49 protein-coding genes and 3 pseudogenes (1 of these 52 running past the window's edge) are annotated in these 57671 nt (G+C 35.7%); 24 read left to right on the forward strand and 28 right to left on the reverse strand.

Features of this window, described 5'->3' with window-relative positions; translation table 11 throughout:
* Positions 1 to 345 precede the first annotated feature (345 nt).
* Positions 346 to 2199 carry a proline--tRNA ligase gene (locus RR45_RS05645; RefSeq protein ID WP_031366818.1) on the reverse strand — a complete coding sequence of 618 codons (1854 nt, stop codon included), beginning with the start codon at positions 2197 to 2199 and terminating at the stop codon, positions 346 to 348.
* A 382-nt stretch (positions 2200 to 2581) separates the two neighbouring features.
* On the opposite strand from RR45_RS05645, the pseudogene RR45_RS11620 reads away from it, so the two are divergent.
* A pseudogene (locus RR45_RS11620) lies at positions 2582 to 2740 on the forward strand (helix-turn-helix domain-containing protein); the annotation flags it as partial.
* A gap of 32 nt (positions 2741 to 2772) precedes the next feature.
* Here the strand turns inward: RR45_RS11620 and RR45_RS05655 are convergent.
* The 3 genes from RR45_RS05655 to RR45_RS05665 are packed head-to-tail and all read right to left on the reverse strand — an operon-like array spanning position 2773 to position 6489.
* The gene (locus RR45_RS05655) at positions 2773 to 4755 is read right to left on the reverse strand and encodes an ABC transporter ATP-binding protein/permease (protein WP_031366817.1); all 1983 of its coding nucleotides are present in this window, start codon (positions 4753 to 4755) and stop codon (positions 2773 to 2775) included.
* Entirely contained in the window at positions 4752 to 5894 is a 1143-nt protein-coding gene (locus RR45_RS05660) for a hypothetical protein (RefSeq protein ID WP_031366816.1), read from the reverse strand. Before RR45_RS05660 ends, RR45_RS05655 begins: the two co-directional genes overlap by 4 nt.
* Positions 5887 to 6489: an ATP-binding cassette domain-containing protein gene (locus tag RR45_RS05665; protein ID WP_031366815.1), complete on the reverse strand. Its 603-nt coding sequence runs from the start codon at positions 6487 to 6489 to the stop codon at positions 5887 to 5889. Before RR45_RS05665 ends, RR45_RS05660 begins: the two co-directional genes overlap by 8 nt.
* A 641-nt stretch (positions 6490 to 7130) precedes the next feature.
* On the opposite strand from RR45_RS05665, the gene RR45_RS05670 reads away from it, so the two are divergent.
* On the forward strand, positions 7131 to 7898 hold the full coding sequence (locus tag RR45_RS05670) for a helix-turn-helix domain-containing protein (protein ID WP_031366814.1): 768 nt from the start codon (positions 7131 to 7133) through the stop codon (positions 7896 to 7898).
* Between the two features lie 228 nt (positions 7899 to 8126).
* Here the strand turns inward: RR45_RS05670 and rseP are convergent, their stop codons facing one another.
* From rseP to yajC, 5 genes are all read right to left on the reverse strand, one after another.
* A complete protein-coding gene (rseP, locus tag RR45_RS05675) occupies positions 8127 to 9368 on the reverse strand; it encodes an RIP metalloprotease RseP (RefSeq protein ID WP_031366813.1) in 1242 nt (413 codons plus the stop codon).
* Positions 9369 to 9373: 5 nt separating this feature from the next.
* Entirely contained in the window at positions 9374 to 10546 is a 1173-nt protein-coding gene (locus tag RR45_RS05680; protein WP_031366812.1) for a 1-deoxy-D-xylulose-5-phosphate reductoisomerase, read from the reverse strand.
* A gap of 103 nt (positions 10547 to 10649) precedes the next feature.
* The gene (locus tag RR45_RS05685; protein WP_031366811.1) at positions 10650 to 11444 is read right to left on the reverse strand and encodes a phosphatidate cytidylyltransferase; all 795 of its coding nucleotides are present in this window, start codon (positions 11442 to 11444) and stop codon (positions 10650 to 10652) included.
* Positions 11441 to 12187 (reverse strand): undecaprenyl pyrophosphate synthase, encoded by a 747-nt coding sequence (gene uppS / locus RR45_RS05690; RefSeq protein WP_031366810.1) that lies wholly within the window; start codon positions 12185 to 12187, stop codon positions 11441 to 11443. Before uppS ends, RR45_RS05685 begins: the two co-directional genes overlap by 4 nt.
* Before the next feature lie 201 nt (positions 12188 to 12388).
* Positions 12389 to 12754: a preprotein translocase subunit YajC gene (gene yajC, locus RR45_RS05695; protein ID WP_031366809.1), complete on the reverse strand. Its 366-nt coding sequence runs from the start codon at positions 12752 to 12754 to the stop codon at positions 12389 to 12391.
* Positions 12755 to 12954: 200 nt separating this feature from the next.
* Here yajC and RR45_RS05700 point away from each other — a divergent pair, with 200 nt between their 5' ends.
* The 4 genes from RR45_RS05700 (at position 12955) to RR45_RS11630 (ending at position 14861) form a co-directional block, all read left to right on the forward strand.
* On the forward strand, positions 12955 to 13701 hold the full coding sequence (locus tag RR45_RS05700; protein WP_031366808.1) for a DUF975 family protein: 747 nt from the start codon (positions 12955 to 12957) through the stop codon (positions 13699 to 13701).
* A gap of 189 nt (positions 13702 to 13890) precedes the next feature.
* Positions 13891 to 14058 carry a hypothetical protein gene (locus RR45_RS05705; RefSeq protein WP_244148305.1) on the forward strand — a complete coding sequence of 56 codons (168 nt, stop codon included), beginning with the start codon at positions 13891 to 13893 and terminating at the stop codon, positions 14056 to 14058.
* A gap of 163 nt (positions 14059 to 14221) precedes the next feature.
* A complete protein-coding gene (locus RR45_RS11625; RefSeq protein WP_072353635.1) occupies positions 14222 to 14443 on the forward strand; it encodes a helix-turn-helix domain-containing protein in 222 nt (73 codons plus the stop codon).
* Between the two features lie 313 nt (positions 14444 to 14756).
* A complete protein-coding gene (locus RR45_RS11630) occupies positions 14757 to 14861 on the forward strand; it encodes an IS3 family transposase (protein ID WP_179295328.1) in 105 nt (34 codons plus the stop codon).
* 81 nt (positions 14862 to 14942) lie between these two features.
* On the opposite strand, the gene RR45_RS05720 is transcribed toward RR45_RS11630, so the two are convergent.
* From RR45_RS05720 to RR45_RS05765, 10 genes are all read right to left on the reverse strand, one after another.
* On the reverse strand, positions 14943 to 15806 hold the full coding sequence (locus RR45_RS05720; RefSeq protein WP_031366807.1) for a carbon-nitrogen hydrolase family protein: 864 nt from the start codon (positions 15804 to 15806) through the stop codon (positions 14943 to 14945).
* Position 15807: 1 nt separating this feature from the next.
* A complete protein-coding gene (locus tag RR45_RS05725) occupies positions 15808 to 16743 on the reverse strand; it encodes a D-2-hydroxyacid dehydrogenase (RefSeq protein ID WP_072353634.1) in 936 nt (311 codons plus the stop codon).
* A gap of 410 nt (positions 16744 to 17153) precedes the next feature.
* Positions 17154 to 18341: an MFS transporter gene (locus RR45_RS05730; RefSeq protein ID WP_031366805.1), complete on the reverse strand. Its 1188-nt coding sequence runs from the start codon at positions 18339 to 18341 to the stop codon at positions 17154 to 17156.
* 3 nt (positions 18342 to 18344) lie between these two features.
* Positions 18345 to 19100 carry an amino acid ABC transporter ATP-binding protein gene (locus RR45_RS05735; RefSeq protein ID WP_031366804.1) on the reverse strand — a complete coding sequence of 252 codons (756 nt, stop codon included), beginning with the start codon at positions 19098 to 19100 and terminating at the stop codon, positions 18345 to 18347.
* Between the two features lie 53 nt (positions 19101 to 19153).
* A complete protein-coding gene (locus RR45_RS05740) occupies positions 19154 to 20122 on the reverse strand; it encodes an NAD(P)-dependent oxidoreductase (RefSeq protein WP_031366803.1) in 969 nt (322 codons plus the stop codon).
* A gap of 4 nt (positions 20123 to 20126) precedes the next feature.
* On the reverse strand, positions 20127 to 21368 hold the full coding sequence (locus RR45_RS05745; RefSeq protein WP_031366802.1) for an aminotransferase-like domain-containing protein: 1242 nt from the start codon (positions 21366 to 21368) through the stop codon (positions 20127 to 20129).
* A gap of 20 nt (positions 21369 to 21388) precedes the next feature.
* Positions 21389 to 22126 (reverse strand): amino acid ABC transporter ATP-binding protein, encoded by a 738-nt coding sequence (locus RR45_RS05750; protein WP_031366801.1) that lies wholly within the window; start codon positions 22124 to 22126, stop codon positions 21389 to 21391.
* Positions 22123 to 22833 carry an amino acid ABC transporter permease gene (locus RR45_RS05755; protein WP_031366800.1) on the reverse strand — a complete coding sequence of 237 codons (711 nt, stop codon included), beginning with the start codon at positions 22831 to 22833 and terminating at the stop codon, positions 22123 to 22125. Before RR45_RS05755 ends, RR45_RS05750 begins: the two co-directional genes overlap by 4 nt.
* 83 nt (positions 22834 to 22916) lie before the next feature.
* Positions 22917 to 23759 (reverse strand): transporter substrate-binding domain-containing protein, encoded by an 843-nt coding sequence (locus RR45_RS05760; RefSeq protein WP_244148304.1) that lies wholly within the window; start codon positions 23757 to 23759, stop codon positions 22917 to 22919.
* The gene (locus tag RR45_RS05765) at positions 23756 to 24565 is read right to left on the reverse strand and encodes an amino acid ABC transporter permease (RefSeq protein WP_072353633.1); all 810 of its coding nucleotides are present in this window, start codon (positions 24563 to 24565) and stop codon (positions 23756 to 23758) included. Before RR45_RS05765 ends, RR45_RS05760 begins: the two co-directional genes overlap by 4 nt.
* Before the next feature lie 436 nt (positions 24566 to 25001).
* Between RR45_RS05765 and RR45_RS05770 the strand changes: the two genes are divergently transcribed.
* Positions 25002 to 25457, forward strand: a complete 456-nt coding sequence (locus RR45_RS05770; protein ID WP_031366797.1) for an Lrp/AsnC family transcriptional regulator — start codon at positions 25002 to 25004, stop codon at positions 25455 to 25457.
* 86 nt (positions 25458 to 25543) lie between these two features.
* On the opposite strand, the pseudogene RR45_RS11425 reads toward RR45_RS05770, so the two are convergent.
* Positions 25544 to 25975, reverse strand: a pseudogene (locus tag RR45_RS11425) (Lrp/AsnC family transcriptional regulator).
* Positions 25976 to 26653: 678 nt separating this feature from the next.
* Here RR45_RS11425 and RR45_RS05780 point away from each other — a divergent pair.
* Positions 26654 to 26839, forward strand: a pseudogene (locus RR45_RS05780) (IS3 family transposase); the annotation flags it as partial.
* A gap of 65 nt (positions 26840 to 26904) precedes the next feature.
* Here the strand turns inward: RR45_RS05780 and RR45_RS05785 are convergent.
* On the reverse strand, positions 26905 to 27450 hold the full coding sequence (locus RR45_RS05785; protein WP_031366796.1) for a DNA-3-methyladenine glycosylase I: 546 nt from the start codon (positions 27448 to 27450) through the stop codon (positions 26905 to 26907).
* Positions 27451 to 27598: 148 nt separating this feature from the next.
* Between RR45_RS05785 and trhO the strand changes: the two genes are divergently transcribed.
* Positions 27599 to 28564, forward strand: coding sequence for an oxygen-dependent tRNA uridine(34) hydroxylase TrhO (gene trhO / locus RR45_RS05790; protein ID WP_031366795.1), 966 nt, complete (start codon positions 27599 to 27601; stop codon positions 28562 to 28564).
* Positions 28565 to 28586: 22 nt separating this feature from the next.
* Here trhO and RR45_RS05795 read toward each other — a convergent pair whose 3' ends face one another.
* Positions 28587 to 29630 (reverse strand): glycerate kinase family protein, encoded by a 1044-nt coding sequence (locus RR45_RS05795; RefSeq protein ID WP_031366794.1) that lies wholly within the window; start codon positions 29628 to 29630, stop codon positions 28587 to 28589.
* 57 nt (positions 29631 to 29687) lie between these two features.
* Here RR45_RS05795 and RR45_RS05800 point away from each other — a divergent pair, with 57 nt between their 5' ends.
* From RR45_RS05800 to addA, 5 genes are all read left to right on the forward strand, one after another.
* Entirely contained in the window at positions 29688 to 30452 is a 765-nt protein-coding gene (locus RR45_RS05800; protein ID WP_031366793.1) for a ParB/RepB/Spo0J family partition protein, read from the forward strand.
* A 360-nt stretch (positions 30453 to 30812) separates the two neighbouring features.
* A complete protein-coding gene (gene dnaA, locus RR45_RS05805; protein ID WP_031366792.1) occupies positions 30813 to 32183 on the forward strand; it encodes a chromosomal replication initiator protein DnaA in 1371 nt (456 codons plus the stop codon).
* A gap of 169 nt (positions 32184 to 32352) precedes the next feature.
* Positions 32353 to 33495 (forward strand): DNA polymerase III subunit beta, encoded by a 1143-nt coding sequence (dnaN, locus tag RR45_RS05810; RefSeq protein ID WP_031366791.1) that lies wholly within the window; start codon positions 32353 to 32355, stop codon positions 33493 to 33495.
* A gap of 65 nt (positions 33496 to 33560) precedes the next feature.
* Positions 33561 to 36980, forward strand: a complete 3420-nt coding sequence (gene rexB, locus RR45_RS05815; RefSeq protein ID WP_072353632.1) for an ATP-dependent nuclease subunit B — start codon at positions 33561 to 33563, stop codon at positions 36978 to 36980.
* Positions 36964 to 40617, forward strand: a complete 3654-nt coding sequence (addA, locus tag RR45_RS05820; protein WP_072353631.1) for a helicase-exonuclease AddAB subunit AddA — start codon at positions 36964 to 36966, stop codon at positions 40615 to 40617. Before rexB ends, addA begins: the two co-directional genes overlap by 17 nt.
* A 43-nt stretch (positions 40618 to 40660) precedes the next feature.
* Here addA and RR45_RS05825 read toward each other — a convergent pair whose 3' ends face one another.
* The 6 genes from RR45_RS05825 to RR45_RS05850 form a co-directional block, all read right to left on the reverse strand.
* Complete coding sequence (locus tag RR45_RS05825; RefSeq protein WP_072353630.1) at positions 40661 to 42115, reverse strand: oligosaccharide flippase family protein; 1455 nt, start codon at positions 42113 to 42115, stop codon at positions 40661 to 40663.
* On the reverse strand, positions 42096 to 45596 hold the full coding sequence (mfd, locus tag RR45_RS05830; RefSeq protein ID WP_031366787.1) for a transcription-repair coupling factor: 3501 nt from the start codon (positions 45594 to 45596) through the stop codon (positions 42096 to 42098). Before mfd ends, RR45_RS05825 begins: the two co-directional genes overlap by 20 nt.
* Entirely contained in the window at positions 45593 to 46162 is a 570-nt protein-coding gene (gene pth / locus RR45_RS05835) for an aminoacyl-tRNA hydrolase (protein ID WP_031366786.1), read from the reverse strand. The genes mfd and pth overlap by 4 nt, the downstream gene beginning before the upstream one ends.
* A 202-nt stretch (positions 46163 to 46364) precedes the next feature.
* Entirely contained in the window at positions 46365 to 47480 is a 1116-nt protein-coding gene (ychF, locus tag RR45_RS05840; protein ID WP_031366785.1) for a redox-regulated ATPase YchF, read from the reverse strand.
* A 51-nt stretch (positions 47481 to 47531) separates the two neighbouring features.
* Complete coding sequence (locus tag RR45_RS05845; RefSeq protein ID WP_003137902.1) at positions 47532 to 47726, reverse strand: DUF951 domain-containing protein; 195 nt, start codon at positions 47724 to 47726, stop codon at positions 47532 to 47534.
* A gap of 103 nt (positions 47727 to 47829) precedes the next feature.
* Positions 47830 to 48732 (reverse strand): WxL protein host-binding domain-containing protein, encoded by a 903-nt coding sequence (locus tag RR45_RS05850; RefSeq protein WP_031366784.1) that lies wholly within the window; start codon positions 48730 to 48732, stop codon positions 47830 to 47832.
* Between the two features lie 290 nt (positions 48733 to 49022).
* Here RR45_RS05850 and RR45_RS05855 point away from each other — a divergent pair, with 290 nt between their 5' ends.
* From RR45_RS05855 to RR45_RS05900, 10 genes are all read left to right on the forward strand, one after another.
* Positions 49023 to 49283, forward strand: coding sequence for an RNA-binding S4 domain-containing protein (locus tag RR45_RS05855; protein ID WP_031366783.1), 261 nt, complete (start codon positions 49023 to 49025; stop codon positions 49281 to 49283).
* A gap of 106 nt (positions 49284 to 49389) precedes the next feature.
* Positions 49390 to 49776 (forward strand): FtsB family cell division protein, encoded by a 387-nt coding sequence (locus RR45_RS05860; RefSeq protein WP_031366782.1) that lies wholly within the window; start codon positions 49390 to 49392, stop codon positions 49774 to 49776.
* On the forward strand, positions 49773 to 50105 hold the full coding sequence (locus RR45_RS05865; RefSeq protein WP_031366781.1) for a hypothetical protein: 333 nt from the start codon (positions 49773 to 49775) through the stop codon (positions 50103 to 50105). The genes RR45_RS05860 and RR45_RS05865 overlap by 4 nt, the downstream gene beginning before the upstream one ends.
* On the forward strand, positions 50102 to 51541 hold the full coding sequence (locus RR45_RS05870; protein ID WP_072353629.1) for a 4-hydroxyphenylacetate 3-hydroxylase N-terminal domain-containing protein: 1440 nt from the start codon (positions 50102 to 50104) through the stop codon (positions 51539 to 51541). The genes RR45_RS05865 and RR45_RS05870 overlap by 4 nt, the downstream gene beginning before the upstream one ends.
* On the forward strand, positions 51519 to 52838 hold the full coding sequence (locus RR45_RS05875; protein WP_031366779.1) for a serine hydrolase: 1320 nt from the start codon (positions 51519 to 51521) through the stop codon (positions 52836 to 52838). The genes RR45_RS05870 and RR45_RS05875 overlap by 23 nt, the downstream gene beginning before the upstream one ends.
* Positions 52835 to 54073, forward strand: coding sequence for a tRNA lysidine(34) synthetase TilS (gene tilS / locus RR45_RS05880; protein WP_031366778.1), 1239 nt, complete (start codon positions 52835 to 52837; stop codon positions 54071 to 54073). The genes RR45_RS05875 and tilS overlap by 4 nt, the downstream gene beginning before the upstream one ends.
* A gap of 9 nt (positions 54074 to 54082) precedes the next feature.
* The gene (hpt, locus tag RR45_RS05885) at positions 54083 to 54631 is read left to right on the forward strand and encodes a hypoxanthine phosphoribosyltransferase (protein ID WP_031366777.1); all 549 of its coding nucleotides are present in this window, start codon (positions 54083 to 54085) and stop codon (positions 54629 to 54631) included.
* A 146-nt stretch (positions 54632 to 54777) separates the two neighbouring features.
* Entirely contained in the window at positions 54778 to 56820 is a 2043-nt protein-coding gene (gene ftsH, locus RR45_RS05890; RefSeq protein WP_031366776.1) for an ATP-dependent zinc metalloprotease FtsH, read from the forward strand.
* Positions 56821 to 56899: 79 nt separating this feature from the next.
* Positions 56900 to 57613: an MORN repeat-containing protein gene (locus tag RR45_RS05895; protein ID WP_031366775.1), complete on the forward strand. Its 714-nt coding sequence runs from the start codon at positions 56900 to 56902 to the stop codon at positions 57611 to 57613.
* A protein-coding gene (locus RR45_RS05900; RefSeq protein ID WP_031366774.1) for an acyltransferase family protein crosses the window boundary here: on the forward strand, positions 57610 to 57671 show its beginning. The gene runs 1819 nt beyond the window's last position; the window shows 62 of its 1881 coding nt (coding positions 1-62); its start codon is at positions 57610 to 57612; its stop codon lies beyond the right edge, outside the window. Before RR45_RS05895 ends, RR45_RS05900 begins: the two co-directional genes overlap by 4 nt.

The following is a 57671-nucleotide window of genomic DNA, read 5'->3' on the forward strand; positions in this document are numbered from 1 at the left end:
GGGTAACAAAAAAACACTGATTGAATGCCGTTGCTTACTCAAGTATTGAACCCGCTGTTAATGTTAAACAGGTGGGCGTCTCGCTCTTACTGAAGCAGCTTCCATCTAAAATGGCTTGCACGCTGTAAGATGTCTCAAAGACTCCCGAGGTAATACGATTTAGTCGGTCAAAAATGTGAGTAAGTTCGCACATTCCAGTGCTTTTCTTTATAGTTATATCATAGCATGGTTCCATTTTTTTTGCAAACAATATATCGGGAATCGCTTTCTTTTTTGACAGTAAATTAGTCTATGTCATCAAAAAACAGAAAGTCGACACGCAACTTTCTGTTTTTTCATAGTCTTTTATTGATTCAAAATCGCAAGGGTTTCTGCCAAGTCATCGACATTGACCTCGAGTGTATCGCCTGTTGCACGAATCTTAACTTCAACAATACGGTCAGCTGCTTTTTTACCAACTGTGACGCGCACTGGTAAACCAATCAAGTCGCTATCCGCAAACTTAACACCAACACGTTCTGCGCGATCGTCTTCAAGAACTTGCAAACCTGATTTTGTTAAAGTCTCAACGATTTCAGCTGACAATGCGACAGCTGTTTCATCTTTGACATTGACTGGAATCACGTGTACATCATAAGGTGCCAAACCTTTAGGGAAGTTCATTGACCAAGAGAATTTGTAGTCGCCTTTAAATGTTTTTTCAACATTAATGCGCGCAAATTGCTCTAAAATCGCTGATAACATCCGGCTCACACCGATACCATAACTCCCCATGATGATAGGCTTCGCTTTACCATTCTCATCCAGGACATTGGCACCCATACTTTCAGAATAACGCGTACCAAGTTTAAAAATATGACCGATTTCGATACCACGTGCAAATTTTAGGTGTCCGCCACCATCTGGTGCTGGCTCACCTTCTTTTGCAGTCCGCAAATCAACAAATTCAGTAACTTTAAAGTCACGGTCTAAGTTGGCATTTTGATAATGGAAACCATCTTCATTAGCACCAACGGTAACGTTGACAATGGTTTCAACCACACGATCAGCAATAACTTTAACATCTTCTGGCAAGCCAACTGGTCCTAATGAACCAAATGTTGCACCAAATACTTTAATTGTTTCTTCTTCTGTAGCAGGTTCAACAAAATCAGCACCCAAATGGTTGGTTAATTTAACTTCGTTTAACTCATCATCACCACGGAGTAAGACAACCACGATTTCACCATCTGCATTGTAGACAAGTGTTTTAATGGTTTGCTCAGTTGGCACGTCAAGAAAGGCTGAAACTTCCTCAATCGTCTTCACATCAGGAGTTGCGACTTTTGTCAGTTCAAGTTGCTCTGTATAAGCAGTTGGTTTGACAAATTCAGTCGATGCCATTTCCAAGTTTGCTGCATAGTCTGAGCCATCAGAATAAGCGATAGTATCTTCCCCTGCAATCAACCAGTTAGAAAGTTCTTGCTTGATGTCTTTGATCACAAAGTCTGGGATTTCTGAAATATCAGCAATTGATTTATCTAAAATCAACCATTGTGACAAGTCCGTACGGTCGGGTGTAATCGCCATAAATTCTTGTGAATCTTTACCACCCATGGCACCGCCGTCACCAATGATACCCTTAAAATCAAGGCCAGCACGTGTGAAAATAGTCTCATACGCCTGTTTGTAATCCTGATAAGTTTCATCTAGTGATTCGTAATTAGCATGGAAACTATACCCATCTTTCATGATGAACTCACGACCACGAAGTAGACCGTAACGCGGACGTTTTTCATCGCGATATTTCGGCTGAATTTGGTAGATGTTCAATGGTAGTTTCTTATAAGACGTGATTTCATTTCTGACAAGTGCCGTCATAGTTTCCTCATGCGTTGGGCCGAGGATAAAATCTGATGCATCGCGATTTTTAAGCTTATAGAGGTCAGCGCCATATGTTTCATAACGACCACTTTCTTTCCACAAGTCTGCGGTTAAAAGGGCAGGTGCCAATAACTCCACCGCACCAATAGCCTCAAATTCTTCACGCATGATATTCTTAAATTTTTCAAGCACGCGATTAGCAAGTGGCAGATAAGCGTAGATACCTGCTGAGACTTGACGAACGTAACCTGCACGTACGAGAAGGGCATGGCTGATGACTTGCGCATCAGACGGCATTTCTCGTAAGGTAGGAATAAGCATTTTAGATTGTTTCATGTGTGTGATAGTTGGATAACCCTATCAAGCCCTGCGCTTGGAGATTATCCTTTCCTTTCATTTAATGTTTTCATTATATCAAAAAAAGCGCTGAAATTCAGTACTTTATTAAATAACACTATTCTATCTATCTGTTCTAAACAGTAATATTTCTAAGGAAAGAGAGGATAGTGATTAGGTTAACTAGCATCGCTATGCTATGATACCTCTCACCAGAAAAGAAAACAAAATAGAGAACAGAAGAATGAAGAAAGGACTTATCAAATACGCAATAGAAAATCTGTCTTTCTCTGCTAAATGTAAAACCTTTCTTAGTACAATTAAAGATGAGATTTCCAAACAAACACAACTTACTTTTTAAAAATTATTTTTAAAATTAGACTCTGCCTGTCATCAACTCACCCATACAGAGAAATCAATTAAGCATATCTCAGATAACTTAGGCTTTATGAATGCCAGTTCTTTCATCAAATTTTTCAAAAATAAAACTTCCGAAACACCATTAATTTACCGTAAAATAGCACTTCTATTTTCTATCTAATTCTACTAAGTTTTGATTTCCCTACTCTCAGCTTACTCATATCGCAAAGCTTCTATTGGATTAAGTTTTGCAATTTTGCGTGTTGGCGCAAGTGAGGCAAGCAAAGTCATTACAATCACAAGTCCTACAACAGCTACTAGAGAAAAAAGACTTGTTTGATAGACTTTGGCAGTGATATCGTGAGAATAGCTTCGAACAACAACGTTCCCTATCATACCGATTACTGTTGATAAAATAATTGAAATAAAAAGTGAAGTCATAGCAATTAAAAGTGCTTCAACAAAGAAAATGATATTAATTGCATTGGGCTTGAAACCAATGGCTTCTAAAACGCCTATTTCTCGTGTCCGTTCAATCACACTAATATAAATCATTACAGAGATCATAATTATCGCAACTACAACAGCTTGACTAGACATAAACACCAATAAACCACGTATAATTTGGACAAATTTACCAATAATTTCTAAAATTCCTGTTTGAGAGAATGCAATATACTTTTCCTCTGATTGAATTTTAGTTGAAATCTGATTATTTTCTTTTGGATTTTTAAGATCTATGATAATATAGGGAATTATCTTTGTCATATGATTATCCGTGATAATTTTAGACATCTGCTGAGAGGACATAGCACTATTATGTTCCTGATTGCTATCATCTAAAATTCTGACTATTTCAGTTTGATAATTTATTGTTTTTTCATTATCGCCATCAGAACCTAGTAAAGTCAATGTAACTTTTTTACCTATCAATTCTTTAGCCTTAATTTTTGTTGCCAATTCCTTATTATAGTCCTTTAAAAAACTAGTGGTTACAGTCAAACCTTTTTCATTAACATCAGTATATAATTTTCCTGATTTCACTGTTTCTTTAGTATTACTACTATATTTAATTTTACTATCCTTAGGTAGCGATACAATATTGGCATAGGCACCTGAGAACTTTTCACCACTAATTTTATGCCCATCTAGTTCTATTTCACTCATCATAAGAGCCAAAGGGGCTTCTAAATACTTGATTTTAGATTTTCCTACTTTTTTCTCTATAGTCGTAACATCTTGTTGCGTGATATTGCCATACTTATTTTCCTTGGTAACTTGTATAGCAGTCTGCACATTTCCAGAATCAACTGTTTTATTAATCCAATGTGTAATACCAACACCAAGTCCTAAAGAAAGTAAAATACCTGTGACTCCAATAGCAGTTGCAAAAGCAACAACAATATTTCTTCCTAAACGTTGCCTAAAATTAGCTACTGCCATTTTTATCAAACCCAATTTTACAGTTTTAAATTTGATTCTATCACTGTCAACCACAGTATCATTTTCTACTTGTTGTTGTGAAATAATTTCGTTTTCCAATTGACCATCACGTAAATTATAGACACTATCAGCATAATCTCTAACTTCAGGATTGTGTGTCACAATTATAACTGTCTTACCTTTTTTGGTTAACTGTTTTAAAATATTTAAAATTATCTCTTGTGATTGACTATCAAGACTACCTGTTGGTTCATCTGCAATGATTGTATTAGGATTATTGACAAGCGCTCTTGCGATTGCAACACGTTGCTTTTGTCCACCAGATAGCTGAGTTACGTTCTTATGAGCGTAATCCAGCATACCAACTTGTTCAAGCACTTTATTTACGCGATTTTCAGCTTCTTTTCCTCGTACACCAATCAAAGATAAAGGAATTTTTACATTATCAAAAACGTCCATATGATTGATTAAATTAAAATTTTGAAAAACGAAACCGATATGTTTTTTACGAAAATCTGACAACTGCTTAGCTTTTTTATCTGTCAATTTTTCTCCATTAAAAATCACCTCACCTTCATAATCATAATCTAACCCGCTAATGATATTCATCAAAGAAGATTTACCACCTCCAGAGGGGCCAAATATTGCAGCCATTTCTCCAGATGCAATAGATAAGTCAACTTGTTTTAATACGTGTTCTATATTTTTATCAACTTTAAATGACTTATATATATTTTTTAGTGTAATACTCATCTTAATATCCTTTGTATAATTTTAGTTTTTAAAGCAACTGTCATAACAAGGTAAACAGCTGTTAAATAAAGAGGTAATTTTAACAAATTTGTTACCCGTAAATATAGAAAAATTAGTCCCCATTCTGATAGAGTAATCAATAATTCTTTTTGCAACGGTAGCTTTATTTCCTTTAAACTCTTATAATTTCCAACTCTTACCTTTTGTAGAGCTACTCCTGTATAATACTGTTTTAACGACATACTTGTTATTCCTATTAGAAAACCAAGCATTAGAGAGTTTGAAATTTGAATATAACCTAGCAACACAATCAAAAAAAGTCCTATTAAACTTACACAAGCTTGTAACAAAGTTAATATAAAAAAACATTGCTTAGCATATTTCATCAAAAATTTCTGACTCTCTAAATATCGTTGCTCAATAAAAGTACTTAAAAATATATTAGCCAAAGTCCTAGGAGGCTTACTTGTCAAGGCATATAAATATCCTAACCATAAAAATCGAAAATTTTTCCCTAAAAATAAATTGAACAAATACCCCACAAAAATCGAAAGAAATAACGTTTTAAATAATTCTGATAGTATCTTCTTAATAGGAAGTTTAGAAATAAGTAGTAACATTTTAAGATTTTTAAACGTGATACCATTAAATTCAGAAATTTTAGGGGAGAACAGAAAACAAGAACAAAAGTAATATGTTCCAATCACTGTCCACAAAGTAATTACCATGGTTATCATTATCTTTCCTGATAAAAGGTAAAATAAGATAGTTCCTAGCGAAAGAAATATATTACGCTTAACCATAGATTTTAAAATAGATTTTTTTGTTTTTCCAAAATACAAGTATAGGGTATTTAATGTGTCAATAGACTTATCATGCATCATCTCAACTAGAGGTTGGAAAATAATATGACTAACCAAAATAAGTTGGAAAATGAAACCATATTTATAACCTATAAATGCTTTATCCCAAAAAATTTCTTTTAAACTCACGTAAGAAATTCCCACCATACATAGACATATTATTAAAATAACTTGTTTTAAAATTATATAATAAAACCAAGATTTTGTACTTTTCCAAGGAAATACACCCATATAGAAATTTTCTCTTGCAAGCATTAATAATCTTAAATCATTCATTAAAATATTCTATCTTTCCTGATTGCAAAACAAAATGATTGACTACTATTAAACTGGATATATCCATTTCATGACTTACTATCAAATAAGTTATATCACTTTGGTTCAAAAATTCAATAAATCTATTTAGACTTTCAGAGTCTAACCCTGAAAAAGGTTCATCCATCAATATCAAAGAAGATACATTTAAATGCCCCGCAACAATCATAACTTTTTTTATTTGCCCCAATGATAGTTTTTTTATTCTCTTATTTAAAATAGACGAATCAAATTCAAAAATATTAATAAATTTTTCCATAGTTTCAACTGATTTAACCTTATTTTGACTTTCATCGCATAAAAGAGTAAATAAATTTTGGGGTGTTAATTCTCCAAAATATAATTCACTAGAGTCAGGAACATATCCCATCTTATCATGTACTAATATCTTGCCTTTTTCCAAAGGTATCATACCTAAAATAATTTTTAGTAAAGTTGACTTTCCTACACCATTTTTACCTTGTAGAATATTGATGCCAGAGTCAATATCTAAATTTACATTATCCAAAATTTTAGTATGTTCAATTTCAAATGTTACTTCTCTAAATATACGCATATTCCCTCAAAATTACTATATTTTTAATCAATTATAAAATCAAAACAAAGCTTTTATGTATTTTAATAGATCAAAAATCGCTAAAGATACCAAAAAGTGTTTTGATTTCACCATTCATTAAACATGTAAAAGTGTTAATAATTTAAACCCTTAAGAAGATGAGTTTAATTAAACCATTCTTGAACCCATTCAAGAATCCATTTCCAATTATTTTTAATAAAGCGCCAAACCCATTTCAAGACCCAAATAAAAAATCTACCCATGTATTCTCTCCTCTCCCAGCAAAAGTCCTCTAGCATCTATCAAACTTGCAATTATCTAAATACTTACATTATTTCCGTACACAGGCAAATGTCCTAACCTTACTTAAAATTAAGTATTACAACCTAAACCAAGTAAGGGCAATCCATAGAATAGACCATTTCATAGAATCTCCCTTTCTTTGTTTTAAATTACTGATAAGCGCTCAATCAGTGTAAGATTATGAATCTTACAAAAATAATTATATCACGAGAATATTAAAAATAAATTGACAATTCCGTTCATTTTATTGACAATTTCGCTCATTTAATTATATATTTATAAAATATTTGCGTAATAAATTATTTTGTGCTAGGATAAATGAGAATTGAAAGAATATATTGAAAGGATTAAAAGAATTGAAAGAATATTTTGATGATGAAACTTTTCTTGAAAAATTGATAAAATTTGACGATATTCCTTTTATTGTTTATCACGATTACAACAAAGATAAAATTTTTGAACTAAAAAATAATCATCCCATCCTATTAGATTCAAATTTTTTTGAAAATTGGTATAGTCATTATAAAAATTTGCGACAAAATTTTTTCTTTATAGAAAATGAAGTTATTTTATTTAGAGGCTACTATGATTTAATTTACTCTACATTTCCAGTCCAACAAACTGATGCCACAACTCTCTCAGGTGCTTTCGTTTTTGGTGGATTTCGCTCAAAAACTAGTCAGAATCAGACGCATAAATTCCATAAAATCCCTATATTTGAGGATCAAATTATCAAAAAGAAATGCTCTAAAATTTATTATTACTTATCCAAACATTTACATCCCCAAACACTCTACCTCTCTATCAAAAATGAAATTCATAAACATCTTTCTGAAAATCCAACTCCAGAAGACATTTCAAATCGCTTAAAAATCAGTCAGAGAAAAATCAAAAGTGAAATTTTAAATCATACCAACCTTACTTTTTCAAATTTCGTCTCAAAATTAAAAATAGAATATGCCTGTCATCAACTCCAATATACCGATAAATCTCTGCAAGATATTTCTAACAGTATTGGCTTTATGAATACTAGCTCTTTCGTCAGATTTTTCAAAAGAAAAACCTCTCAAACTCCGTTAGCTTACCGTAATCATAACCAAAAATAAAAATGCTACTTATAAAAAGTAGCATTTCAGACTGAAGACAAAGTAAAAATCTAGTTAAGATTTTTACGAAATACGGAAATTTTTATTTAGAAAACCGACGGTTAAGCTATTTCTAAATTAGAAAATATCAAAACAAACCCCATTTTGATTTAAAAATGGGGTTTGTCTACAACCTGAAATGCTACTTATAAAAAGTAGCATTTTTATTTTTCTCTATAATCTTATCAATTACCGAAACAACCGTAAAATATCATTCCAAGTCACCGCAATCATCAAGACGATCATAATACCAACACCCACAAGGGTGATCATACTTTCATGCTCTTGTTTCATCGGTTTGCGACGAATCGCTTCAATGATATTCATCACAATTTTACCACCATCCAAAGCAGGAATCGGAATCAGATTGAAAATTCCCAGATTAATGGATAGAAGTGCCATAAAGCTGATAACCGTCGTGATACCTTCACGCGCAGCCTCACCAGACATCTTATATATGGCAACTGGTCCACCCAATTTATTAATATCCGGACGTAAAATCAAATCCTTCAAATCATTAATAATCGCAAAAGCAGATGTCCACGCCCCTTTTAGCCCCCCTGTTATTTTGTCTACAAAACCTGTTTTAAGAAATGGTGTAATCCCAATGACATACGACTTATCTTTCTGTTTAGGTGTAATCGTAAGCGTTTTGCTATCTGTCTTAACTTGCATCGCCTTACCATCAGATTGACCAATTTCCTTAGACAATTCCGACCAATCAGAAATTGGCACACCATTAATCGACTCAACCTTATCACCCGTCCGCAACCCCGCCTGATAAGCTGGATAATTATGATCCGACACCGTGATTTGGTTTGTCTGCAAATCCTGCACGCCACCTTGCATAAAAGCAACCAAAACAAACGCCACAGCACCTAAAATAAAATTATTGAGCGGTCCTGCAAAGTTCGTCATCATCCGACCAGGTAAACTTGCGCTCTGATACTGCACATCCAAAGGCGCAATGCGCAACTCCGTCCCATCTTCCTCGACAACCGTCGCATTATGATTCACCGCATACGTCACAATTTCACCATTAACTTCGCCGGTAATGGTTAGAGCCTTTTCAAAATCGTAATCTGTCACGAGCATCGGTAGCGCTTGACCAAACTTCACCTTATCACTGAGATTAATACGTGTCACCGTCTGACTTTGGGGATCCAATGTCAAACTCACCGGTGCTCCAGTCTTAATCTCAGTTTCATCTTCACCCCAACCAGCCATGCGAACATAACCGCCCAGAGGCAAAATTCGAATCGTATAAAGTGTGCCATCTTTCGCTTGATGGGCATAAATTTTAGGTCCCATACCAATCGAAAATTCCCGCACCAAAATACCTGCTTTTTTAGCGAAGAACAGATGACCATACTCGTGTACACAAACAATAATACCGAAAATGATGATAAATGTGACTAAACTTTGAATCATATTTTTTATTTCCCTTTTTCTTGAATTAAATCTTCTACCCACTGTGACACTTTTTGACGTGTTCTTTTATCAGAGGCTAAAATTTGATTTAAGGTTTGCCCATCAAATTCCATATGCTCAAAAACTGCACGTGTAATTAATTGTTCAATCTCTAAGAAAGTAATTTTACCATCTTGAAAGGCCTGATTAGCAACTTCATTTGCTGCATTATAAACCGCTGGATAGCCACCGCCTAGTTTACCTACTCGATAAGCTAAATCTAACATTGGAAAACGAACCAAATCCATTTTTTCAAAATGTAGCGCACCAATTTCAGTTAAATCAAATGGTGTTTCATGGTGCATGGTCAAATGTTTTGGATAAGATAAGGCATATTGAATTGGCTCACGCATATCCGTTGCCCCAAGCTGGGCTAAAACAGCACCATCTTGTAGTGTCACCATTGAATGCACGACAGATTCCCGATGCAAAACAACATGGATATCATCATAAGGAACACCAAATAAATGATGTGCCTCAATCACTTCCAACCCCTTATTAACCATAGTCGCAGAGTCTAGCGTAATCTTCGCACCCATCGTCCAATTCGGGTGGGCTAAAGCATCATCAAGTGTTACGTCAAGCAACTCCTCACGCGTTTTATCACGAAATGACCCACCTGATGCTGTGATTGTTAAACTACGAACATCACTTTTTTGAACACCTTGTAGCACTTGGAAAATCGCTGCATGCTCACTATCAACAGGCAAAATTTTACTACCTGTCCGTGCTGCTTCTGCCATAATCGTATAACCTGCGACAACTAATGTCTCTTTATTGGCTAAAGCAATATCACGACCAAGCTTTATCGCTTCAATTGTGGGTGGAAGACCGACAGACCCCACGATTGCATTGAGCAAAATATCATAATCCTCTATTTTTGCTAGCTTGATTAACCCCTCGTTTCCAACATGAATCTCAACATCTGGAAAACTTTCAGCAAGTGCGATTTGTGACGATGCTTCAGCTGAAACAACGACTTTAGGCGAAAAATCTTGCATAATCTCACGCGCCTTCTCAATATTTTTGCCAAATGCAAAGCCGACCAATTCAAATTGATCAGGATGTGCTGCAATCACATCTAACGCCTGCACACCGACACTTCCCGTCGCGCCTAATAAAATGATTTTTTTCTTCATATCCTAAAATGCCTCCTCCATCTCATTTCTAAAAAGTCCCTATCTACACTTGCGCCATGTCCCCTATCACACAAGCACAAACTTTATATTAAGTTAGATTAGGTTAAAACAAACCAAGTAAATGCATCATCGGAAAAACAAAAATGAGACTATCAAAACGGTCTAGAATACCACCATGACCTGGTAAAATTTTACCTGAATCCTTTACACCAAAATGACGTTTCAAACTAGATTCCACCAAATCACCAATTTGACCAACAACAGAGAAAATAGCTGCCAGGATAACTAAGTGTAGCAGACTAATAGATGGTGCTTGTTTAGGATAAAGAAATACCATTATCAGAGCAACAACAACAGCTGAAACAATTCCACCAAGAGAACCTTCCACCGTTTTATTAGGTGATACACTCGGAATCAATTTTGTTTTACCAAATTTTCTACCAACAAAATAAGCACCTGAATCCGTCGCCCAGACAATAAAGAGCGCTAGAAATAAAATAAATAAACTATTTTCACGCGCCGCTAGTAAATTCTGAAAACCAATCCCAATATAAAAAGCTGACAAAAAAGGGAAACCTAAATCTTCAAAAGAATATTTACCCTTAGTAAAAACCATGACACCCATCATGATAAATAAAAATAAAGTAAACAAGGTAAAATTGCTATCTGTCCCAAGTTGTGGGAAATATTGCGTTGTTGGTAAAGATAAAGAAAGGGCCGCAAGTGTTGCTAAAATGCCTTCGAAAGATAGAAGTTCTAACTTGCGCATTCTGAACAGTTCACTCATGGCAATAATAACAAGCAGGGCTACCAAAATATGAAAAGGTGTACTTCCAAGAATCGCTAAGCCTAAAAAGACAGCTCCTGCGACAATACCTGTAATAATTCTTTGCGTCATTTTTTGATTCCTCCATATCTGCGATCTCGTTGTGAAAAGACGTCAAATGCTAAATCTAATGCAGCCTCATCAAAATCTGGCCATAATGTCTCTGTAAAATATAATTCGCTATAAGCCGTTTGCCACGGTAAAAAATTACTCAACCGATTTTCACCTGATGTTCGAATGACAAGATCAGGATTTCGATAAGACTCTGGTAAAATCGCTGTAGTCAATTGCTGCTCAAAGCTATCTTGTGTCAACTCGTCTACTGATATCAGCCCCTCTTGAACTTTTAACGCTAATGCTTTAACTGCATCTAAAATTTCAGCTTGCCCACCATAATTCAAAGCAATCGTCAAAATCATCCCTGTATTTTGCGCTGTATCAACCATCGCTCTATCAATGGATTTCAGTGTTGCTTTTGGCACACCTTCTCTTGTACCAATCATAGCAATTCTGATATTTTCACGATTCAAGGTCGGCACAAATCTTTCATAAAAATCAATCGGTAAACTCATAATGAATTTAACTTCTGCAGCTGGTCTCGACCAGTTTTCTGTTGAGAAAGCGTAGACAGTCATCACTTTGACGCCTCGATTTTGCGCGTGAATCGCAATCATTTGCAAGGCATCCATACCCGCTTTATGACCAAAAATACGTGGTTTCCCCTGACGTTGCGCCCAACGTCCATTACCATCCATGATAACTGCCAAATGGTTTGGGATTTTTTGCATTGCTGCTTTATCAGATGTTTCTATCATCTTATCTATCTACCTCTAATTCATGGTTACTAATTGCTCACTAGCAGTTAAAGTCATCTCTTTTGATATTACTTGTGACATTTAAATTCTAAAAATGACCTATTAAACCTTGCCTTCTAGTTTACAATCTTCCCTTAATTTTAACACATTTTCAGTAAAAATTCTTAAAAAAAATAAGCCAAATGGCTTATTTATCTTGTGTTATTCAAATGGTGAGTCTTGTTTGTCAACCGTTTCGCTAGACGCAATAGCCTCAGTTTTAGCATCAGCAATCACACTATCAATCGTTTCAGCTTCATCGGTAGCTTCAGTAGCTACAACAGGTTTAACTGTTTTAACTGCTGCACGATCAAAAGTTAGAATGACCCCTTCAGCATCTAATTCAATCGTCCCTTTTGTTTTATCAACGCTCGCCAAAATACCGTGCAATCCGCCAATCGTCACAATTTCAGAACCAGGCTGCATATTGTCAAGTTGTTCTTGACGTTGTGCAGCTGCTTTCTTTTGGTTACGTTGCATAAACCACATCATCCCACCGAACAGAATGATCAAAATTACAAATTGCATGTCTTTACCTCATTTATTTTTTATAGTCTCTATTATAGCAGATTATGCGCAATAAAAAAAGCACAATACTTGAGGTAGATTTTGAGGTATCATTAGAAATTACAGTTTATTTTTGATAATTCAATTAATAAATGCTATGATGATTAGGGTATCATGTATAATAAGTATATTAAATACAGTCAAACAAGGAGGAGAAACAAATGACTAGCTCAGAACTCAAACAAGCCGCCCGCTACGCCCTTAAAGACAATTTCTTCCAGAAAATGCTCTTGATGATTGTCCCATTGCTACTTGCAATTTTTTCAAGTCGTGCTACTAATTCATCTTCAATCACTTTACAACATCAATTAAATGATGCCAATATTGATTTTTCGGGTAACCCAGATGCTTTCTCAAATATTGATTGGGGTTTAGTCCTTAGTATTGCTATACCAATTATTGTTTTTGCTATTGTAACTAGCTTTATCGTTATGATTATTATCACCGTTTTTAAAACAGCTAGTATGTTTAACTATTTGGAAATTTTCCGAGGCGAAAAAGAAGAGATTAATTTATCATCTGACATCTTACGCACATTTAAAGACAATTCTTTCTGGAAAATTGTAAGTTTGACAGTTGTGACACAACTCATCATGTACCTGCTTTTATTTATTCCAATTGTTGGTTGGGCTATTGCAATTTATCTTGGCTTATCTTGGTCACAAGCCACTTATGTTTTATATGACAAGCTTCAAAACAACAACTATAAAGGTGTTTGGGATGTTCTTAATACCTCAAGCCAAATGATGACTGGTTACAAGTTTAAATATTTTGTCTTTAACTTAACTTTTATTGGTTGGTACATTCTAGGTGCTCTTTTCTTTGGTCTACCTCAAATCTGGACAATGCCGTATACAGAAATGTCTATGGTTGCTTTCTACGAAGCACGAATCGAAGAGCGTTTATAAGACACATAAAAACATATAAAAAATAACTCCGTGATGAAGAGCTCCTGATAAATGGACATGAAATAAAAAACTATTTCAACCATTTTATCAAGGAGCTTTTTCATGCGTAAAAACCAGAACTACACGGGCGACTTTAAAGTAAAAGTTACATAAGCTTATCTTTTTAACCACTTAGGCGGGTATCAATCAGTGGCAGATCATTTTGGTGTCACCAATCACTCACAAGTACACCATTGGGTTAAATTGTACAAGAACAATCCTCAACTTCTCTATCAAGACAATCGTGGTAGACCGGCACAGGTTAAGCCAGAGACTATGACTTTAGAAGAACAAGTCAACTATCTCAAATGGAGATAGCCATTCTAAAAAAGCTCTTGTAAAACTCTCTACAAGAGCTAAGTATCAAGTCGTTGATAGTTTAACAGGACAGTATTCAATTACTGCTCTTTGTCATTATCTTGGTGTTTCAAGGAGTGGTTATTGTAGCTGGATAAAAAAATCGCCCCCCCTTACAAAATCTTTGGATATTCAGTTTGCAGAGAAGATTCAATTGCTTTTTGACACCTCATTGAAAGGCTATCGTTATATCTGGATGCAACTCAAAAGGCAATATCATCTGTCAATTAATCCTAAAACACTATTGTGGTATATGCGACTACTGGGATTAAAATCTCCCATTCGTAAGAAACATTTGATTTCCTGTACGCGTCAAGAGATAAACAAAAAAGCGAGAAAGGTTTAGACAAACCTTCTCGCAAGACACTTCTTCGCCACACGACCTCATGAAAAATTAGTGACAGACGTTTCTTATGTGTCTCATAAACAGGGTAGACTTGTACTTAAGCATTATCAAAGACTTATATGATAACTCTTATTTAGCTTATACCTTGTCAAAATTCAATGATAATCAGTCAGTATTTGAGAATTTATACCTTGTTTTCAGGTCAAGGATTTCAGTACACGAACAAGCAGTATTATCAAAAACTTGAAGCTGTTAATGTGAAGGTTTCACATTCTCGTAAGGGGAATTGTTTGTTCCTGAAAATGAGACGGAATTGATTCAGCAGATTGACAATTTCATTGCATGGTATAACTTTGATAGATCACAGCTTAAATTCAAAGGCATGACTCCTATTGAATATAGGGAGACATACCTTTGAATGGAAATGTGTTTTTTTGAACTGTCTGTTTTATTTGGGACTTGGCAAGTTATCATCAGTTTTTTTATTCTTAATAACTTCTTATTTCCCGTCTGTGTTACGCGCTACATTCTGAGCGTTTTCTGACAGTCTATAGACTTCAGACTGACGATTCTCTAATGTCTGCATCCTATTTCTGATTTCAGCAAGACCATCCAAATCAATATCTGCATATAAAATTTGTTCTCCATCTCCTGCACGTGCAATCACCGTCCCCCATGGATTGACTACCAAACTATTACCATAAGCCAACATTTTAGCGTTTTGACCATATTGATCCGCAGCAATCATGTAAACACCATTTTCAATCGCCCTTGCTCTTAAGAGCACCTCCCAATGATCTTTACCTGTCATCAAATTAAAATCTGACGGATTAAAAATAATCTCAGCACCCTTTAAGGCAAGTAATCGATGCAACTCTGGAAACCGAAGATCATAACAGATGGCAAATCCTAATTTTCCAAGAGGCGTCTCAACAACTACAACCTCTTGACCAGAAGTAACCGTATCCGACTCTCGATAAATCTGACCAGATGGATCTGTAATATCAAAAGTATGAATCTTGCGATATTTCCCCACTACTATGCCTTTGTCATCAAATAAATAACTCGTATTATAATGTTTTTTAGACGCCGGTATTGTCTCCGACCAAGACCCACCATGAATATAGACCCCTAATGTTTTGGCAAGGCGCGACAATAAGCGAAACGTCTCACCACCATCACTTTCTGAATAACTCGGCGTGTGTGAATCAATAATATTCATCACTTCAGGAAAGGCTATTAGTTTAGCCCCCTCTTGTGCAGCAACTCTGATAAACTTCTCTATTTTAACCAGATTATCTTTTAGTTGACAACTTGTTTGAAGTTGAACGATAGCTATTTTATATTGTCTACAAGGAACCACTCTAATACCTCAGATCTAAATCAACACGATTTCGGATTTCTTTTCCTTGAATAAAATCCGAAAATACATCAGAAAACATCGCCATTGCACGAGAAAGATAGTCTGAAATATCACCTGCCCTGTGTGGAGTTATCAACACATTGGGCAAGTCCCAAAACGGTGAATCAAATGTTAGTGGTTCATGTTTAAAAACATCTAAACCAGCAAAGGCCAGTTTCCCATTTATCAGATTTTCCAAGAGTGCTGCCTCATCAACAGTCTCACCTCTTGAGATATTTATAAAATAGCTTCCTGTTTTCATTGCATTAAAGGTCTGATGATTGAACAAATGAAAAGTCTCCGGAGTCAACGGCGTTAACAACACAACAATGTCAGCCCCTGCAATTGCACGGTGCAATTCTGTAGTTTTATACATTTGTTTAAAATTTTTTTGCATTTTCCCCGTCCGAGAAACGCCGGTTACAGTCATCCCAAGTGCTACTGCTTTTGAGGCTAATGTTCGTCCCACTGCACCTGATCCCACAATACAAAGCTGTCGACCAAAAACTGTCTCTAACATCATCTCACCATGTGACCAACAATGGGCCATTTGAGATCTTTCAGCACGTCTAAGACCACGTGTATGGGACAAAATCATAGCAAGCGCATGCTCACTCATAAATTCAGCATGCATACCACGACTATTAGCTAACAGAATATTCTTTTGTTTCAAATAATCGAAAGGCATTTGATTGACACCAGATGACAAGGTAAAAATCAATCTAAGATTTGGAAAATGTTGTAAGTATTCCGTAGATACCTTAGGTGTTGAGATTAAACATATGACTTCAGGAAACTCATCTTCTATCTCTTGATCAAGTACTAAAATGTCTTGTGAAAACTGTGCTTCATATGCTACTTTCTGTTCATTTGTTAGAGTATGCATGATTGCAATCATCTTTTAAATCTCCTTTTCTATGTAAGCTAAATCTCAACGGAATTTAAACCCCTGATTCTGTCAAAAAGCCTGGCCAATATCATTTTCAATGAAGCAAACTAAATTTACCTTGTTTATCCCTGCTTCTCTAAGCGATGTTTCTCAGGGTGGACTGCATCATGGTAAATAAATCCTATTCTCCCATCATACCCTGATAATATACAGCCTATTAACACCCTTTTTCTTCCGCAACAAAGCATATTGTCGGGTTCCGCTTTAAAAAAGTCGCAAAGCCTACCTCGCTAATCATTCCATTCACGCAGATCAACGCCTGGCACGAGATGCCATAACATCCAAATGCTTTCAAAATCAGATAATCGTAAAAGTCGTATCTTAATTTTTTTACCCATCCTACACCAGCTTTCTAGCATTCAAAAGATTACTTTCCGATATTTTACCACAATTCCTAGACTTAGCGCGACAAACACCCCTGAAATCATATACATTTTTTCAAACCCAACATGCATTGCGACAAATCCCCATATCATCGCACCACTGCCATAGGCGACATCTAGGGATGCCGAGAATATTGCTGTTGCACGACCACGTTGTTGGTCACTGACATGTGTCAAAACAACTGCGTTCATAATAGGCAAAATACTCGCAAAACCAATACCATAAAGACTTCCAGCTAACAAGAAATCAAACAAGGTCACACTTTTAGCAACTAATATAAATGATATAACAATAAATACTAAACTAGCAAGCACAAGTCTGGACGTCTTGATAGTGACTAAAAATTTAGGATAGATGATTCGCATCAGTACCGTCACAAGTGCATTTACCGTAAAATAATAACCAATATTTGTCACATGTCGTTCAATTGCAAATTGTGAGACAAAAGCTGTGACGCCAGAATTGGATAAACAGATAATGGATAAAATTAAACTAGGAATCATCACTGGGACAGTTATGATTTTTTCTTTGGACGTCAATTGTGGCCCAATATTACAGTCAGTCAATCCTTTTTGATAGTGATCTGATACGAATAAACTTGCTAAAAAAGCTAGAATCGTTAAGCCTAATCCAACTAAAAACAAAGAATTGAAGCCATAATTTTCAACCAGATACAAACCAATTAGAGGACCTATTGCTTGGGGGAGTGTCTGAGCGATACTAAAGTATCCTAAACCCACGGACAATCGGTTTTTAGGAATTAAGTCACTGGCCAAAGTGCCAACAGCAGTACCTTCAACCCCCATTGCACCGCCTTGTACCAATCTCAAGAGAAATAAAAAACCAAGCTGATGGCTCAGATTCAAAATTGAAAAATCTGCGACCAAAACTGCTAGGCCTATGACCAAAATAACTTTCCTACCAAACTTATCCAGTAGCCCACCTATTGGTAACCTCAAACATAAAGCTGAAATTCCCAATATGCCAACAACTGTCCCAGCATCTCCTTTGGTTCCACCTAAATGTGCGACGTATAATGGCAGAGTCCCCATTTGTGTTGTAATCGCCGTACTTGCAAGAAAACTAATAACCATGACCAATAATAAATCTTTGGATAATATCTTTTCCTGTGTCAACGTGATTTCTTTTTGAGAAACTGTCACTTGTTAGACCGCCTGACTAAAATTCAATCGTGCTAAAAATTCCTGAGTACGTGCTTCTTTTGGATGATTAAACACCTGATCAGGTGTCCCTGACTCCAATACCTTCCCATCAGCCATAAATATGACTCTATCTGCAACTTCATAAGCAAATTGCATCTCATGTGTGACAATAATCATGGTTTTACCACTTGAAGCAAGTTCTTTCATGATTGCGAGTACTTCATCCACCAATTCAGGATCCAATGCAGAAGTAGGCTCGTCAAACAACATTAGTTCGGGATCCAAAGCCATTGCCCTAGCAATACCTATCCGCTGTTGTTGTCCACCAGACAATTGACTTGGGTAAGCAGAAGCTTTATCATATAACCCAACTTTTTCAAGAGACCGCTCTGCAATCACTGTTGCCATTTTTTTCGGCATTTTGCGTACAGTAACCAATCCTTCCATAACATTCTGAAGAACCGTCATATGTTTAAATAGCTCATAACCCTGAAAAACCATAGCCGTATTCATACGAATAGCCTTAATCGCTTTTCTTGTAGCAGCACTAAAATCAACACGATGACCAGCTAGAACAATCCTTCCTGCATTAGCACGTTCTAAAAAATTAATACAACGTAGAAACGTCGTTTTGCCAGATCCAGATGGTCCTAAAATGCAGACGACCTCACCTTCTTGAACCACAACATTCACACCCTTTAGAATTTGATGATTACCAAAACTTTTATGAACGTCTATAATTTCAATTTGATTTCCCATTGCTGTCCTCCTATTAATTTTGCCTAAAATCCATCACAGATCGTACACTTCGCCTATGCCACAATGTTCAAGTTCTCTTCATTGTTAATGATCGCAACAGCATTATCTAATGCCGTTTCAACAATTTCACGTACTGCTAAATCTGTAAAGTACGCAATGTGTGGTGTAATGATAACATTTTCAAAAGCCAGTAATCGTTGCGCAAGTGGATTTTCAGTCCATTTTCCTGAAAAATACTGTGCTTCATCTTCAAGTGCATCTATACCTAACCCACCTATTTTTCCTGCTTCTAAGAATGGAATAAGTGCTTGTGTATCAATGATTGCACCCCTAGCGGTATTAATGAGTATCACATCTGCTTTCATCTTATGGAAAACATCTGTGGATAATAAATGATAGTTCTGTGTCGAGGCAGGTATATGAATCGAAATAACATCTGACTTTTCGAGGAGTGTGTCAAAATTTACATAACTCATACCCTTTGTTTTCAAATTGATATTCTCTTGATTACCACAGGCGATTACATTCGCACCCATCGCAAGCAGATTATCCGCAACAAGGCTACCAATTCGGCCTGTCCCTAAAATACCAACCGTCACATCTGACAACTCTCGCCCCATATGTGCCTTTCGGTTGCTCTCAGACAAATAATTCGGCACCTGACGAAGGGTCATTAAAATAAGCATAATGGCAAAGTGTCCCACTGATGTCGGACTGTAAGCTGGTACATTTGTTACTGTCAATTGATACTGACGAGCAAAATCAAAATTAATCCCATCTACCCCTGTAGATTTAACCGACAAAACCTTGATCCCATTTTCTTTAAGGGCTTGATAAAGCCTAGGATCCGTCGCCATCTCCTGATTTGGATAAAAGCAAATACCATCATACCCTTTGGTTTTATGACTATTCTCAAGACTCAAATTTTCAGAAACAACTTCTATCGCTATTTGGTGTCGTTCCCCCCACCTGATGATGAAGGGAATTTCTTGTTCATTTGCACCCATAAATATTAACTTCATATGTTTACATTGCCTCCTGTTCAAATATTTCAGCTGAGCTAGAAATGCTTGCTACCTTTAAAGCATCACTTATGATTTTGATACCCTTACGTATTTCTGTCAGAGTTGGCTTTGTAAAATTCAATCTAAAATACTTATCAAAGCCTTCCTGTTCCACGCTCATCACATTCCCAGGAATAACAGCCACTTGATGTGCAATCAGATAATCATAAAAGCGACGAGTATCAAGAGCATCTGACAGTTTACCACATAAAAAATAGCCACCCGCTGGTCGAATGTAAGTCATCAAGTCTGGCGAAATTTTATCCAATTCCGACATCATCAACATAAATTTCTCCTTATAAAGTTCTCGTAAACCTTCAATATGTGCTTCAAAATCATAGTCAGTCATAAACTTAGCAGCCACTAACTGCCAATATTGATTAGTATGTGAATCACTGGTTTGTTTACCTAACAATACCATTTGATAGGCCATTTTAGGAATAACCAAGAACCCTACACGAGTTGACGGTGCTAAAATTTTAGAAAATGAACCTGAATAAATAACCAACCCTTCTGTATCAAAAGATTTGATTTTAGGAATAGGTTCACCTTCATATAAAAGATCACCATAAGGATCATCCTCAAATATCATAACACCGTATGTTTTCGCCAATTCATAAATCCGAATACGATCTGCTAAAGGCATAGAAGTTCCCAATGGATTTTGAAAAGTCGGAATCAAATAAATAAGTTTGATCTTATGATCAACATCTGCAATCAAAGCAGTCTCAACCAAATCTAAATCTATCGTTTCACCTTTCATCGGAATTGCAAGGGGTTCTGCACCATAAGCACGAATACTATTAACAGCTCCTGAGAATGTTTGCGCTTCACAGATAACAATATCTCCTTCATTACAAAAAGCTTTAACGGTTAAATCCATTCCTTGAGTTGACCCCGAGACAACCATGAGATCATCAGTATCCGAATCATAAACATTGACGACCGAAGATAACCGTTTTCCTAATGCCGTCAAAAATTCTGGATGGCCTTCTGATGGACCGTATTGTAGAAATGTCTCATGGTTTTCTAAATCATAAAGTTTCTGAGAAATTTCTGAAAGTTGTTTACTGGGAAAAGCTACTTCTGGGGGAAAGCCATAAGCAAAAGAAATCACATCTGGATGCTCCATATTCTTTCGAGCATTCGCACGTAACGGGTTAACTTTAATTTTTGAAATACGATTTGAAAATTGATAATTCATAGTTTCTCCATTATTCATAATCAAGCATTCATATACCGTGATAGAAATGCTTTAGTTCGGCTTTTTTTAGGATGATAAAATAAGGCTTCTGGCGTTCCTTGCTCAACGACAACTCCACCTTCCATAAAAATGACCTGATCCGATACCTCATATGCAAACTGCATTTCATGGGTTACCACCACCATTGTGACACCAGATCGGGCAATATCCTTCATGAGCCCAAGTACTTGGCCAACTAATTCTGGATCAAGTGCACTCGTTGGCTCATCAAATAAGATTACATCTGGATTAATTGCTAGCGCTCGTGCAATCCCAATACGTTGCTGTTGTCCACCTGATAGTTGAGATGGATAGAAATCGGCTCTCTCTAGTAAAGACACCTTCTCTAGTCCTTCAAGCGCGCGTTTTTCTGATTCTGACTTAGACATCTTTTGAGCTGACATCAAAGGCAACATGATATTTTCTTTAGCTGTTTTATTAGCAAATAGCGCATAATTTTGAAAAACCATTGCTGTCTTACGCCGAATCGCTAATCTATCTTTCTGATTGACCTTATTAAAATTGACAGTTTGACCATCAACAGTCAATTCCCCTTGATCTGCCGACTCAAGAAAGTTTAAACACCTTAGAAAGGTCGTTTTCCCGGAACCAGAGGGTCCTAAAATACAGATTACTTGCCCTGGCTCAACCCTTAAATCCACACCTTTTAAAACTTCGTGCTTCCCAAAACGTTTATGAACATTTGTTGCTGTCATCATGCCGCATCCCTCCTAAGTCTTCTATTTAGATTACGTTCTAGCAGCCCTGCCCCCTGTTCAATAACACTATTCAAAATCCAGTAAATCAGTGCAACTGCCAAATAAGCTTCCAGAAAGCGATAATTCTGTTGGGCAGATATTTTTGCTGCTGCAAAGATATCTACCACACCGACCATTGACACCAATGCGGAAGCTTTAATCAAACCGATTAGTGTATTACTCATCATGGGCAAGGCAACCGGTAGAGCTTGGGGCAAAATAATTCTAACTATAATTTGACGTGTGCCCATCCCAATTGATTTTGCAGCATCCTGTTGACCCTTACCAATAGAAGCAAAAGTACCACGAAATGTTTCACTTAAACCAATCGTTGACAGGATAGATAAACAAAATATAGGAATAACAAGTGGATTCATATCTTTAAATTTCATTTGCCAGCCAATACCTGCTGCAAACTGATCAAATGTTTTAGCAAAAATGAGATAGGTTGCTAACAAGATTAAAACAATCGGAATCGCTTTTAATATAGTGAAAAATCCGATAAAAAATTGTGATAGAATTGGTACATTATAAAATCTTATCAAAGCAATAACTAATCCTAAAATCAGACCAATTACCAATCCACTCAGTGCAACTTCAAGTGTTGTCCCAATATATTGACTCGCAATTTTAAAACTTTTGATAAAAAATTCAAACTTAAAACTCATAGGCTTATCTCCTCATTTTGGGATTCCCATTTTACGATATGATGAAAGTTGAACATCTAATCCTGTCTAATCAGTAATCGGCATTAGTTTTTAGGTACATAGTCTCCACCTAAATATTTTTTAGATAACTTAAGTAGTGTCCCATCCGATTTCAGTTTTTCCATCTCATCATTGACGGCCTTCTGCAATTTTACATCCGCTTTTTTGTTAAATAAAATAAAGGCTTTTGATTTATTTACTGGTTGATTGCCAATAACAAAATTAACGCCATAATTTTTAATAAATAAATCATTTGAATATTTTGGTGCTAAAGTTGCATCAACTGTACCGGATTTAATAGCCTCTACAATTTGCTCATTTGTATACTCACCATAAACAAGCGTAAAGGCATCCTTATGTTCTTTCAAATAATTTTCTGCCATAGCTGCTTGATTGGTTCCTGTTGTCACATAAATCTTCTTACCTTTAGCCTCATCAAACGTATTGAGTGCCTTTCCCTTATCACCATTGGTTACAATAAAGGTATCCCAGTCTGTATAGGGCACAGTACCATAAGTGAATTTTGCCTTACGTTCATTATTCACTTCAAATTGGAAGCTCGCAATCATTGCTTTCCCAGATTCTAAATTTGACAAAGTTGTTGGGAAATCCCCACCAATAAATTTAAATTTGTACTCAGGCAAGGCCTTGTCAATCGCCTCCATTAATTTAACGTCTAAGCCATCAAACTTACTGTCTTCGTTAAGATAACAAAACGGAAGACTTGCATTTCCTGTTGCAACCGTAATCGTTGTGACACCTTTTTCGCTGGCATCGTCTTCTTTTTCAGATTTTTTTCCACATGCAGTTAGCGTAAAAAGAATCGTCGCACAAGTTAGGGTAACAGCAATTTTTCTAAAAGCATTTTTTTTCATAAAATGTGTCATAATAATTCCTCCGATAAAGTTGTTTTAACGACAACAGGTTGTGTCGTTTCTTGTGATAAGTGATCTAGATTTGTTTTTAACCTATTTTTCCGCTTAGATATCGCCATTTTTGACTGCCGAGTAACCGCGTCATAGCTTGTTTTCCTTTCAATCCACTTAAAGAACAGCTCTAGTAAAATACTACAAACAATAAATATCAATGCAGCATCAACATAACCTTCAAAAATATGCATGGTTACTGCACCCAATGCTTGCGCACGTCCAATAACATCTAGCACACCAATTGTGAAAGCCAGTGAGGTATCTTGCAATAAACTAATGGTTGCAGTCCCAAAACTAGGAACAGCAACCTGAATTGCCTGTGGTAGAATAACCTTCAGGTAAGCTTGTTGCTTAGTTAAGCCAGAGGCCAAGGAAGCTTCCAACTGATGTTCAGGTACGCTGAGAATTGCTGCACGAATGGTTTCTGACTGAAATGCTGCCGTGTTTAACCCATAAGTGACATATAAATAATACATCTTATTCAATTCACTAATATCTAAACCCATCATTTTCAAAACTTCTGGCAGTCCATAAAATACAATGAAGAGTTGTACGAGTATTGGGGTCCCACGGATAAATGACACAAATACTGCCGAGAGCTGTGTCAAAACAGGTACTTTTTCAATTCGTATCATTGCAATCAAAGCACCTAGCACCAAGCCAATAATGGTCGCGACAAATACAATCAAAAGTGTTGTCGGTAAAGCAGATAAAATCTTTGGAAAATACTTCTCCGCCAATTCTATGTTAAATAATTGGTTCATGTCATCTCCTTCTTAAAATTAAAGCCCCAATTTAAAACGACGATTCAAAGACTCGATAACCTCAAACATCTTTTCCCCCTTTCCCTCTGCGATGCTTAAGTATGACGATAATTTTGTCGTGCATTTGTTCAAACATTTTTAAATATCAACTTGTGCTATCAATTGCTTACTTTGATGTTTATAATTCTAAATCATTTCAAAACTAAAAACAAGTGAATTTTCTGATTTTTCTGAATTTTAGAGATGCATCCATTTTTTTTTATTTAAATTTTGTTGCAAGCGCTATTATTTTTTTTTTTTTAACAATCAATTTTCAAAATTACAGATTTTAAGTAATAAAATATTACATATAATTCAATATTTAAGTCTAATTTTACATTTTAAAGTATTAATGCTATAATGATGTTATATTTTATAACATAAAAGGGGTAATCCGATGAATCTAGACAATATCGATATCAAAATATTAAATATTCTACAAAGAAACAGTCGGGAACCATTAAAATCAATAGCCCAACAGTGCTTTATTTCTGCACCCTCTGCCTCTTCACGTATACAAAAACTAGAAAAAGAGATCATTAAGAACTATCGCCTCGTCATTAATTATGAAAAACTTGGTTATCAGATCAAAGCCTTCATCAATGTATCCCTTAAATCAGATAACAAAAATGAGTTCATCAATCTTGTTAGACGCATTCCAAACGTTTTAGAAGTTGATAACATTACTGGCAATTATGATTTTATTCTAAAAGTTCTTTTTAAAGATGTTCATGAGCTCGAAACATTTCTAATTAAACTTAAGCGATTTGGGCAAACCAATACTAACATTGTTTTTACAACACAAGTTGAAAATCGTGGCATGATTCATGATGAGACCCACTTTGAAAACTAAGCTAAGCAATTTGGAAGGAAAAGTAACTATTTTATTCCTAAAATGATTCAAAAAAGCCCCCAGTGTGTGGGGCTTTTTTGAATCATCTAGTCATTTTGGATCCCCCATGGATGAACTGGGGTTGAAAAAACAATTTGTGTCTGAGTTTGACCAAATTTTTGAAGCAAACCGATAAAGCCATCTAGCTCATCAGTACTTGGAAAAATAATCTTTAACAACATCGAGTAGGGGCTGTAATACAATCACATTCTAAAACATTTGGAATCTGTTCAATAAAAGGGTAAAACTCAGATTTATCCTTCGGATTTACCTCCAGACTAACATAGGCTTTTATATGATAACCCAATTATTTGTAGTCCAGTATCCCTTAATAAGACTTTATTAAACTATATTTTTCAAGTTTTTGAACTCTAACAGATGCTGCAGGTGATGAAATAAAGCAGGACGCTGCAATTTTTCAAACTTACACGAAAATCTTGCTGCAAGATGTTGAGTATTTTTTGATCAAGTTCATCCATTAAACTTATACCTCATATTCATTTTTATACATCATTATGATAACATATTTTCTGTCCCCCATTTAATATAATTAATCAAAACGAACTAGATATGACATTTATTTCTGTCTACAACTTAATCTATTGCTGCTTTGTTTTTGATGTGATAAGATTTGACATGTAATCACATGAACTGAATCAAAGCGGATAATCAAAATGACAAGAATTGAAAAAGATAGTTTGGGGAGCAGAACTATTCACAAAAATACTTACTATGGCATTCATACACAACAGGCAATTGAAAATTTTAAAATCAGTGGTCAAAAAATCTCCCATTCGTAAGAAACATTTGATTTCCTGTACGCGTCAAGAGATAAACAAAAAAGCGAGAAAGGTTTAGACAAACCTTTCTCGCAAGACACTTCGTCGCCACACGACCTCATGAAAAGTTAGTGACAGATGTTTCTTATGTGTATCATCAACAGGGTAGACTGTACTTAAGCATTATCAAAGACTTTTATGATAACTCTTATTTAGCTTATACCTTGTTTTCAGACAATATTGAGACAAATCCAAATCTTGTCTTTTACATTCAGATCAAGGATTTCAGTATACGAATCAGTACACGAACAAGCAGTATTATCAAAAACTTGAAGCTTTTTATGTGACGGTTTCACATTCTCGTAAGGAGATTGTTATGACAATGCTTATTGCGAAAACTTTTTTTCTCATCTTAAAAGTGAATCTTTGGAATTGTTTGTTCCTGAAAATGAGACGGAATTGATTCAGCAGATTGACAATTTCATTGCATGGTATAACTTTGATAGACCACAGCTTAAATTCAAAGGCATGACTCCTATTGAATATAGAGAAACATACCTTTGAATGGAAATGTGTTTTTTTGAACTGTCTGTTTTATTTGGGGCTTGACACCGGTTGTTTTTTATTATTCAACGATAATCACACGATACAAGATGATCATTAACTAAACCAACAGACTGCATATAAGCATAACAAATTGTCGGACCGACAAATGAAAAACCTCTTTTTTTCATATCTTTGCTCATTTTCTCAGAAATAGGTGTTGTTGCTGGTACTTCCGAAAAATGATGATAGTCATGCTGTATCGGTTTACCTAAAACGTATTGCCAAAGGTAAGTTGAAAAACTGCCAAATTCTGATTGAACTTGGATAAACGCCTTAGCATTTTTGACAATTGCTTGCATTTTGAGTCGGTTGCGGATCAATCCTGCATTTTGTAGCAACTCATCTAACTTATCTTGATTATAATCTTTTATTTTTTGCGGATTAAAACCATCCAAAGCTTGGCGATAATTCTCACGTTTAGCCAAAATCGTAGACCAACTAAGTCCAGCCTGCATCCCTTCAAGAATCAACATCTCAAAAAGCATCGCATCATCATATTTCGGTTTTCCCCATTCTAGATCATGATACGAAATCTCTAACCCTGATTTTGCCCAATCACATCTCGTCATATGACTTTACCATTTCCCTTCGTATTTATTATTAAATTGTATCATATTTTTTGTGCAAAAGAACACAAGCGAAATGGTTGCTTTACAGCTATAAAGATGGGTAAATGGTAAGTGATAGATTTTTATACAAAGGACAAAGGGGAAGAAAATGACACAAGATTATCGTGTGCTATTATACTATCAATATGTACCAATTGAAAATGGCGAACAATTCGCTAAAGAGCATCTAGCAGCCTGTAAAGCTTTAGGCATCAAAGGAAGAATTTTAGTTGCAGATGAAGGCATTAATGGAACTGTTTCGGGTACATTTGAGCAAACTGAGGCTTACATGAACATGATGCATGCAGATTCTAGATTTGCTGAAACCATTTTTAAAATTGATTTATCTGAAGATAATGCCTTTAAAAAAATGCATGTCCGTTACCGCAAGGAATTAGTCAGTCTTAACTTAGAAGATGACATTGATCCTTTAGCATTGACTGGTACCTATTTATCACCAAAAGAATTTAAAGAGGCTATGCTAGACGACAATACCGTTGTTATTGATGCACGTAATGACTATGAATTCGATTTAGGTCACTTTAGAGGTGCTGTTCGCCCTGACATTCGTAGTTTTAGAGAATTACCACAATGGATGCGTGATCATAAAGAAGAATTTATGGAAAAACGTGTCCTCACTTACTGTACCGGTGGAATTCGCTGTGAAAAATTTTCAGGTTGGTTAGTCAGAGAAGGCTTTAAAGATGTTGGTCAACTTCACGGTGGGATTGCAACCTATGGGAAAGATCCTGAAGTGAGAGGGGATTTATGGGATGGTCAGATGTATGTCTTTGACAGTAGAATTGCCGTGCCAATTAACCAAAATGAGCATATTATTATTGGTAGAGACTGGTTTGACGGTACACCTTGTGAACGCTACATCAACTGTGGCAATCCAGAGTGTAATCGTCAAATCTTAGCATCTGAAGCTAATGAAGCAGCTTATCTCGGTGGTTGCAGCCATGAATGTCGTGTACATCCACGTAATCGTTATGTTGTGAGTCACAATTTATCAGAAGCAGAAGTTACAGAACGTCTACATGCCATTCATGAGATCGTTGCGTCAATCAAATAAAAAAACAGCTGCGGCTGTTTTTTTATCTTCTGAACGACTCAATTAAGCGCACGACATTTTTCGCTGTATTGGCCATATTTTTTAAAGTCGTTTGAGTCATGATAGCATCATCTAAACTGATTGGACCTGTCTGGATACTAAAAGCTGCTGTCAAATCGTTTTCAAGCATTCCTAAATCATCTGAACGACTACCAACTAAAGCAATACATGGTTTACCATGCTTTTTCGCCAGTTTAGCAACACCTGAGACGACTTTACCTTGACAACTTTGATGATCCAGATGTCCCTCGCCTGTCAAAACAAGGTCTGATTCTGAAATAGCTTGCTCTAAATGAACTAAATCAGCAATCAGTTCAAGTCCCGAAATCAATTGACCACCTAGTAAAACAATCGCACCACCAAGTCCGCCAGCTGCACCTGCTCCTGGTATTTTTTGTAAATCAATACCACGATTTTTCAATATCTCTTGTGCAAATCGTGCATCACGCGCATTAAACTGAGTTATCTGTCCTGTAGTTGCACCTTTCTGGGCTGCAAAAATAGTGGCTGCACCATTTTCCCCATAATAAGGATTAGTCACATCACTTGCCCCAATAAGGGTCACACCTGATAAATCGGTTGCCTCTAGACTTTTTAAAAAGCCTTGGCCACCGTCAGAGGTTCCTGTGCCTCCCAAGCTCACAATAATTGTTCTGGCGCCTGCTTGGATTGCAGATTGGACAACTGCACCTAAGCCAAATGTTGTCGCGCGTGAGATGCTTTCAGGTCCTACTGTTATTAAGTCAATCCCGATGATTTTGGCTGACTCAATAATTGCTGTATCTCCTAATAATAGATAAGGTGCCTCAAGTTGACGACCAAGTAAATCGGTTGTTTGTGTTGTCTTTCTGATGGCATTTTCCTGATGAGCAAGCACATCTAAAACGCCCTCACCGCCATCAGCAATTGGTATACTCTGTACCTGTAGGTCAGGAAATACTGTTAAAACACCAGATAAAGCTGCTGTATTCAGCTGCTCAGAAGTGGCGCTGCCTTTAAATGAATCGATCGCTGCTAGAATTTTCATAAGTTTAGTATAGCAAAAATCACGCACAAGACAAGCAAGACATGGTAAAATAGCAATATGGAAACTATTCAAATGCTATTGATGTCAGATATTGTCAAAAATCCTTATCAACCACGTATTGTGTTTGATGAGAGTAAATTGCAAGAGCTTAGTGACTCGATTAAGGAAAATGGCGTTTTGCAGCCAATTATTGTTAGAAAATCACCGATTATTGGCTATGAAATTTTAGCTGGTGAACGCCGTTTCAGGGCCTCCCAATTAGCTGGTCTAACTAAAATTCCGGCCATCATCAGAGAATTATCCGATGATGAGATGATGACGCTAGCCATTTTAGAAAATTTACAACGCGATGATTTAACACTTTTAGATGAAGCACGAAGTTTACAAAATCTTGTCACCAAGCAAGGTTTGACACACACCCAAATCGCTGAAAAATTAGGAAAATCGAGACCTTACGTGAGCAATGCAATCCGTATTTTGAATCTACCAGAACCTATTTTACAACTGATTGAGGCGCAAAAAATTTCCCAAGGTCACGCGCGACTTTTACTCGGTTTAAAAACACCTCAAGAACAATTGGTTTGGGCACAACGGATTGATCAAGCACAACTTTCTGTTCGCGCACTCGAAAAACAATTAAGTAAACATGCTCAACCTCTCGAATCCACCACACCGTCAAAAGATGTGTTTATCCAAGCAGCTGAGATAGATATCGCTAAAGCCTTAGGCCAACCAATAACGATTAAGTCAAATACAATTGAAATTGCCTATAACACACTAGAAGATCTTAACAGACTTCTTCTCATTTTGACCCAAAAGTAATCCACAGGCCATCTGTGGATTTTTCTTTTTAAACAAACTTATACACAGTTAAAAAGAAAAACACACCTTGTGTATAAGTTTTACACAACAGTGAATAACTTCCAAAAATTCAAGCTATCTCTTACTTTTTACACAAAAATATCTGTGACTAACCTCAAAAATATCGTTTTTTTCCACATTTTCCACAATCCTGTGTATAATTTTTAACTCACGTGTTGATTTTTATTTTTATTTTTGAATAATTGTGGAAAACTTTCTAGCAACATGATATAATTTTTTTAGCTACAAATGATAGTTGCACTGATTTTGTACCAATTAATTCAGATAACACACATCTGATAATAGATAGAAAGGAGTCAAATGTCTCTAACGCAAGATGAGCAAAAATTTTGGGCACGTGTCAAAGCACTTGCCCAAAATAATTTAGGACAAGCCTCCTATGACTTTTTCATTGAACCAGCCAAACTACTTGAAATTACCGATCATAACGCCAAAATTTATCTCGACAACAACATGCACCGTGATTTTTGGAAAAAACAAGACGACCTCATCAAAACAGCCGGTTTTGAAATATTTGGCGTCGAAATTAGCTTTTCCCTTTATTCAGCTGATGATATTAACCTCTCCGATTATGAAAATACTGATAAGATTTTAGAAACGTCTATGATTCAAGAGACGACTCAACTGAGTCCCTCAGAAATCAAAAATGGTCTGAATCATAAATATACCTTTCAAAATTTTGTTCAAGGTGAAGGAAACCGTATGACTCTTGGTGCTGCCATTGCGGTGGCAAACGATCCAGGTGGTATGTATAATCCCCTATTTATCTACGGTGGCCCAGGACTTGGTAAAACCCATTTGATGAATGCCATCGGTAATGAAATTCTAAACGATAAACCTGATGCTCGCATCAAGTATGTCTCATCAGAGAATTTCGTCAACGATTATGTTCAAAGTTCCCGTAAAAATCAAATGCAGGAATTTACAGATGAGTATCGCACCTTAGATTTACTCCTATTGGATGATATCCAATTTTTTGCCAAAAAAGAAGGCACGATTAATGAATTTTTCCAAACCTTCAATACGTTACATGATAAGGGTGCACAAATTGTCATTTCTAGTGATCGGCCACCAAATGAGCTTAATGAATTTGAGGACAGACTTAAATCTCGTTTTAGCTGGGGACTAACCACTGATATTACCGCGCCAAATTACGAAGATCGGATGGCTATTCTACTCAATAAAGTTGATGAGATGGACCTTCAAGTCCCTTCAGAAACACTTTCTTATATTGCCGGTCGCATTGATTCCAACGTTAGAGATTTAGAAGGTGCCCTAAAAAATCTCAAATTTTATGCCAATACCTATCATATTGATACCATTGATATTGATACAGCAGCTAAAGCCTTGAGTAATTTAGAATCTACTAAAATTACTCAAGATAAAGACATCTCTTCTCAAAAAATTCAAGAAGAAGTGGCGAATTTCTATAAAATTTCAGTCGCTGATATGATTAGCAAGAAAAGACCTAAAGAAATTGCCTACCCAAGACAGATTGCCATGTACTTAATTCGTGAGATTACAGGTAAAAGCTTGCCTGCCATTGGCAAAGAGTTTGGTGGGCGTGATCACACGACAGTGATTTATGCCCATAAGCAAATTTCTGATAAAATGAAGACAGATACAAGTCTTCAAAAAGAGATGGATACAATTAAATCTCATTTGAAATAGTTTCTGTTGGGTGTGGAAAATAAGAACACTTATACACAACTTATTATTTTTTATCCACAGCCTTTTAAAGTTAATTTTAAAGCGTTTATCAAACTTATCCACATGATTCACAGCCCCTATTACTATTACTAACTATATTTATTAATTAATAAAAGAAAGAGTTCTCTCAATGATTAATTTTTCTATCAACAAAACTGCTTTTCTCAATAATTTGAGAATTACCAAACAAGCTATTTCAACTAAAGTTGCTATTCCAACCTTATCTAAAATTAAAATTGATGTATCAACTGAAGGTATTACTCTAACAGGTTCAAATGGTCAAATTTCAATCGAAAATTTTCTATCGAAAGATGACGAAAACGCAGGCATGTTAATCACAGATCCTGGCAGTATCTTATTAGAAGCAAGTTTTTTTGAAAGTGTTGTGAATAACTTACCTGAAGTGACTTTTGAGTTTAAAGAAATTGAGCAAAATCAAGTTGTTCTAACATCAGGTCAATCAGAAATTACTCTTAAAGGTTTAGATGTTGAAATGTATCCTCGTATTCAAGAGATGCCAACTGAAAATCCACTTAAAATTAAAGCAGGTGTGTTAAAAGAGATTTTTACAGAAACAGCATTTGCTGTTTCAACACAAGAATCTCGTCCTATTCTGACAGGTCTTCATTTGACTTTAACGGATAATAAAATTCTTAAATCTGTTGCAACTGATTCGCATCGGATGAGTCAACGTGTGATCACACTTGATAAATTAAGTGAAAATTTTGATTTAGTATTGCCAAATAAATCAGTGAATAGCTTTAAATCAGTGTTTTCTGATGATGATACTGAGTTAGATATCTTCTTCTCAAGCAATCAAATCTTAATTCGCAATGAAACGATTTCATTTTATACAAGACTAGTTGAGGGGAACTATCCGGATACTAACCGTCTGATTCCTTCTGATGCCGATTACACGCTTGATTTGACCTTTGATGTTGCTAATCTTCGCCATACTATGGACCGTGCTAAATTGCTCTCTAACGCGACGACAAATGGTACTGTTAAATTAAGCATCACTGGTGATCAAATTATAGCAACAGTTAATTCACCAGAAGTTGGATCGGTTCATGAAGAAATTACACCATTAGCTAAATCTGGTGATGATTTAACGATTTCTTTCAATCCTCAATATTTAATTGATGCTTTAAAAGTTATTAAAGAACCAGAAGTTCGTATTCGTTTTATCTCACCTGTTCGACCATTTACCCTAGTACCTAAGAGTGATACCCTTGATTTCGTTCAATTGGTAACACCAGTTCGCACCAACTAGTCAACAGTTTTAACTGATGAGAGCTATCTTAAACATGATATAATAGACCGAGAGGTCTATTTTTTATGAAAGTTATCCACACTGATATTTACGGTCATTTAACAGAGTTTTTGGTCGATGAAGCGCGTGATCATATCATCGCTGGCAAGAAAATATTTTATATTGTGCCATCATCTCTTTCTTTTGAAAAAGAAAAAGAGATTTTGACACGTTTTAATTCTGGACAAGATGGTGCTCTATTTGATTTAACTGTAACTAGACTCAAGCAATTACCCTGGTATTTCGATAAAAATCAAGATAATGATCGAAAAAGTTTATCTACGATTGGACTGGCTATGCTCATGCGCCAAACTCTGAATCAGATCCCAGATGAACAGATACCAATTTGTCGCTTTATGCGTGATAAGCATGGCTTTATCACACAATTAGTTGATCTTTACCAGGAGTTAACAGCTGCTAATCTGATGCCCGAGGATTTATTGCTAGCAGCAGATAGCAATAAAAATAAAGAATTAGCGCTCATATTTGAAGAATTCGAGTATCAATTAGGACATTTTTCTAATGATAATAAACTTCAGAGATTTATTGACAAACTTGTCAACAATGAATTGACACTTGAGTTACAAAATTATGTTTTAATCATTGAAGGTTATTCACGTTTTTCTGCGGAAGAAATGACTTTGATTGACACATTATCTAGTCGTGTTTCAGATATTATATTAGGAATTTATGCCTCTAAAAAGGCAATTTCCGCTACCTTTATCGAAGGTAATGTTTATCAGCAGTCGGTTGAGTTAGTACAAACTCTAGCTCAAAAATATCAATTGCAAGTTATTTACAAAAGTGTCAATGATATTGATAATACCTTTACGAGACTGTCAATGTTAATGGAGAAAGCATCAGATTTTACATTAACAGAGTCTGATAAGCTTTTAAAACATGATGGATTAGAAATTTGGCAAGTTGTTAATCATAAAGAGGAGATAGAACATGTTGCCAAACAGATTCGTCAACTGCTTTTTAATGGTGTTAAGTATAAGGATATTTTAGTTCTATTGGGAGATGTTGAATCAGATCAGATCTTGCTACCTGAAATATTCAAGACTTATGATATTCCTTTTTTCTATGCACAAGAAAAGTCAATGAAAGATCATCCCTTAATTGTTTTAATTGAATCTTTATTAAAAATAAAAACGAATCATTACCAACTTAATGATTTATTGAATTTATTGAAAACAGAGCTTTACACAAGCAAACGATTAAGTTTACAAGATATTTACAGTTTTGAAATTTATAGTTTACAACGCAATCTCAGAGGTAAGGCTAAGTTTACGAAAGAATTTGAGGATCTTAAAGCAGAAAAAGTGAGATTGACATTAATTGGTCCATCTTCTCCTTTGCAGATTTTATTGGGAAGTCAACCACAAAAAGGACAGGCTTGGGTTAAAAAATTTCAATCCTTTTTGGAAACCGGACAGGTTAAAGAGAAAATAGAGCAACTCTATTTTAATGCTGAAGCAAGTGGTCACTTTGAAAAGTCATCTGAGCATTTAGAAGTTTGGAAATTATTGATAACTGTTCTAGAAGAATTTACAGCTGTCTTTGGTTTAGAAAGATTAACCCTTGAGCAATTTTTAGAGATTGTAGAAGCTGGGATTAAAAATGCTGCTTATCGACTTGTACCAGCCAATGTTGATGTTGTTCAAGTGAAATCTTATGAGTTAGTTGAACCTCATACAGCTGACTATGTTTTTGCGATTGGTTTAACACAATCAAATTTCCCTAAAAATAAGCAGAATACCAGTCTCATCTCTGATGATGAACGTGCCAATCTTAATCAAAAATTAAGTGAAATTGAGTCGGATAGTCTGAAATTTATAGATGAACCAAGTTTTATTAACTATAAAAAAAATAGCTTTACAGCTTTACAATTATTTAATGCAGCTAATAAACAATTAGTTTTATCAATACCTGAAATCTATGCCAATGAACAAACTGATTTATCACAGTTTTTACAATTTATAATTGATATCAGTGCTCAAAAAATTGATGGAAAACGTCAAACGATTGTTGACTATAAAGATAGTATTAATTTAAATGACAAGCATCCTATCAATCCAGATGACAATAATCTTGTCTACCAAAATAACACAATCAAGCAAATTGGTAATTATGATGGTTTATTAGCTAATCTGGGACGGATTGAACGGTTACTCATGTCAACTCCTGAGTCAGAAGAGACGCGTTTATCAAGGTCTTTTTGGATTAGCCTGTTTAGAATCATGACTAAAAACCCAGACTATCAACATGTCTTATCATCTGTCAAGACTGATCAGTTAGAGAAACGACAACTTGAATCTTCAGTGATAGCGGCGCTATATCCAACAGACCTGAATGCCTCTGTATCAAGTTTTGAAAATTTTTACAATTGTGAATACCAGTACTTTATTAATAATACTTTACACGTTAAGGCATTTGAAAAGATTGATTTAGATTCAAGAATTTCTGGTTCTTATTTTCATGAAGTCTTTGAGCACTTGATGCGTTCAGAACAGGCAGAGGCTACTTCTTTTGAGGCAGCCTTGACACATTCTTTACTAGAAGTTGACAGTAAATATGAAGATTTCTTTAAACGTGATGCCACAAGTCGTTATACATGGACTAGATTGAAAGATATTATCAAGCAAACATCTACAATGCTGAAACAAACATTAGAGAATACAGGGATTCAATCATTAGCATTTGAGCAGGCTTTTGGCTTTGATCAATCTGGTCTTAAAACCTATCAAGTTGATTTACAAAATAATAAAAAATTAAACTTACGCGGTATTATTGACCGTGTTGACAGTATTTTTGAAACTTTAGGTGCTGTTGATTATAAGTCAGGCGATAAAAAGTTTGAGTTACAGTCAGCCTATGATGGTACAAGCTTACAGTTTTTAACCTACTTAGACATTTTACGTCAGAATGCAAAACAGTTTGGCACATCACAAACAATTTGGGGTGCTCTTTATTTACATCTACAGAATCCCATAATTGCACTTAAATCAGTGAATCAAATCGATGATATTTCTAGCGAACTTAAAAATAAAATGCGCTATACTGGTTTCTTTAATTCAGATTTAGCGAGTCATTTAAAAGATAATTTTGATCACCTATTTAACCTAGGTCAATTTACCAAGGAAGGTTTACCTTATAAAAATAATTCAAATTTCTATAGCGAGTCTGAAATTTCTGCCTTGATGACTCATAATGAAACATTATATCAAGAAGCAGGTCGGAAAATACTATCTGGTAAAATTGAAATTAATCCCGTTGTTGTGAAACATTATGCCAAAGGTTGTCAATTTTGTCAATTTAAGTCAATTTGTGGGTTTGAAGCAGATAACCACTTACCATCAGGCCGAAAAGTTAATCTGAAATCTAAAGAAGAAATTAGGGCATCTTTGCTGACAGGAGGAAAAGAAAATGCGACAACTCACTGAGCAAGAAATTGACTTGTTACAGAAAGCTGAAATTGGTAAAGAAACACCAAAAACCCCTGAGCAAATTGAGGCTATTTACCGAACAGGAACAAATATTTTAGTTTCAGCATCTGCAGGTTCAGGGAAAACATTTGTCATGACTGAGCGAATTATCAATTTGATTTTGAATGGTGTATCAGTCAAAAATTTGTTTATTTCAACATTTACTAATAAAGCAGCAGCTGAATTAAAACTACGATTAGATAAAAAGATTAGAGAAACACGTGCTAATGAAAACTCATTTGAAAAGAAACAGCTATTGACAATTGCGTTACAAGAATTGTCAACTGCTGACATCGGGACAATGGATAGCTTTACACTTAAGTTTCTAAAAGAAAATTTCTACCTTAAAAATTTGGATCCAACTTTTAGATTGTTAGTTGATAGTACGGAACAGGAAGTGATTAAACGAGATATCTTTGATCAATTAGTAGAACGGTCATTAGAAGGAACAGGTATCCTGAGTAAAGAACGATTTACAAAGGTGATAAATAATTTTTCAACTGATCGTAAAATTGATGCATTCTATCAAGCATTGAATAAAATTAACACTTTTGCTGACAGCCTAGAAAATCCAATTGATTGGCTAGAAAATGATTTTTTAAATGGTTTTTCTAACTTTAAAAACTTTTCAGACTTACCAGATTCATTTACAAATGGTTTACAAGAAAGCTTACAAGAAATTTATATTGCACTTCAGGAGAATTTATCCTCTGGCGTTATTTCAGGTCCAGCAAAAGTAAACAACACTGAGGAATTTTTGGGGAACTTTGAGTATTTGAGAGACTGTCTGAATCAGAAAAAATTCCAAAAATTTACTGAAATGTATCGTCAACTCAAGTTTCAGTTTGTACCAAATGCTAATAATAAAGAAAATCGTGATGAAGTAGTTGAAGCACAAAAATTGAGTTTAAAAACGCTGATTGCTACGAATAAAGCACGACTTGATCAGTTTATAGATGCCATTAAGCATCAAGAAATAATTGAAAAATATCATCATTTAGCTAGTGAGTTGACAAGTGATTTACAGGTTGTTGCTTTAGCATTTTACCAACATTATCACGACTATAAACTCAAAAATGCCTGCCTTGAATATGCTGATGTGACCCATTTAACGATTGAGATTTTGCAAGAACATGAGGAGTTACGTGTCGTCTATCAAAAACAATATTTCGAGATCATGGTTGACGAGTACCAAGATACTAATCATCTGCAAGAAGCAATGTTACGACTACTTTCTAACAGCCATAATTGTTTTATGGTAGGAGATGTTAAACAGTCTATCTATGGTTTTAGATTAGCCGATCCTTCACTTTTTATGAGTAAGTATGAGGCCTACCAACAGCCTAATGCAGATGGTAAATTGATCAGATTAAAAGAAAACTTCCGTTCTTATCCTGAAGTCATTCATTTTACTAATCATATCTTTGAACATTTGATGGATAAACAGATTGGTGAGATGGTCTATGGCCTGCAAGAAAAATTAGTTGTTGGCAATCCTAAGCTAGCTCAAAAAAGGTCGCCTGATTTAACGGCTGAACTTTTGATTTATAAGGATGAAAAAAATACTAGTTCAGAAACTGATGATGCAGTAACGATAGATGAACTGGTCGTTACTGCCCAAGCCATTCGTCAACTTATCAGTAACGGTACACAACCAAAAGATATTGTGATTTTGGTTAGAAGCAAAACTAGTAATGCTGAAATTGAACGTGTCTTGCAGTCGTTTGATATTCCTGTTGTCTTGGATGAAGGGAAAATGAATTATTTGCAATCAATGGAGGTCTTAGTCATGTTAGATATACTAAGAGCCATTGATAATCCCTTGTTTGATCTATCATTTGTCGCTCTTCTCAAATCACCTCTATTCGATTTTAGTGAAAATGATTTGACAATTATCAGTTTGCAAGCCTCAAATGATTTTAATTTCTATGACAAATATCAAAAAGCTTATCAGAAAAATGGTCTAAAATCAGATTTAATTGACAGTAAACTATTAGCTAAATTGCAACACTTTAATGACCTGTTTAGCAAATGGTGTCAACTTGCACACCAGGAAAGTTTACATAGTTTGATTTGGAAAATCTATCGAGATACCCATTATTATGACTATGTTGGTGGTATGAAAAATGGTCAATTACGCCAAGCTAATTTAGCTGCTTTAGCAGATAGAGCCGCTGCTTATGAATCATCCGGATATAAAGGTCTGTTCCAATTCATCAAAATGATTGACAGTTTTATGTCAAGTCAAAATGATTTAGCTGCTGTCAATGTTTCTTTACCAAGTGATGCTGTTCGTGTGATGACCATTCATAAATCAAAAGGGCTAGAGTTCCCATACGTCTTTCTAATGAATGTCAGTAAGAAATTCAATACAAAAGATTTAACGAGCGACTTAATTCTATCCAGAAAAAATGGTGCGGGGATTAGTTTTTTAGCTGATTTTAAAAAAGAAATCGATACTGATTTTCCATATGCCATGGTCAAGATGCCGACTTTACCCCAGATGGCAAACGCCCTAGAAAAAGAATACCAGGCTTTAGCTGAAGAGATGCGGATGCTTTATGTCGCGTTTACACGAGCTGTCAATAAGATTTACATGATTGGGAAGGTAGAGGCATCAAAACTGGATGAAGACAATCAGTTCATCGCTTATCAAACAGCTGCTTTTGATGAAAATGGTATATTAGAAGATACAATTAGAAAATCTAGTCAAGGTTATCTTAATTGGATTTTGGGGATTTATCAAGCCACAACAGAAAAAGCGACAATTGGTCTTAAAGTTCGTGTGATTGAAGATGCTGACTTGCAAGACATGATACCTGTCAATCAAAAAAATCAATTGTCTTTTGAAACTTTACTGAAGGAGTCAAAACAGTATGATGGTGCAATGGCAACAATTGAGGATGTAAAATTAGCGAAACAAATTTTAGATTCTACTCAAATCTTAAATAACAAATATGCAGCTGGTATTCAATTACCGACCATTCAAACACCTAGTCAAATCAAGAAACGTTACGAACATTTGATTTCAGAACAGGATGTAGTTGTTAGTAATATTCCGAAATACTCTCAGTTTGAATTTTTAAAAACTGACAAAAAAGTATCACCGACAGAATTAGGCTCGGCTATTCATGAATTGATGCAGTCACTTGATTTTTCAAATGTTACACGTGAAACATTAAGTCAGACTATTCAAACGCTATCTGTCCGAGATGAAGTCAAACAAAAAATTAAGATAGCACAGATTTCAAGTTTATTTGAGACGGATTTTGGTCAAATGATGGTTGCATATCATAAACAAATGACGCGTGAAGCACCTTTTTCAATGTTGAAAACAGACCATGTTTCAGGCGAGCAATACGTGATCCGGGGAATTATTGATGGTTTTATTAAGTTATCGGACAAAATAATCCTGTTTGACTATAAGACTGATCATTTTACAAGTCTAGAGGATATTCCTCAAATTAAAGCACGTTATCAGATACAAATGGATCTATATGCAGAAAGTCTTTCTACCGCGTTTAAGTCAGATAAGATTGAGCAATATTTAATTCTATTAGGGGGACCAGATAAGGTTTACATTGAGCAACTTTAAAAAGCACAAGTATACATCATGTTTGAAGTATGCTTGTGCTTTTTTAATTTAAGAAATCTTTCGGATTCACATTGAACACTTTGAAAAAGGTTGCAGCACCTAACCCACTTAAAATCGTTAGCTTGAAAAGCGCTAACCAGCGTTCACTAATTGTAAGAATATGATTACCTAACATAACGACAGCTCCCATCATCAAAATGGCGAACCAAAACTGAAAGTTAAATAATTGTCGAGGTAATTTTCTACTGTATAGACTGTAAAAAATGAGAACTAAGAGTAAACTGATAAGACTGGATAAGGCAGAACCGTTTAAACCATATAAGACAGTTAATGGGTAAACACTCACTAATTTTAATACTAGCCCACTTAATAAAATCAAACCCGACATTTTATTTTTTCCCACCAAGAATAAATCATGATGATAAAGTTGGATCATTGAAATGATAGGGATTTGACACACAAAAATCTGTAAACTTAGCACATGTGCATGACTTTTAAAAAGAACATCGTTCATTTCTGGTAGTAAAATGACAAGACCAACTGTTAAAGCGATTGCTAAGTATGTGACATTATCCCAGATTTTTTTAGAGATTTGCTTATCTCTTGTCAACTTAGGAAGACTATCAGTCAAAATTGATGTGGTAAAGACTAAACCTAATTGTAAGAAAGGTTGACCACGATCATAAATACCTTTTAAAATTTCTGCTTGATTTGATGTCTTGACTTGAGGCAGATGCATCAAAGCATTTTTTACAAAGAAAACATCAATCATCTGTAAAATGAGCATATAAATCATAAAAAAAGTAAAGACAAGTGAGGATAGACCGAATTTTTGAATAATTTTACGTTTAGGTTGTAGGGCTGTCAAGTTTGTAAACAATCCTTGGAATTTAAAGGGGCTAGAAAGCATTAGGTAGACAAGCGCAACAAGTCCACCAATAAAAGAGCCTAGCATGGCTAAGAAAGAAATTGCATAAACATTAGTTGACAATCTTGTGAACATTAGTGCAGCACAAATAATTAAGACAACGCGTACAGATTGCTCAATAACTTGAGAGACAGCAGTTGTCACCATATCTTGTTTTGCTTGTGCACGACCTCGATATAAAGATAGAAAAGGTACTAATAAAAGTGGTAAAATGGCCATCACAAATGGTCCCGCTAATTTTTCTTGTCCCATCAATTTTGAAATAGGTTGACTCAAAAGTGTCAAGACAACAAAACTTAAAACAGATAGTATAAGAGAAAGTTGGAAAAATTGATGAGTCTCTTCTTTGGGCTGATTTGCAGAATGAATCAAGCTAGACAAAAAATTAGGCAAGGCAATCAAGGATAGAGTGGTAATGATGGCGTAAAAAGGATAGACCTGTTGAAAGGCATAAAAGCCTTGATCGCCAACTAAATTTTGATAAGGAAAACGGTAAAGTGCAGCGAGGATCTTAGATAAAAATCCTGCGAGTGCTAGAACACTTGCCCCTTTAATTGCCAGTTTTTTCATTGGTTTTCTCATCTCTAATCGCACTCAAACGTTCAGTAAAGGATATGATTTCTGAAAGATATGTGGCTGCTGATAAGTTTCTGATATCAAATCTAATAACCATTTGCCCAGATGTTTCACCAATTTTGGCTTTTAGTTGTGTTTTCGATAAGGCATCAAAATAATCTTGTGGCATAAAAGTATGAGTTGCTGCTTTACTCATCATGTAAACAATAGTTGTCAACTGTTTGTCAATCTTATCAACAAGTGCTTGGTCAGAAAAATATTTAAGTAAGCCGATTTCAAGGAGATATGCCACAGTGTCAGGGTATTCACCAAATCTGTCAATCAACTCATCTTGTAAATCTTGATAGTAAGTTCGACTCTCAATTTCCCGAATTCGTTTATAAATTTCAATTTTTTGACGTTGATCCGATATATAATCTGAAGGAAGAAAAGCATCAATTTCTAGATTTATTTCAGTATTGGCTTTTCGTGTTTTTCTTGATTTACCTAAACGTTTGTTGACTGCTTCTTCTAACAATTGTGAATATAAATCAAAGCCAATAGAATCAATAAAGCCAGATTGTTCAGCACCTAAAAGATTACCAGCTCCTCGAATTGACAAATCTCGCATGGCAATTTTAAAACCAGATCCTAACTCAGTAAACCCTTTTATGGCATCAAGACGTTTTTCAGAGACATCAGATAATGATTTTTCTGGCTGATAGGTAAAATAAGCATAGGCTACTCGGTTAGAGCGTCCAACCCGTCCACGGAGTTGATAAAGCTGAGATAAGCCCATATGATCTGCATTTTCAACAAATAGTGTATTGGCATTAGGAATATCTACACCAGTTTCAATAATTGTTGTTGCAACTAAAACATCATATTCACCATTGATAAAGTCAAGTAGCGTATTTTCAAGTTGTACTTCACTGAGTTGACCATGAATGAAACCAATGCGTGCTTCAGGGATTAGTTCTGAAATTTGTGATACTTTTTGCTCAATCGTGTCAACGCGATTGTAAATGTAGAATACTTGCCCCCCACGAGACATTTCTCTTAAGACAGCATCTCGAAGGACACTATAATTAGTTTCCATGACATAGGTTTGAACTGGGTAACGGTTAGTTGGCGGTGTTTCAATTACTGATAAATCACGAATTCCCATCATAGACATATGTAATGTTCTAGGAATTGGAGTGGCTGTCAAAGTTAAGACATCCACTTGTGTTTTTAGCTCTTTCAAACGCTCTTTGTGTTTGACACCGAAACGTTGTTCTTCATCTATAATCATCAAACCAAGATCGAAAAACGTGACATCTTTTGATAGTAAACGATGTGTTCCAATGACTAAATCAATGCGATCCTTTTTAAGTTTATCTAAAATATCGGCTTGTTCTTTTTTAGTTTGAAAACGTGACATGACAGCGATATTGACACCAAAATCATTAAAGCGTTCACGAAAATTATTATAGTGTTGTTCAGCTAAAACAGTTGTTGGTACTAAAATGGCTACTTGTTTATGATTGTTGATTGCTTTAAAAGCTGCACGCATGGCTACTTCTGTTTTGCCAAATCCAACGTCACCAACTAGCAATCGGTCCATCGGACGCTCACGTTCCATGTCTTTTTTGATTTCGATTACAGAGCGAAGTTGATCATCTGTTTCGGTATAGGCAAAAGCCTCATCAAATTCATGTTGATTATCATCATCTGGTGAAAAAGCAAAACCACGTTGACTTTCTCGAGCAGCATAGAGTTTAATCAAATCTTCTGAAATGTCTTCGATTTGTTTCGTGACAGACTTGACAGTTCGTTTCCAACGTCCATCATTTAACTTATTAATTTTAGGTGGTTTACCTTCACCTGCTGTATATTTGGTGAGCAATTCAACCTGGTCAACAGGAATCGAAATGGTATCATTGTTTTGATATTGAATTGTTAAGTAATCACGATGAATTCCTGAAATTTCAATCGTTTCTAATCCAAGGTATTTACCAATACCATGTGTTTGATGAACAACATAATCACCTACTTCTAATTCATTATAGTCTTGTAAACGTTCGGCATTGGTAATGTTTAATCGTTTGGTACGACGTTTTTTAGTTTTGCCAAAGATCTCAGTTTCTGTAATGACAGCTATTTTTTCATCGAGCAGATTGAAACCATTTGTCAAGTTTAGGTTGATAATATTGACAACTTTAGATTGGAGTTCATCAACCTGTGTCAATGCAAAGGAAATGTCAATATCGTGTAAATCTCTTGTTAATTTCGTTTCTTTTTCTTTTGATACAGCAAGGATAACAGTGTAATCTGTTTTAATGAAATGCGCTAACTCAACTTGTAGTAAAGACATCTGACCAAAAAATGCCTGCATACTATGTTGATTAAAGTTATGTAGAAAATCAAATTTGAGGTTACCTAAACCTTTTTGAAAATTTGAGAAAAAAGTTGCAGGTTTATAATTTCGAAGTTGATGACTATTATCTGCTAAATAGTGCATGCCATCAATAGAACGACTGAGCAATTTTTCTGATAGCATAAATTCTGCAGTTTCTTGCGTGATTTTATGATCCATTTCATTAATTTTTTGAAAGTCATCAATAAAAATTGGTGTATGTTTTGGTAGATAGTCGAATAATGTCCATTGTTGTTCATAGAAAAATTCGCTAAATTTTCTCAAGTCAGCATGATAATTCTGGTGTTTTGCTGCAGCAATAATTTCAGCTAAGTAAGATCTTTGTTTCTCATCAAGATTAGTCAAACTTGACAAGTAGTTTACACCACGTTCAAAATCAGCAGCACTCAAAATAAAATCTGAGGATGGTTTGATATTGACTGTATCAAGTTCCTGTAAAGAACGTTGATTCTCAACATCAAAATATCTGATGCCATCGATCTCATCTCCAAAAAACTCAATCCTAATAGGATTTTCAGCATCTAAAGGATAGATGTCTAGGATGTCACCTCGTTTAGAGTATTCACCTGGACTCATGACTCGTTGTGTTTTTTCGAAACCGATAGTTGACAACTGATTGATAAGGCCATCGCTATCAATTTCTTGGCCTACTGTAAATAGAAGATTGAATGTTTTAAAACTAACTGGATTCGGTAGTAAATTGCGTAGAGCAAAAATAGGTATGATTAAAAAACCATCCGCTTGTTTATTTTGTAAAAAAGAAAGCGCATCTAACCGATAGGCTAAACGCTCTTTACTAGCAACAGCGTATTCTGCAAAAATGTTGTCATCAGAAAAATACTGAAAGACCTTTTCTTCGCCAACAAATTCTGATAAGTCATTATAAAGCTCACTTGCATGATATTGATTGTCTGTAATGATAATATATTTATCAGGCTGATGATCGAAAGCAGTCGCCATCAAAAGTGTTTTGATGGTGCCCTGGATACCGGTGAATAAAGTACGTGTGATTTTATTTTGTTCACGTTGCCATTGTATCAGCGCATGATTTTTTGATAATAAATCTGTAAGTTTCATCTGTTAAATTGGTTTCCTGTTTGATTAAAATCATTATTTTCAATGAAAGCTTCTATTGCATCAGCAGCTCGTAAAATACCAAGCTCAGCATCTGCTTTATCTTCTTGATCAAATTGACCTAAGACATGATTAACAACAGACATACCATGCTTAGGTCTACCAATGCCAATTTTAATCCGTTTAAATTCTTGGCTACCAAGGTGCGTAATGATTGATTTGATACCATTATGACCACCAGCAGAACCTTTCTGACGAAGTCTAAGTTTACCAACCATCATATCAAGATCATCATAAATGACAATTAAATCGTCTGCTGTTAGGCCATTATAAGCTAAAAGCGGTTTAACAGACTTACCTGATTCATTCATAAAAGTTACTGGTTTAACTAGTATGATTTTTTCACCGTTACTAAAAGTAGAGGCAATATCGGCTATGAAAGTTTTATCTCGTTTAAATGTCAGGTTTAAACGACTTGCCATAACATCTAAAACGTTAAAACCAATATTATGTTTAGTGTGGGCATACTTGTCACCAGGGTTTCCTAGCCCCACAATCATTTTTGTCATGTTGACATTCCTTTCTTCTATTTCACTTTATGAAATCTTGAAACTTGACTTATTACGGGTGATTTCATTCAAACAGGGGATGTGTGAATGAAATCACCCAAAGTATTTTACAGTAAGTTGACACTTAATTGACAAATGATTTACAAAATTGTAAACGTCAAAAAAGACTGAAATCAACATTTCAGCTTCTTGATTATTTAAATTAGACATTAAAGCGAAATTCTAGAATATCACCATCTTGAACAACATATTCCTTACCTTCTTCACGGAGGCGACCAGCTTCTTTGACTGCTTTTTCAGACCCGTATTTGATTAAATCATCATAAGACATAGTAACAGCACGGATGAAACCTTTTTCAAAATCTGAATGGATAATGCCTGCTGCTCCAGGTGCTTTGATACCACGTTTGAAAGTCCAGGCTCGTACTTCTTTTTCACCTGCTGTAAAGTAAGTGCCAAGTCCAAGTAAATGATAGGCAGATTGTGTCAACTTGTCAACGCCTGATTCAGTTAAGCCAATTGCTTCAAGAAACTCAGCTTTTTCATCGTTTTCAAGTTCAGCAATTTCTTCCTCAACACGTGCAGAGATAACTACTGTATCAGCGTTTTCCGTTTCAGCAAAGTCACGGATTTGTTTGACATAATCAATATTGTCAGGATCACCCACTTCATCTTCTGAAACATTGGCTACATATAAGACAGGTTTAGTTGTTAATAAAAAGAGTGACTTGACAACTTTTAGTTCGTCTTCTTCAAAGTCAACTGTTCGAGCAGATTTGCCAGCTTCAAGTACAGGTTTAATTTTTTCTAAAACCTTAAATTCAAGTACGGCATCCTTATCTTTTTGAGTACGCGCAATTTTCTCAACACGTGCGTAACGTTTGTTGACAGACTCTAAATCAGCTAAAATCAATTCTAGGTTAATCGTGTCAATATCAGCTATCGGGTCGACAAAGTCACTTTCACGTCCTTGCTCACGCATGACATTTTCATCATCAAAAGCACGAACTACATGAACAATGGCGTCTACTTCCCGAATGTTGGCCAAAAATTTGTTACCGAGACCTTCACCCTTAGAGGCGCCTTTGACAATCCCCGCGATATCTGTAAATTCAAATGTTGTTGGAACAGTTTTTTTAGGTTTGATGAGTTCAGTAATTTTATTGAGACGTTCATCAGGAACTTCGACGGTGCCTACATTAGGGTCAATCGTTGCAAAAGGATAGTTGGCTGCTTCTGCTCCTGCTTGTGTGATTGCATTAAAAAGAGTTGATTTTCCAACGTTTGGTAAACCAACGATGCCTGCTGTTAAAGCCATAATTTAGATGTTGAGCTGTCAGTGATGAAAATAACAGCCCAATCTCCTTTCTTAGTCAAGTATTTTTTTTATTTTTTTATTAAAATCATTGCGTGGCATCAAGACGATGTGGTCACAATTGGTACAACGAATCTTAATGTCAGCGCCTAATCTCACAATTTCCCAGTGATTAGCTTTTTTTCCAGTTGATTTGACGACACAAGCGTGTGGTTTTTTCATTTCAACAAAATCACCTAACTCGTACATTGACACCTCCATCACGATGAAACATTTTCAATACATTCTAACAAAATAACCGCAAAAAAACAACCATCTGGTGCCAATGGTCGTGGTGATGATGCGTCGTATATTATATCTGATTGTGCTTTTGAATGAAACGAAATTGAAAAATGATTGTCAGGATTAGTAAGATAAATAAAACACTCACATAATAAAAGGTTTTTGAATGTTTACCTTTATGGATAGGTTGCTCTTGACCATTCAGCAAATTAATCTTTGAAGTTGAGAGTTTAAATTGACTTTTAAGTTGCCAAGTGCGACTTGCAGTTTGTACAGAAGTCATGGTTAAGTATGTACCTGCTTTAAATTTCTCTGAAATAGGAATCAAAATTTCAATTTTACTATTAGGAGCAATATGGCTAAATTGATGAGACTCAGATTGCTTAGTCGCTTGGTCTAAAATATGACTATCAATTAAAACATTATTTAACCAAGTATTGCTATCATTTTTAAGTAAAATTCGAATAAAGCGTTTTTGGTTAAGTATTGTAGCCTCGGATTTTTCAACGATGATATTCTCAGTATCTTTATTATCGTTTTTTCGGACATTTACGATGTATTTAACACTTTTATCTCCTTGGCAAAAAAGAACTGCATTTGCAATCTCACCATCAAAATCTTTTTTGAAAGCTTCGGGTTTATAATCAATAGTAACATCTTGACTATCTCTTGGGGGGAGTGTAATTGTTTGAGGTGCCTTTAAAAAAGTATTGCAATCAGAAAAAATTTGATTGCCTTTACTATCAAGGTCTGGAATTGCAGTTTTGATGTTAATGTTAATCGTATCATCGGTGTTATTTTGTAGGTTAAAACCTAAAGATTGCTGCTCATGATATTTTGCAGAAATGATTTGGTTTATCACCGTCTGATCACCATCTAGAATGGGTGTGACAGTGAAATCGACTTCGTCAGCAGCGGTTTTAGTGGCAAAAAAACTTACCGCTACAATAAATAGTGTGAGTATATTTTTCATATTTCCCTTTTTTTGAGGTGTAATATTTAGAGGATAGGTTATTTTAAAAAGATATCAAAAGGCAGTTTAATTAATATTCTAGCTAAAAAACACCATTTTCAATTGTTATTAAAATTACATCTTAAGTTTAATTATATCACATCTTAACACTTTTAAGAAATCTTATACAAAATAATGAGACATAATTATAAAATAAAAAAGATGAATTTTTACTTTTTAAAAGTAAGATGTTAACCTTTGACTATTCATTATATATACAAGAATACTGGTTTTATGATATAATAAGTGCTATGAGATTAGACAAATATTTAAAAGTTTCACGAATTATTAAACGTCGAACAGTGGCTAAAGAAGTTGCCGATAAAGGGCGTATTAAACTAAATGGTATTCTGGCTAAAAGTTCATCAGATGTCAAATATCAGGATGTCTTGACGATTACCTTTGGTAATAAAATTTTAGAGGTCAGAGTCCTTGACATAAAAGATTCAACTAAAAAAGAAGATGCGGATAAGATGTATGAAGTCTTGTCAGAAACTCGTGTAAATCCTTGAACTTTTTTGATTTAAGGTAGAACATCAGAAAGTTTAAAACAATCAAAGTGTGTGACTACAGACTAACTAGATGATGTAAAAGTTATCTGTAGGATAGAGGTGTATCATGACAAAACAAAAGAAAATTGTCCGACTAAATAATGAGTTTACAACGCAACAATTGAATCAGATTCAACAAACAAATAATCAGGTACCCAAACGTCGTTATTTAGGTTTAATTTTGGTAGCTGTCATTTTAGTTATGGTTTTGCCGACAATTAATCTTGTTAAATCATATCAAACATTGCAAAGCCGCTTAGAATTAAAAGCAAAATATGAAGAAAAATCAGTGGTTTTGGACAAACAGTTAGCAATTGAAAAAGCTAATATTGCTAAACTTAAAGATCCAATATTCATTGAAAAATATGCACGTTTGAGATATTATTCAAAAGATGGTGAAAAAGTATTCTTAATTCCTGAATTATCAGATGGTGGGGTTACAAAAATAAAATGATTGGTCGAGTTAAATCTATTTCTCGTTTCGGTATATTCATCACATTTTTGGCCTCGGAATTATCGTCAGAGGAACGCATGTTTTTTGAAGGTATGTCAGATACATTTCTTTTGACAGGCTTATTAAAATGGTCTGATGTTCCCAAAGGTGAAAAAATTAAAAGAAATGATGCCCTGATAATCGCTGTCAAAGAGATTCAAAACGATGGTAAAATTGATTTAACATTAACACAAGAAGATTTCAGAGAAAAATATGACAAAATACTTGCTAGAACTGGGGAGATGCTACAAGTATTGCGACTTCAAAATCAAAAGGGGATCAATCAATGACGACTAAAAACGGACAACTCAATGACGGACGTGAGGTCTATCTTAATGGTCATCGCGTTATTGATATGGCAAGTGAACCTGTATTCTCTACGACATTAGAAGTTATTCAGCGTTATTATGAGTTGCAAAAAGAAAATAAAAACCATACTTTTTTTAATAATGGCATTGAATCTTCAGTGATGTTTTTAGTGCCCAAGTCGGTTAAAGATTTGGCTAAGAAACGCCAAATTTATGAAGAGGTTGCAAGAGAATCCTATGGTATGTTGGGGCGAACGCCCGATTTTATTAACGCTGGTGTTGCTGTTTTAGGCAATTATGCGGACGATTTAGGAACGCAAGGTAAACTAGACTTTGCATTCAATGCGAAAAATTGGGCCAATCATGTCAAATATGACGATGTCTTTGTTAGCCATGCCATTCAAAATCCACAACTAGACCGTCAAAAAACTTTATCACAACTTCTGAATCAAGGACAGGAATTTGCTGGCGTTTGGATAAAAGAGACACGAGAAGATGGCGTTATCATTCGGGGCGCCAAACAAGTTAATACCCTTGCACCGCTAGCGGATGAACTCCTCATTTTCAACCTTCCAGATTTAAAGCCGGAAGACAAAAAATTTGCTTTAGCATTTGCGCTTCCTATCGCAACACCTGGCGTTAAAGTCATCTGTCGAAAATCGACAATGAAACCAGAACAATCACTGGCTGATTATCCATTGTCTCAAGCCTTTGATGAGATGGATGCCTTTCTTCTTTTTGATGATGTTTTTGTACCCAATGATGCCTTATTTGTTTGTGGTGATGTTGAACAATCTAACGCTTTCTTTGAAGTAAGTGGTCTATTTAATCATACAGCACATCAAGATGAGGTACGTGGGTTTATTAAGTTAGAGTTTGTGACAGGAATTGCTGTTCGACTTGCGCATCAGCTAGGCTTATTTGACTTTCAGCGTGTTCAAGAAAAATTGGGAGAATTATCTGTTAACTTGGAGATGATCCAGTCTTGTATCATTGCAAGTGAGGTTACAGGGAAAATACAAAATGGTGTATTTACACCTAATATGCAAACTCTCTTGGCAGTTCGTGCTAAATTGACAACTTATTATGATGAGGCTTTGCGAGTGATTGCTGAGCTTTCTGCGGGTTCAGCAGTTGGTGTTCCTGATTTTTGTAGTTTTAGCAATCCAGATATAGCAAAGATGCTAGACTCTGCTTTAACTAGTGATTTGATGACTGCAGAGGAACGGATGCTTTTGTTAAATCTCGCTTGGGATATCACGAGTGAGAGTTTTGGACAGCGCCAACGTGTATATGAATTTCTGCATGGTGGGAATCCAATGTTTATTCATTTACAGCATCTCAGACACACTGATTTAACACAGGCTAATCAGATGATTGATAAGGTTTTAGACAATGCAAGAAATGGTAAAAAATAAGAAAAATTATCTTCCATTACAATGGCTGGTTTTTGCGGCAATGGTCCTACCAGCCTTTTTAACGTTCCCAGAGAAAACTGACATTGTTAGCTCGCAAACTTATGCACCAAGACTACTATTAGATAATGCTAAATCATCCAAATGGTCGGAGTTACCCAAAAGGGCTGTCACCTTGACAGATGTTCAGAGCTATACAGATGCAGCGTTACACACTAAGGCTAAGAAAATATCAGCTAAAACACAGCTGGTATTGAGTGGTTTAGAGGGTCAATCAATTAAATTATCTGATGGTACTTTTGTTTTGAATAATAAAAATGAGATTGGCTCTGATATTGTTTTAACGACAGAAGAGATTAACCAAGCGTTTTATGTGATACAAGATGCAGATGTTCTTTACGCTCCGTTGACAACTTTAGACAACCAAGTTTACAGTAAGTTGATAAAAGGAGATAAAGTCTATGCGACCAAAAAGGCAACGACGAATTGGGGGACATATTACCAAGTAACTTTTGAAGGTGGCAAGACAGGATGGATAGATAGTAAGGCAGGGACTTTTAAGAATCCAAAACTGGATAAGGTTCAGAATTTATTAAATGAAAAATATCAGCAAAGTGGTTATTCAATTTATGTCAAGCAACTTGATAGTGAGTTTACGGCAGGTGTCAATCAAACAAAAAAAATGTACTCAGCGAGTTTGAGTAAAATTCCAATTCTTTATTGGACGCAAAAACAGATTAATGCAGGTAATGCTAGCCTTGGAGATAGTTTAGCCTATAATGAATTGGTCAATGATTGGCAAGGTGCCTTTAAAACAGAGGGAACTGGATTTCTACCTAAGACACCTGATTATCAGTCTTATAGTCTATTGGATTTGATTAACCGTACTGCTAAAGACTCGGATAATGTGGCAAGTAATATGTTAGCCTACTATGAAACGGGCAGATTTTCAGCAAGCTTCCAGTCTGAGATTGCAAAAATTGCAGGAGAACCATGGAACCCTATAGAAAGAGGAGCATCATCTGAAATGGTTGGTCGAGTACTTGAAGCCCTTTATCATGAAGGAGGAGCGGGCTATAATGCTCTGATTGGTACTGATTATGATGCAGAGCGAATTCCTGCTAAACTACCCAAATCGATTCAAGTGGCTCACAAAATTGGTACAGCAGACGAATTTAACCATGATGCTGCTTTGATTTTTACGGCAGAGCCATACATCTTAGTGATAGAAACAAACAACGATGCTGATAATGGAGAGCTTGCAAATATTTCCCAAGCCATATATGAGGTAATGAAATGACCCCTTACGAGAAATTTATAAAAATAGCTGATGAGGCACACTATTTTGATCAACATCAAGAAGTTTTAGTTGCCTTATCAGGTGGCTTAGATTCAATGACACTTTTTAATTGGCTTTACGCAGCTAGAGACTTACTTAACATATCTTTATCTGTTGCGCACATTAATCATCAACAACGCGCAGTATCTGATTATGAAGCAAAAGCCTTGCAAGATAAAATGGCTGATTTGGAGATTCCTTTTTACATTGCAAATTATGTAGGACCTTTTTCGGAAGAAAAGGCACGTGATTTCCGTTATGATTTTTTTGAAAGGATCATGAAAAAATATCATTTGACGGCATTAGTGACTGCACATCACAAGGATGATTTGACGGAAAATTTCTTAATTCGTCAAATAAGAGGTTCAAGGCTGCGCCACTTAACAGGTATGGAGGCAGTTCAAACATTTGGAGAAGAACGACAAGGTTTATCTCTGATTCGGCCTTTGTTAGATTTTGAAAAGTCTGAATTTGATGCTACCGATTATTTTGAAGATGCTTCTAATGCTGAGAATGATTATTTGAGAAATCGGGTGCGTAATCTTTATTTACCAGCATTTGAAAAAGAAAATCCACGGTTTTCGGAAAATTTAGCTGGTTTATCAGACGAAATCCAAAAGGCAATGGCAATTGTTGCTTATAGCGCTCGCGCTTATGCAGCTGCTGAAAAAATAGATTTGATTGAGTTTTCACGAGAAATTGAAAATTTACAATACTTTATTTTACAGGATTATATTGCTAAATTTCCAGCTTTGGAAGTTTCAAAAGCTCAGTTTGATGAATTGTTACATATTATTAGGCGTGAGGGGCAATATTTTCATGCCATTTCGAATGATTACAACTTTATCAAAGATCGCTACCACTTTTATATTGAAGAAAGATCGAAGGCAACAGAATTTGAGACGGCTTTAACACCATATCCTACTGGTAATTTTCAACAGATTGATTTGCCAGCTACGGGGCAGATTGTGATTAGAAAACGTCAGTCAGGTGACCGCATTCAAGTTAATGGTATTGATAAAAAACTTCGTCGTTATTTCATTGACAATAAAGTTGCACTTAAAAAACGTGGCAATCCTTTAATCGTCGTAGGGGATGTCGTTTATGGTGTGTTAGATGTTGTGATTGCAGATTTGAGTAAATCATTGAAACATGATAAAATGAAAAGAACACTTTATTATAGGGAAAAGAGATAAGAAGACAGAATGTTAGAAAAAACGATTGAAAAAGTTTTAGTGACCGAAGCAGAGATTTGTGCGAAATCACAGGAATTGGGTCAAATTTTAACAACAGCTTATGCAGATAAAAATCCATTGATGGTAGCAATTTTAAAAGGTTCAGTCCCCTTTTTCGCGGAATTAACAAAACGAATTGATGCTCACATAGAGATGGATTTCATGGTTGTATCAAGCTATCACGGTGGTACATCATCATCTGGTGAAGTGAAGATGATCAAAGATCTGGATACATCAGTTGAAGGTCGTGACATCGTGATTGTTGAAGATATTATCGACACTGGACGGACGCTTTTATATTTAAAAGAGTTGTTGTTATATCGTAAAGCGAATTCAGTTAAAATCGTCACACTGGTGGATAAACCTGAAGGACGTGTTGTTGATATTGAAGCAGATTATGTTGGCTTTACCCTACCCAATGAGTTTTTGGTTGGTTTTGGTCTAGATTATGATGAACATTATCGTAATCTTCCTTACATCGGGATTCTTAAAGAAGAAATTTATAAAACTGAGGGTTAAATCAAAGCATTTGGCAGGATAGCTCTTTCAAAAAAGTTTATATCAGCCTTAAGGCTGATATTGACCAAACCTGACGTTAATAATAGACATTTTTGGAAAAATTTGTCATAATATCTGATATAAAACAAAATTTAGACAAGGATTCTATGAATAATAAAAATAAAAACAGTGGTTTCATAAAAAACTCTTTCCTGTGGGTAATTATGGTAATCGTTGCAGTTGTTGGTTTCCAATATTTCGTCAAGGGTGTTGGTACTGAAACGGTTGACAAAATTAGTTACACAACACTAGTTAAAAAACTAGAAGCTGGTGATATAAAAGAATTCTCTTATCAGCCTTCTGCCTCATTGATTTCAGTGAGTGGGGAATATAAAAAAGCTGAAAAGGTTAAGGCAAAAACAAACTTTTCTTTGATTGCTAATAAACCTATTGAAGTTAAGAAATTTTCTAGTTTAATTTTACCTACGGATACGACCATCAGCGAACTGCAAAAAATTGCGGACAAGGAAAAAGTCAAAGTTTCTGTTAAACCAGAAGCGTCTAATGGGGTTTGGTTGACACTTTTAGGGTCTTGGTTACCCCTTCTACTCATGATTGGCTTCCTCTACATGATGATGGGTGGTATGCGAGGCGGTGGTGCTAATGGCGGTGGGAACCCGATGAGTTTCGGGAAATCACGTGCCAAAGAGCAAGACAAGAAAACGGTCAAAGTTCGTTTCGCAGACGTTGCAGGTGCTGATGAAGAAAAGCAAGAACTTGTTGAAGTTGTTGATTTTCTGAAAAATCCTAAAAAATATCATGATTTAGGTGCGCGTATCCCGGCAGGTGTCCTCCTTGAAGGCCCTCCAGGAACCGGTAAAACTTTACTTGCTAAAGCTGTTGCTGGTGAAGCTGCGGTACCATTTTTCTCAATTTCTGGTTCAGACTTTGTGGAAATGTTTGTCGGTGTCGGTGCCTCACGTGTCCGTGACCTTTTTGAAAATGCTAAAAAGAACGCCCCAGCTATCGTCTTTATTGATGAGATTGATGCTGTCGGTCGCCAACGTGGTGCCGGTATGGGTGGTGGTAATGATGAACGGGAACAAACCCTTAATCAACTCCTAGTCGAAATGGATGGATTTAACGAAAGTAACGATGCTGTAATTGTCATTGCAGCAACTAACCGTTCTGATGTTCTCGATCCAGCCTTGTTACGTCCAGGTCGTTTTGACCGTAAAGTGCTCGTTGGAGCACCAGATGTTAAAGGTCGTGAAGCGGTACTGAAAGTCCATGCTAAAAATAAACCTTTGGCAGCTGACGTTGATTTAAAAGTTGTTGCCCAACAAACACCAGGTTTCGTTGGTGCGGATTTGGAAAATGTCCTTAATGAAGCAGCGCTCGTTGCTGCAAGACGTAACAAGTCTGTGATTGATGCCTCTGATATTGATGAGGCAGAAGACCGCGTGATTGCAGGTCCAGCTAAGAAAGACAAACGGATTTCTGAGCGTGAACGTGAAATGGTGGCTTACCATGAAGCGGGACATACAATTGTTGGTCTTGTTCTCTCAAATGCTAGTTTCGTCCACAAGGTAACAATTGTACCACGTGGTCGTGCCGGTGGTTATATGATTTCTTTACCAAAAGAAGACCAATTCTTACTTTCTAAAGAAGATATGCAAGAACGTCTGGCAGGTCTTATGGGTGGTCGAACTGCTGAAGAAATTATTTTCAACGCCATTACAACTGGTGCCTCAAATGACTTTGAACAAGCTACGCAACTCGCGCGTGGTATGGTCACACAATATGGTATGTCTGAAAGATTGGGCACTGTGACACTTGAAGGTAATTCTCAAGCTGTCTTTATTGGTCGTGATTACGGTCAAACCAAAGGTTATAGTGAGTACACAGCCCAAGCCATTGATGAAGAAGTGCGTAGCATCATTAACGAAGCACATGAAACCGCTCGTCAGATCATTGAAAACCATCGTGAACAACATAAGGCAATTGCACTTGCCTTGCTTGAACATGAAACTTTGGATGCACGTCAAATCAAATCTTTATTTGAAACAGGTCAAATGCCTGCTGATAATGTTATAGAATCTGAAAGTGTTGAACCAGCAGATTTTGAACAAACTTTAAAAGCAGTTAATGAACCAGAAGATGATAATTTGGATAATGATTTAAACAAAATTGAAAATCAAGATAATTAATGAAAGTCAGGCCTAGTCGCCTGATTTTTTGTGATTTATGATATAATATTAGATAATAAACTAAGGGAAGAAACATAAATTGGCTCAAACATTCAAGGAAAAATTGGCAGAACTTGAAGCCAAACGTCGTTTTGAGCAAGAAGAGACGCTGAAGATTGATTCAGTCACTTCTGACACTTCTGGATTTTCCGAAGAGTCTTTGATACAAAATGATGTTGAGGCAGCAGTATCGACTCGAACAACACCTAAAATTAAAATAGAAAAATTAACGCTGGCAATTTTTGTCAGCCTTTTCGTCATTGTCACCGCTCAAATTTATGCTTTAGGAGATTTTAGTCTGATGCGTCAAGTATCTGAAAAATCGTTGGATCAAAAATTTACCTATCAAGGTGGGATGAAGAATGGTCGTTTCTCTGGTGATGCGACGATTACTGATAGCTCAGGGAATGCATTGAAAGCACAATTTAAGGCAGGTAGAATGGTTGGACCTTTGACTTATACTAAAAGCAATGCCTATACTGTGACTGAAAAAGATGGCAAAACAACGATTACCTTAGCAGACAAGTCAGTCGTTCATCAAGCAGCAGGTCAATATACTTTTAATGGTAGCATTTTTACTTATGAAGGGGCGTGGCGATTTGCAGGCATTTGGCAAGGCAAGATGCATTTTGCCAATGGTGCGAGCTATGAAGGAGCGTGGAAAAATGGTTTACCAGATGGTAAAGGGACCTATACACCAATTGTAGGTATGCCGATTACTGGTGATTTTAAGATGGGAGAGCTTGAAAAATGAAAATTAAATGGTTTTCCCTAATTCGAATTTTGGGTCTGGTGACTGTACTGGGTTATCA

This window comes from Pseudolactococcus chungangensis CAU 28 = DSM 22330, from assembly GCF_002441885.1.
GTDB lineage: Bacteria > Bacillota > Bacilli > Lactobacillales > Streptococcaceae > Pseudolactococcus > Pseudolactococcus chungangensis.

Bases quoted from the DNA above. Each gene is read 5' to 3' on its own strand.
- RR45_RS05645 (WP_031366818.1), bottom strand. From the start codon at position 2,199: ATGAAACAATCTAAAATGCTTATTCCTACCTTACGAGAAATGCCGTCT.
- RR45_RS05655 (WP_031366817.1), bottom strand. From the start codon at position 4,755: ATGAGTATTACACTAAAAAATATATATAAGTCATTTAAAGTTGATAAA.
- RR45_RS05660 (WP_031366816.1), bottom strand. From the start codon at position 5,894: ATGAATGATTTAAGATTATTAATGCTTGCAAGAGAAAATTTCTATATG.
- RR45_RS05665 (WP_031366815.1), bottom strand. From the start codon at position 6,489: ATGCGTATATTTAGAGAAGTAACATTTGAAATTGAACATACTAAAATT.
- rseP (WP_031366813.1), bottom strand. From the start codon at position 9,368: ATGATTCAAAGTTTAGTCACATTTATCATCATTTTCGGTATTATTGTT.
- RR45_RS05680 (WP_031366812.1), bottom strand. From the start codon at position 10,546: ATGAAGAAAAAAATCATTTTATTAGGCGCGACGGGAAGTGTCGGTGTG.
- RR45_RS05685 (WP_031366811.1), bottom strand. From the start codon at position 11,444: ATGACGCAAAGAATTATTACAGGTATTGTCGCAGGAGCTGTCTTTTTA.
- uppS (WP_031366810.1), bottom strand. From the start codon at position 12,187: ATGATAGAAACATCTGATAAAGCAGCAATGCAAAAAATCCCAAACCAT.
- yajC (WP_031366809.1), bottom strand. From the start codon at position 12,754: ATGCAATTTGTAATTTTGATCATTCTGTTCGGTGGGATGATGTGGTTT.
- RR45_RS05700 (WP_031366808.1), top strand. From the start codon at position 12,955: ATGACTAGCTCAGAACTCAAACAAGCCGCCCGCTACGCCCTTAAAGAC.
- RR45_RS05725 (WP_072353634.1), bottom strand. From the start codon at position 16,743: ATGATTGCAATCATGCATACTCTAACAAATGAACAGAAAGTAGCATAT.
- RR45_RS05735 (WP_031366804.1), bottom strand. From the start codon at position 19,100: ATGGGAAATCAAATTGAAATTATAGACGTTCATAAAAGTTTTGGTAAT.
- RR45_RS05740 (WP_031366803.1), bottom strand. From the start codon at position 20,122: ATGAAGTTAATATTTATGGGTGCAAATGAACAAGAAATTCCCTTCATC.
- RR45_RS05745 (WP_031366802.1), bottom strand. From the start codon at position 21,368: ATGAATTATCAATTTTCAAATCGTATTTCAAAAATTAAAGTTAACCCG.
- RR45_RS05750 (WP_031366801.1), bottom strand. From the start codon at position 22,126: ATGATGACAGCAACAAATGTTCATAAACGTTTTGGGAAGCACGAAGTT.
- RR45_RS05755 (WP_031366800.1), bottom strand. From the start codon at position 22,833: ATGAGTTTTAAGTTTGAATTTTTTATCAAAAGTTTTAAAATTGCGAGT.
- RR45_RS05760 (WP_244148304.1), bottom strand. From the start codon at position 23,759: ATGACACATTTTATGAAAAAAAATGCTTTTAGAAAAATTGCTGTTACC.
- RR45_RS05765 (WP_072353633.1), bottom strand. From the start codon at position 24,565: ATGAACCAATTATTTAACATAGAATTGGCGGAGAAGTATTTTCCAAAG.
- RR45_RS05770 (WP_031366797.1), top strand. From the start codon at position 25,002: ATGAATCTAGACAATATCGATATCAAAATATTAAATATTCTACAAAGA.
- RR45_RS05785 (WP_031366796.1), bottom strand. From the start codon at position 27,450: ATGACGAGATGTGATTGGGCAAAATCAGGGTTAGAGATTTCGTATCAT.
- trhO (WP_031366795.1), top strand. From the start codon at position 27,599: ATGACACAAGATTATCGTGTGCTATTATACTATCAATATGTACCAATT.
- RR45_RS05795 (WP_031366794.1), bottom strand. From the start codon at position 29,630: ATGAAAATTCTAGCAGCGATCGATTCATTTAAAGGCAGCGCCACTTCT.
- RR45_RS05800 (WP_031366793.1), top strand. From the start codon at position 29,688: ATGGAAACTATTCAAATGCTATTGATGTCAGATATTGTCAAAAATCCT.
- dnaA (WP_031366792.1), top strand. From the start codon at position 30,813: ATGTCTCTAACGCAAGATGAGCAAAAATTTTGGGCACGTGTCAAAGCA.
- dnaN (WP_031366791.1), top strand. From the start codon at position 32,353: ATGATTAATTTTTCTATCAACAAAACTGCTTTTCTCAATAATTTGAGA.
- rexB (WP_072353632.1), top strand. From the start codon at position 33,561: ATGAAAGTTATCCACACTGATATTTACGGTCATTTAACAGAGTTTTTG.
- addA (WP_072353631.1), top strand. From the start codon at position 36,964: ATGCGACAACTCACTGAGCAAGAAATTGACTTGTTACAGAAAGCTGAA.
- RR45_RS05825 (WP_072353630.1), bottom strand. From the start codon at position 42,115: ATGAAAAAACTGGCAATTAAAGGGGCAAGTGTTCTAGCACTCGCAGGA.
- mfd (WP_031366787.1), bottom strand. From the start codon at position 45,596: ATGAAACTTACAGATTTATTATCAAAAAATCATGCGCTGATACAATGG.
- pth (WP_031366786.1), bottom strand. From the start codon at position 46,162: ATGACAAAAATGATTGTGGGGCTAGGAAACCCTGGTGACAAGTATGCC.
- ychF (WP_031366785.1), bottom strand. From the start codon at position 47,480: ATGGCTTTAACAGCAGGCATCGTTGGTTTACCAAACGTTGGAAAATCA.
- RR45_RS05845 (WP_003137902.1), bottom strand. From the start codon at position 47,726: ATGTACGAGTTAGGTGATTTTGTTGAAATGAAAAAACCACACGCTTGT.
- RR45_RS05850 (WP_031366784.1), bottom strand. From the start codon at position 48,732: ATGAAAAATATACTCACACTATTTATTGTAGCGGTAAGTTTTTTTGCC.
- RR45_RS05855 (WP_031366783.1), top strand. From the start codon at position 49,023: ATGAGATTAGACAAATATTTAAAAGTTTCACGAATTATTAAACGTCGA.
- RR45_RS05860 (WP_031366782.1), top strand. From the start codon at position 49,390: ATGACAAAACAAAAGAAAATTGTCCGACTAAATAATGAGTTTACAACG.
- RR45_RS05865 (WP_031366781.1), top strand. From the start codon at position 49,773: ATGATTGGTCGAGTTAAATCTATTTCTCGTTTCGGTATATTCATCACA.
- RR45_RS05870 (WP_072353629.1), top strand. From the start codon at position 50,102: ATGACGACTAAAAACGGACAACTCAATGACGGACGTGAGGTCTATCTT.
- RR45_RS05875 (WP_031366779.1), top strand. From the start codon at position 51,519: ATGCAAGAAATGGTAAAAAATAAGAAAAATTATCTTCCATTACAATGG.
- tilS (WP_031366778.1), top strand. From the start codon at position 52,835: ATGACCCCTTACGAGAAATTTATAAAAATAGCTGATGAGGCACACTAT.
- hpt (WP_031366777.1), top strand. From the start codon at position 54,083: ATGTTAGAAAAAACGATTGAAAAAGTTTTAGTGACCGAAGCAGAGATT.
- ftsH (WP_031366776.1), top strand. From the start codon at position 54,778: ATGAATAATAAAAATAAAAACAGTGGTTTCATAAAAAACTCTTTCCTG.